The organism is Bianquea renquensis, from assembly GCF_014384895.1.
In the GTDB taxonomy this organism is placed as follows: domain Bacteria; phylum Bacillota; class Clostridia; order Lachnospirales; family Bianqueaceae; genus Bianquea; species Bianquea renquensis.
The window spans coordinates 1-50,265 of sequence record NZ_JACRSQ010000023.1; the positions used below are offsets into that span (position 1 = coordinate 1).

The following is a 50,265-nucleotide window of genomic DNA, read 5'->3' on the forward strand; positions in this document are numbered from 1 at the left end:
AGGGAGGGAAGTTGAGAGGGATTGACATAGGGGGTCATGGACATCACGCTCCTGAATGAAGTTTGGGATCTTATTATATCAGCTTTCAGCCCGCTTCGCAAGCGCTTTTCGCGGGACGGTACTGTGTGGGAATCATCTCCAGTGAAATGGGATTTGGCACGATATTCGGTCTCTCTTTCGTTCCCTTTACCGGCGGGCATTTTCCTTGGACTGGCCCTCTGCTCTGACCCCTTTTCTCCCCTTTCTCCACGCCGGACACTCTCGTGACTTTCTCTACCGGCGGGCATTTTCTTTGGACTGGCCCTCTCCTCTGGCCCCCTTTCTCCCCTTTCTCCACGCCGGACACTCTCGTGACTTTCTCTACCGGCGGGCATTTTCTTTGGCCCGCCCCTCTCCTCTGACCCCTTTTCTCCTCTTTCTCCACGCCGGCTCCTCTTGTGACTACCCTCACCGGCGGGCATTTTCTTTGGACTGGCCCTCTCCTCTGGCCCCCTTTCTCCCTTTCTCCACGCCGGCTCCTCTTGTGACTCCCTCACCGGCGGGCATTTTTCTTGGGCCAGCCCTCTCCTCTGACCCCTTTTCTCCCCTTTCTCCACGCCGGACCCTCTCGTGACTTTCTCTACCGGCGGGCATTTTTCTTGGGCCAGCCACCTCCTCTGACCCCTTTTCTCCCCTTTCTCCACGCCGGCTCCTCTTGTGACTCCCTCACCGGCGGGCATTTTCCTTGGACCGCCCCTCTCCTCTGGCCCCTTTTCTCCCCTTTCTCCACGCCGCCCCCTCTCGTGGCTCCCTCTACCGGCGGGCATTTTTCTTGGGCCAGCCACCTCCTCTGACCCCTTTTCTCCCCTTTCTCCACGCCGTCCGTTCACTTTTTACTTTCATATGGTATAAAAAAATCCCTGCCACGTCTTACGCAGCAAGGACCTTTACTTTAAGGTTGTTTTTTACAGCCTATGAAAATTTTTTAAATCTAGGTTTCCTCCCAAAACTAATTAAAAGCCCCAAGATCCACACAATCCCCGCGTCTTCATGGTGTAGAAGGTACTCCTGTATACGCTGTTGCATTTCCACGTAGAGACTCGCCTGATCTGCCTGCAGACCCTTATTCATTAGGGACTGAACCATTTGATCCTTCTCCATCGTCGCGAAAGTCCGATCCCATCCCTTGGCTGCCATGCACTGTTCCCGAAGCATCCCATCTCCCTCAATTACAACGACTCGATCACTGACGCGCATGTCGATATCCACCAAACCCATGTTCCGCATAAAAATGGCAATTTCATAGCAATCGCATAATCGCGCCCCTCACCAGCCAGTTCTCTTTCCCATAGTCCTTGAAACAAAGGTGTCGTATCCAAGGAAGAATAGGCAAGGCCCTCAACACAGAAGCCCGCATTTTCAAATTTTCGATTTACCTCAATACAGGCCAGAAGGCCGCCACCATTCTTCGAAAAAAAACAACCGGATCTGGCATATGGCGCAAAAATGCCTGACAAAGTACTAAGTCAACGCGCAAGCGCTAAACTACCGCTGTGAATGTCAACGCCTGTATAGCGGCTTCCCGCTGGAAGAATCTCCATTAGACGTAACCCCAGATCCCCATACCCACACCCAACATCCAAGACTTGTACCGGCTCTGAAATCTTCCACACCTGCCTCACGAGAAACGTCAGATAATCTTCATTCCAAAATCCGCTCCGCGCCGCTGATATCCCTCCGCCTCCAGAGGCTGTAAGCCTAACAGCTGATCCACTGTCACCTGGAACACTTCCGCGATCTCCGGTAAGGCCATAATATCGGGATAGCTATCAGCCGTTTCCCATTTGCTGATAGTTTGAAAGGTAACACCCAGCTGATCGGCAAGCTGCCTCTTCTACGCATGAGGACTGGCAATCTCCATATTGTGCAGAACATAGCGGCAAAGGTACAGAACGAAAAAGCCTAGCCCCCCACTAATCAGGCCAAAGGCCAAAATACCCATCATATAAAGTTGCGTGGCGATTCCGACAAGAATTCCAACAGCGATCCCTGGAGCCAGAAGCAGAGCCAAAAACAAAAAATAGAAGAATAGCTGCATCACGGTTCCTCCCTTGCCAGCCAAAATCTTGTCGACAAGGAGGTTAACCCCAAGGAATAACAAGTTTACTGCAACAAAGCTGAGAATACAGGCTATTGCATCAAATGGAGAGCCAGCGATGAGCAATGCTCCAATTCCAAAAGCGAGAACACCATCAATTAAGCTTTTTTGAATGTCCGTTCCAATTCCATATAGAACCTTACGAAATGGCGGCTCGGGTATCAAAAAGATATAGGGCTTCATGAGCTCCATATTGAAGGGTCCCATGGCACTGGTAAAAAATAATATAAAAGTAGATGAAAGAAACGCCGAAAATAATCCCATGTCAGAATCCTTTGAAAGGTACGCCACGAAACCGACGAGGGCGGTCAATCCCAGTGTCTTCATATCCACTAGCCCTTTCCCTTTTCTCCGCTGCTCAAGCCGATGGCGTTGATAGATCACGTTGGCGCCCCAGCCTTTTCCTATGCCTGTCTCTTTTAATTTCATGGGCTTTTTTTTCTGACTGACGACCCGTCCTTCCTTGGCTGCCTCTGTTTTTGTGAAGGCTTGCTCCGTCACACCCAAAACATCTTCATAGTAGTCGGCGTTGCACCGAATGATATAATAGATACAAACCCCATTCGCCGCCAACAGCAGACAAACGCCAATCACCCCCTTGACAAACTCACCGGTAATCAGCATCATCCCAAAGGCCGTACCCCATCCCGCCAAAGGAATCACATACTCTACCCATGGTTGGAACAGTGTCAGATTGAGCGTTTGCATAATGTCCCGGGTCCGAAGAAAGGTTCCTCCAACCCACACTGCTAAAACGGCAGCCGCTAGCAGCGCCACTCCTTTGATAACCGTCGCGGTCCTCGGATGATTCACACAAGCAGAGTACACCGACATGCTGGCAATCTGGAGAGTGAACAGCATAACACAATAGGATACACATAAGACCACAATTGCTCTTATGCCAACGCCAAAGGCATTTCGAAGATTTGGGATCTGGTAAAGAAGGAAGAAAGCCGCAAATAAGGAAGCTCCCATCTGCTTCAACAATCCATAGAATAAGATTTTATTTGAAGAAATGGGGGAGGTGAAGACAAAGTTAACATCCGACAGCTTAAAAAGTGTCTGCCCACTCTGCATTCCACTGCGTATGGTAAACACTGCCACTAACAAATAGATTGCCAGCACAATCAGATTTAAAAACCGGGGATCCGCCAGTTCCTGGTTCGTATCCTGTGATGAGAAAGAGCCCATAATAACGGAAAAAGAAATAAAGCCCAGCAATACTATATAAAAGATTGCAGCACCTGGGTGCTTTTTCAACTCTTTGATCCAGTTGACAATCATCCGGCGGACGAGAAAGAGAAGGGCCTTCATTCTGTCTCCTCCTTATCCTTAGCGGAAGCCCCTTCGGTGATGGAGAAAAACAGGCCCTCCAAATCTTCCTTCTTTGCCTCTGTCTCCTGCCGGCTTCGAACCGCTGCAATTTTCCCATCCATCATAATATTGGCAACATCCCACAATTCCTCAACGGAATCCAGCATATGTGTACTGATAAGTACAGACGCCCCGTTGTCCCGCAACTCCCGCAGACTGTCTTTTAACTCTTTGATGGCGTGGGGATCTAAGCCGACAAAAGGTTCATCGAACAGGACAACTTTCGGATCTGTGATCAAGGCGCTACAAATGCTAACTTTCTGCTGCATCCCCTTTGACAATTCCCGCCCTAACTTTTTTTGTTTATCATCCAGCTGAAATCGCTCTAGCAGCCGGTCAGCCTTTTCCTCCCACCTGTCAATGCGGTATGCCCTTGCCATAAATTCAAGATGCTCCCGCACTGTCAGGAGATCATACATAGCTGGCATCTCCGGGATATACCCCAACAGCCGCTTTGCCTCCATGGATTTGTTGGGATACCCACAGATGGAGATAAGGCCTTGGAACCGCAGCAGGCCTGCAATGCATTTGACGACAGTGGATTTTCCCGCGCCATTGGGCCCTAACAAAATTCCAATTTTTCCAGCTTCAACCCGAAAACTCACATCTTGATTTGCCACTGTTTTTGCATACTGTTTGGTAACCTTCTGTACTGATAGCATACGAATGACTCCCCTCCTCATGATTTTGATTGCAGGGCACTGGCCGACGCCTGCCCGTAAAACTTGTACTTCCACCTCCGTCCGCTTCCGAATCAGCTCCCCCTCAGCAATCCCGATCTTGCGGGCCTCTGAAATATTCATTCCTTATGCAACCGACTATAACACCTTGTCAAGAATATGTCAAGAGTCCTGGGGCACAATGAAAAGAGACGTCTGTCTGGATAAAACAAACGCCTCTCGACCTCCATCTCTGAAAGCCCTGTTCCACAAACCCGCTTTACTTCTCGCGATACCGCTGGTCCACTCGGGCGGAATACGCCTCCCAGATAGCCCGTATCTCCTCCCAGTCCTTCTGTGTCAGGGCCGCTTCCTGTGTCGAGGATAGGCGGTACAGATCTGGAACACCCAGCGTTGGGGCTAAGCGCATATAGCTCATCGCGGCCCGGCGGCTCCCGTAGCCTGCGCTATCGGTATCCAGAATAACGCCAGGCATAACGGTTTCATAGATTCTCTTTCGAAATGTCATAGTCCTCTGAATGCACCGCTGTGTCATGTTATAATCGTGGAGCCTAGCTTGGTCAACGACCTCAGCGAAATACGGATGCGCGCAACTACAGTTGATCAGCGCATCTGGCTTTACCTTCTTTGTCTCATCAAATATGATCTGGAATAGACGCCGGATCATCTCTACGCCGTATACACCAGGCTCATGGGCTTGAACTGGAACTCCAACGGGCAGACAGTTGGCAAAATCAATCTTAAATCCATCACAATTATAGCAGCCATCCTCGGAAGACAGCAGTTTATAAATTGTTCTCTTCAACCTTTCCTGATATTTGGGGCTTGTCGGATCGGCCGCCACCGGCTGACTCCACACGGATAGGCATTCATCTGCGTCCAATCCCTCCGCGCTCCAACATTTAAACCATAGGACAACCTTTCGCCCCTTTTGATGCTCCTGCTCAGCGAATTCACGCAGATTGGGCCATTTATCCAAGTCCGGCAGCGCGGTTCCATACTGTTTCTGCCATTTGTCATCAATGATGATGGCGGTAGGCTTCAAGCCCAACTCGTCCAGCTGTCGCGACATGCGGGTATAGTCCTCCTGATTTGCCCGGTCATAGACATTTCCGCCCATGGCCATCTGTTCGCCCCAGCCGCAGAAAAAAGGGCCGTACCACCAGCGGGGCTCGTGGTTACGCACGCGGGGCTTACATCCGCCATCCGAATAGTGCCAGTCACTGTAGGATTTGAGCACTTCCCACTCGGTATTGCCAGGACAGCCAAGGATACCGGGCAACTCCCACTCTCCGTCCACCCAGTGATTTCCATAGAAATCCGTTGCCAAACAGAATCGATTCTGCCCGGGAATATATTGAAAATGATCAAAGGTATAGTCTCCCTTATTCCCGATCAGCCCTAAGCCAAACCAGTCTTGCCCTTCATCGAGACAGAAGGGGTAGACGAACAAGGGGGGAACAAAATATATGGATGTGATATCGTTTGGTTCTGCCATGGTATACTCATGATGCTCATGGCTAATGATCGAAACGGGCCAAAAATATCCGCTGGTCTCGTAGCGCACACCATCTTTGGGATTCGATCTGCGCCCAGAAAAATACCGCACGCCGTCCGGCTTGCCCTTTCCATAAACTTTAACATGATACGTAAAAGTCGTTTCCCCGCACCGCAGCCGGTATTCCTTCTTGTCCCACAAACTACTTTTTGTTGAAAACACTAGATCCATGCCCTGCTGCTCTAAGGCCAGCCATTCCTCATCCACATCTTGTTTTCCGTCAGCCGGTACCGCGGAGCGAATGGGAAGATCAAAATACCGCTCACCATTTCGAAATACGGTAATCTCTTCCTCCTGTACCGCTAGGCTATAGTTTCGTTTATCAATGGTCATCATGTGCCACACCCTCTTTCTGTCGATTGCTGTTGCCTCTGCACTCATTCGCGCTAGAGGTTATTATACTATACTCTTCCAGTAAAGACAAGGAAAAGAGGGCCGTTTTCTTCAGCTCATCCAAATAACTCCTGCCACCACTCAATCAGCTTGAATTTGATTTTTACGCTCCAGCTTTCTTCTTCATAGTGGATCAACTTGTTCTGGTCCTCCGTCAAGATTTCATCCAGCTGTTCCTCCTCCTCCTGAGGTAGCTGATCCTCGCTCTCCTCCACAAAACACAGAGGTGGAAACATAACACACCACCAATTGTGTCCTCTGGCCTCTCCGATTTGAATTCGGAGCGCTTCATAGGAGCCTGCAGGTAGGCTAATATTCCCATACCGCTTCGTAGGAAACTGGGAGGGCTCCAGAGAAACGGTGACATCATAGCCGCATCCCTCCTGCCGCAGCACGGACAGCGCAACTTGTCTGATGCGCGAAAGATTCTGCTCTAAACTCTCTCTTGTCTCTTGCAAGCTCGTAGACGATTCCAGGTACTCGCGCATATCCTCCAGAACGGCATCCCGAACTTTTAACTTCAAAGCCTGATCCTCGTCCGTATCGCTGTTGGCTAAAACATGGAAGCGAATAAATTGTGAGGCAAGTTCGCTCTGCGCCGATTTGGCATAACACGCAATCGCTGTCCCCAACACAAAAACCGTGCTGCCACAGATGAGAGCGGCGATCCATACGTTGCGCTTTCTTTCTCGTAAAAACATATACAATCGGTCCAAGGTCCGGAGTAACCTGCGCTTCCAGTCTTTCATTTTCAATCGCTCCTTGTCTCATTGTTGGTTTATGCTTAAAGGATACCCAGAATATGGTAGGCCTATACCCTAGCTTACAAATATTTTATTGGATCCGAAATAGAAAGCTTGATTTCATCTGCCAAGTCAAAGGCGGTGATGCCCATGGGAATCACCGCCTTCTATTTTGTAATCCCGATACGCCGGACCGTCACCTCTGCATCGACTGCAAAATTGGCGTTTGCAAAAACATCCTGCCATATGTCCTGCGTCTCTAAATACAGCTTTTTATTCTGAAATTTCATATCCTCGTTCAATCCGCAAATATCGGCTTGATAGACCGTTTGCATGGCCGCCAACATAGTCGTCACATCGGACTTGATTTGCTCCGAAGCCAGCCTCTCGATCTCATTTCGAATGGATTCCTCCGCTAAATCGTCGCCACGATCAAAAGCGTATTCACCAATCTTCGCATAGGCTTCGATGGAGAGGGAGATGGTCAACCGCCCCTCTGCGTCCATGGCATAGCCATATTTGCATTTGGACTCTTCGATCTCCATGCTGACGACGCCATGGCTTAGAGATAGCGGGTATTCCAAGCCAGTGGTAAAATTCCGGAGCCAGCTATAGCGCTCCATGTCTTTCAGCTCCATGATGCCAGAATTTCGCCCATCCTTCAAGACCATAGCGTTTTCAATCGATATTTCCTCTTCCTCTAAAAGGACCATCGGAAGCAGAAAATTGATCTCCTCGCCGCTCATTTTGCTGATAAATTCTTGAAGTGACACTTCGAAATGGCGGATGATACTGCTGGCATTATTTTCGTAGATGCCGCTGATATACTGCCCCACCGCGTTGGCATCCGTGGTAGGCGCTTCCAGGACATCGGCCGCTTTTCCCTTTGCCGCCAGGACCGGAATCTTTTTGGAGTATTGGGCGTTGCGGTCAACATGGTTGGCCAGCTGCTTCAGCTTATCCGGATCCTGAAATAGGCTATCCCCCAGCACAAGAGCTTCCATATGCTCAAAATTCAGCTCCTTGTTGAGCCGGGTGGTCAGCTCCTTGTAAGCACCGGTGATGGTTGATGCGCTGGCGGTTTTTGTATACTTCGCCTCATCCTGGGCGCCTCCCTCCTTTCCCGTGTAGACTGGCAAATTCGGAATCACACAGGTGACAGTGTACCGCCCATCCTCTTCCATGTCGATGCCAAGGGCGATGACAAAGGCCAACTCGTTGATTTCGATCTTATCCCAACATCCCGTCAGCAGAAGAAGCGCCATGGACAAAGCCAACAGTCTCTTAATACGATTGATCATATCCATCCTCCTTTAGGCCTCGCCCCTTGCTGATCAACAGCAGGAGAAGCGGAATGGGAAGCAGAAATAAAATCCCTGTCCAAAAGTATACCGCATCCATCCAGGCAAAGGTTTCCATAACCCCCGGCGGTATAAAGGAAAGGATAAAAATGACCGGGACAAGCGGGAGCAAAAACTTTCGATGACTGCGCTTTCGAAAGATTTTTTGTAGGATGATGCCAGCAAAAAACACATATTCATTGATCAGCGTGAACTCCGTTAAAATCCAGAATACCATCATCAGCGCATCCTGCCGTTCAATTTCCAGGATGGGGATATCGATGATCTGCATCAGGTTCATGACCGGCCACAGGCTCTCCACTGTTCCCGTCTCCCCAAAACTGCCCATGGTCAGAAAAAATAGCAAAATATCCACAATCCCCACGAGGATCACGGCCAAAATCACGGACCGCCCCACATGCTTGCGCTGGTCCTTTGCAAGAAAACTGCCTCCCACGAGCAGTAGAATCAGAACCGAAAATTTCATGGAAATCTGAACGCTACCTGTTACAACTTCCTTGGGCGATGTGGTAAAAATCGGACCTAGATTGTGGAGATCCACCTGCGGGATGGCAAATAGAATCAAGATTATAATGGGAATGAAAATAAGAAAAATAAAGATCTCCGCCATCCGAGCGCGGCATTCATACCCTTTTCGGGCGGAATAGACCACCGTCAGCAACATTGTTGCTGTGATAACCCCTAAGGGGGTCCGGTTTAACAGCGTCTGTTTTACAATCTCGCCAAACATCCGAAGCTCCAGGGCAGAGAAGACGATGAGCAATCCGCAGAGGACGAGGCTGATTGCGATAGCAACGGGCTTTGTCACAATCTTTTCCGTAAATTCCACGAAGGTGCTGTCCGGAAACCGCTTCGTCAGACGCGTAATCACAAAGACAAACAGGCAGGCAAGCGCAACGGCGCCGAGTATGGCAATCCACCCGTCTGTCCCTGCCGCTTCCGCCCCGTATCGGGGCAGCGTTAAGCTCGTGGTGCCAAACAAATTGATAATCAGAAGGGTGCAGAGCTGATGCCTTGAGATTTTGTCGTTATTTTCAATCATCCTGCCTCGACTCCTCCCGCGCTTCCATCTCGTGGGTTTCAGCTGCATCCCAGTCCTCGCGCTCACTCCAGGTATCCACCCGGGAATACAGCCGCTTCCGATGTCCGGGCTGGGAATAGATGGGCCGGCGCTTCATGGTAAAGATCGGCATCCGCACAATGGAATCTTTTAAATCCTCCCCCTGATTCACGCCGCGAAAGGCAAAGGGCGATAGATAGGGAATCCCAAAGCTCCTTAACCCCGTCAGATGGATCAGAATGGTGAGCATAGCCAGCATGAACCCATACAGCCCTAGTATGGCAGACAGAAAGATGATCCAGTATTTGCACAGCCGGATGGCGGATACCATGCTGTCATTGGGAATGGAGAAGGATGCAATGGCGGTAATCGATACTACAATGACAACAATCGGGCTGGCGATATTGGCTTCCACGGCCGCTTGCCCTATAATCAGTCCGCCCACAATCCCCACCGTGTGGCCGACGGCGGTAGGTAGCCGCAGTCCGGCCTCCCGCAGCAGCTCAAAGGCGAGCTCCATAAGGATAACCTCCACCGTGGCATAGAAGGGAACCCCCTGCCGCGAGGCGGCGATGGAAAAAATCAGGGATGACGGCACCATCGCAGGGTGAAATGTCGTCAAGGCGATATACAAACCTGGCGTACACAAGGCCAAAAACATGGCGATATATCGAAGTACCCGGATGAAACTGGAGATACCCCAGCGATTATAATAATCTTCTGATGCCTGGAGAAAACTATTGAGCGTCGCCGGCAGGATCAAGACAAAGGGCGTCGTGTCCACCACCACCACAATCCGTCCCTCCAAAATAGCGGAAGCCGCTTTATCCGGCCTCTCTGTAAATTGCAGCTGGGGAAAGGGAGAGTACCATTTATCTTCAATCAACTGCTCGATGGTCCCTGTTTCCATGACGCTATCGATGTCATACAAGCTAAGGCGCCGCTGAACCTCCTGCAAAATATCGGGGCGCACCAGGTCCTCCATATACATCAGGGCAATGTCTGTCTTTGAGCGAACTCCCATCTGCTTTTGTTTGACCTTTAAGCGGGTATCCCGAATCCTGCGCCGTATAAGGATTGTGTTAAATCGAATGGTCTCCGAAAACGCTTCTTTAGGCCCGCGGACCACCTTTTCCGTCTCTGTCGTTCCAACGCCGCGGTTGGGCCACGCTCTTGTAGCCACGATCAGCGCTTTGCTGGAATTCTCTATAAAGAGGATGGTGTCCCCGGATAAGACGGCACTTATCACAGCATTGAAATCATCGGATTCCTTCACATCGGCTGTGGCAACCCCGGAATCTTTTAGAAATGTAATAAAGGACTTATTGGTTGGCGTCTGCATATGCTGCTGGTGGGTATAGGCCAAAAACTGCTCTAGAAGGGATTCTTCAATCACTCTTCGATCCACCATTACATCGATGTAGGAGATATAGATTCGAAATCCACCGTCTCCTTCCAGCGGCATCAACCGTTTCACTACGTCATCGCAATCCTGCAAGAGCATCTCATAATTTTGTATATTTTGATCTAAGACATTGGACATGGACACTGTAATTATATTTTTTCTTGTATGGGTTCGTATCATGCTGGGCGCTCCCTTCTTTTTTCGGAGTATGCCCATAATTTCATTTTCTAAACGGAAACTTGTCAAGAATCAACAATGGCGCGGAGCCCATTTTTGTGCTATACTTAAGGTAAGAACACAAGGAGGAATCGAAATGATTGAAAAAAAAATCCGGCCCATCTGGCCGATCTATGCCGCTGGAGGCGTTTGGATCCTCTGCGGCCTCGTTCTTCCACTGTATACACTCTGGGCCATCCTCGTAGCGGCAATCCTGTCTTTGGCAGTGTACGGCCTCTCCATGAAGCTGGCTCCATCAAAGACGATTCTCGTACCTGATCCATCCCCGTCCTACCACACCGGTGAAGAGGAAGTGGATGCCCTATTGGGGACGGCCCGCAAGGATTTAGACTCGCTACATCTCCTCAATGATATCATCGAAGATCCCTCTCTCTCGTCTCAAATCGAGCGAATGGAGAAGGCGGGCAACGCGATTCTGGAGGAGATTCAGAAGAATCCCGCCAAGGGTCTTCGGATCCGTAAGTTTTTTGTATACTATCTTCCAACAGCTGTGAAGGTCTTAACCTCCTATGCCAAATTCAGCCGTCAGTCCAGCGCCGGCGCCAATGCCAAGGAGCTTATGGCACAGGTTGAGTCCAACGCTGCCACCATTGCCACCGCCTTTGAACATCAGCTGGACAGTCTGTACACCGCGGAGGTTCTCGACATATCAGCCGATATCGACGTGCTAAAAGCAATGGCACAAAGCGAAAGTTTGCCAGGAATGGAGGTTGGTCATGAAACATCTGCAAAATAGAAAGATTGCATGGGCTCTCGCCGCGCTGATGATGGTTGCCTCCATTTTCGGTCTCGGCGGAATGAAGCTGGGCTCCGCCCGGCAAAAAGTGGTGACAGCATTTTTCACTGGACGGGATGGTTTTTCGCCCTATGATGATCTGATCAATCGCAGAGAATACGCGTACAATTTGCTCCACATTGCGGAGGACGCTTCCCTCCAGGACACGCCCTCCTATACAGCCGCACACGCAGCCTGGCAGCAGCTCGATTCCGCCAAAACTCCGGAAGACTATTATGAGGCAAATATAGCGCTGCAAACAGCGATTGACGCCCTCTACTCGGAGCTCTCGTCCCTGGAATCTTTAGATGAGAAGGCGGAGGTCATGGCGGCCAAGCAATATTCTGACTTTTGCGGCCGTATGAGCAATCTGCAGTATGACGATTATTACAATGAACTGGCGATGAAGTATAATCAGAGTTGTAAGGGCTTCCCCGCTGGGCTTATCGCCTCGATCACTGGAAATGGCCCCTTGCCGACTTTTCGAGAGGAGGAATCAAAATGAAACGCCGCATCGGAATTTTTTTAGCTGCCATGCTTTTTGTGTTTGCCCTTGTGCCGTCGGCATCCGCCAGCGGGGTCGTTCCTAAACCCAACAATGGGTATGTGGTCGATGACGCGGGTGTGCTGAGCGCAGGTACAATCTCAGAACTGAATTCACTGGGGCAGACAACGGAAGCCAACACGGGGACAACGGTTGCCATCATCACCGTGGACTATACTGGCACTTATGAGATCGATGCCTATGTGGATGAGGTTTTTTCCAGCTGGGGCATTGAAGATGGCCTGATCCTCGTTCTCAGCATCGGGGATGAAGACTATTACGCCATGCCCAGCGCCGGTCTGGGCCGTTACCTGACTTCCTCCGATATCCAGGCGCTGCTGGATGACGAGCTTGAACCGGATTTTGCAGTTGCAAACTATGACGAGGGTGTGAGGCGGATTTATTCTGCTTTCTGTACGAAAATCGAAAATCTGTACGCACAGTACGGGGAGGCTCCCACCACGGAACCTACATCTCCGGCTCGTGACAAAGAGCGCGGCTTTCCATCTGTATTTTTTGGATTCTTTTTCCTGGTAATCCTCATAGTCGCCGTTGCCGTGATTTCTACATTCTCACGCCGGAGACGGAGGTCTGTGATTTCGCCCGGTCCCGTTCCACCACCTCCCCCGAGGCGCCCCATCTTTTACCATCGCCCACCTCGCCCAAGGCGGCATTCTCCGCCACCACCTCCCCCAGGCCCCGGTAGGCCCGGGCCCGGTGCTCCTGGTCCTGGACCAGCTCCGAGAGGCGGTTTCGGTGGCGGTGGCAGCCGTGGCGGTGGTGCAGGCCGCTCCTCCGGCGCTTCGAGAAGTTCTTCCCCCAGAAGCGGTAGTTTTGGCGGTTTCTCCTCCGGTAGTCGCGGCAGCAGTTCTGGCCGCAGCTCGGGTTCCCGCGGAGGCGGTTTCGGCGGCGGTGGCAGCCGCGGCGGTGGTGCGGGCCGCTCCTCCGGCGGTGGCGGACGCGGAGGTGGACGCCGCTAGATTTACCCCGCCTCGCGGCGGACTTTCCCATTGGAAAAAGCGCGAAGTCAGACGAAGAATCGCTTGACTCGCGCTTTTTAATTCTTTCTAGTGATTTGGTTGATTGTCTTTCGCATAGCACACTAACCTCTGTATTCTTTCAGCAGCATACATATACGCGATTCTGCTATTCCTCCACGGCGCTCAGCTTTTCCTGCTGATTGCGGATATGCTCCACCGCACACCGCCTCGCTCCCTCTAAATCCCTGCCCTCAATGGCACGGATAATCGCCTCGTGCTCCTTGGCAATGGCGTCATGGTACGTGGGCTTGCGCAGGTATGTCACTCGAAAGCGGGACACCTGCTCCACCAGAGAGCCGATGATCTGTTGAAGCCTCTCATTGTCAGCCTTTGTGAAGATAAAGTCATGGAAACGAGTATCCAACTCTACCAGTTTGGCCACGTCGCCCGTTGGAATGGCGGAGGCAAACTCTCCGTTGATCCTTTTCAGCTCCTCTATATCCTCAGCTTGCATCTTTTTGGCCGCCAGCTCCACGCCCAGCCCTTCTAAGACCGCACGGATTTCCAGGACATCGCCAATGTCTTTGCGGGTGATTTGGGCCACCTGGGCTCCCTTCCTTGGCAACATCACCACAAATCCCTCCAGCTCCAGCTTGCGGATCGCTTCCCGGACTGGCGTACGGCTTACGCCCATCCGTTCTGCCAGCGAGGTCTCCATCAAGCGATCCCCCGGTTTCAGCTCCCCCGTTATAATTGCTTCCCGCAGCGCATGAAACACCACATCCCGCAGAGGCTGATACTCCGAGATATGTAAAGTATCCAATCCGCTCATAGTGTATCTCCTCTCTGACTTGATTGTCCTTTGCCATTTCTCCGGCGACCGACAGGTGAATACACACGGCAACACATCACCTGATATCGCCAGGGATACTTTCCTTTACAGAGACGAACAGCCGCTCTGGCTTGATCATATCGAGAAAACAGCCCGAATACTGTCGGCCCACTGCCGCTCATGGCAGCGCCAGCCGCCCCCATATGCAATAGATCCTCCTTGATCTGGGCGATAACTGGATACTCCTGAATCGCCGCAGGCTCCAACATGTTGACTAATTCCCGACCAACCGCCGCCAGATCCCGTCTTTCGATGGCCTCCAACATTTTTCCTTCATTTGGCCTTGTCTCGGCCGCCTTTTGGTCAAAATGTTCATAAGCCCATGGAGTGGAGATTCCAAAATTAGGTTTGATCAAAACGATATGGGCGTCGGGCATGGGTTTTACCCGCTGCACCTTTTCCCCCCTGCCAGTCGCCAGGCATGTCCCTCCAATAACGCAGAAGGGGACATCGGAGCCAATCTCCGCTCCAATCTGCATCATCTGCGCAGCAGATAAATTCAAATGAAATAGCCGATTCATCCCACGAATGACAGCCGCAGCGTCTGCACTGCCGCCAGCCAATCCCGCCGCGATGGGAATTTGTTTTCCTAGCTCGATCAAAACTCCCTGCTGTATGGAAAACCGTTCCTGCATCAGCTTGGCCGCCCGGTATGCGATGTTCTTCTCATCCGCTTTTAAAAACGGGATATTGCAGGACATATGAATCTCTGGCGTCTGCGCTGCAACAATCTTTACATCATCCCACAGCCGCACGCTCTGCATCAACATGGAGACCTCATGATATCCATCGGGACGTCTATTGAAAATTTCGATGGTCAGATTAATCTTTGCATAGGCGCGCTGGTATACCGCTTTCGGCTTACTCTGTCCTGACACTTCCACCATCGTACCTCCTGCCCTCATCTTTGTATTTTGTATACTATTATACCCGCATCCTTTCTTTTTTTCAATAGGTATTTTACTCCTCCTTGTATTGGCATGCACAAGCCCAATCGTATTTGAAAAAGAAAATGGGGCTGTCTATTTCCCGACATCCCATTTTTGTACGCCGGCGAGGAGAGAAAAGGCAAGGGCTAGCAAATTTCCTGCCGCCACCGTCGAAACGATCAGGCCGGCGGAGATACAGAATAAAAAATGCACGCCGGTGAGGCGAACAACGGCTGCGGCCAGCGGGCACTTGGAGGCAAATTCTCCGCCGCCACCGTCGAAACGATCAGGCCGGCGGAGATACAAGATGAAATATGCACGCCGGTGAGGCGAACAATGGCGACGGCCAGCGGGCACACGGAGGCAAATTCTCCGCCGCCACCGTCGAAACGATCACGACGGCGGAGATACAGAATAAAATATGCACGTCGGTGAGGCGAACAATGGCGACGGCCAGCGGGCACACGGAGGCAAATTCTCCGCCGCCACCGTCGAAACGATCAGGCCGGCGGAGATACAGAATGAAATATGCACGCCGGTGAGGCGAACAATGGCGACGGCCAGCGGGCACACGGAGGCAATTTCCTCGCCGCCACCGTCAAAACGATCAGGCCGGCGGAGATACAAAATGAAATATGCACGCCGGCGAGGCGAACAATAGCATCGGCCAGCGGGCACTCGGAGGCAATTTCCACGCCGCCACCGTCAAAACGATCAGGACGGCGGAGATACAAAATGAAATATGCACGCCGGCGAGGCGAACAATGGCGACGGCCAGCGGGCACTCGGAGGCAATTTCTCCGCCGCCACCGTCGAAACGATCACGACGGCGGAGATACAGAATAAAATATGCACGCCGGCGAGGCGAACAATAGCATCGGCCAGCGGGCACACGAAGACAAATTCCTCGCCGCCACCGTCGAAACGACCATACCGGCGGAGATACAAAATGAAATATGCACGCCGGTGAGGCGAACAATAGCATCGGCCAGCGGGCACACGGAGGCAATTTCCACGCCGCCACCGTCAAAACGATCACGACGGCGGAGATACAAAATGAAAAATGCACGCCGGCGAGGCGAACAATAGCATCGGCCAGCGGGCACTCGGAGGCAATTTCCACGCCGCCACCGTCAAAACGACCACGACGGCGGAGATACAAAATGAAAAATGCACGCCGGCGAGGCGAACAACGGCTGCGGCTAGCGGGCACACGAAGACAAATTCCACGCCGCCACCGGCGAGACGATCAGGCCGGCGGAGATACAGAATAAAATATGCACGCCGGCGAGGCGAACAATAGCATCGGCCAGCGGGCACACGAAGACAAATTCCACGCCGCCACCGGCGAAACGACCATACCGGCGGAGATACAAAATAAAAAATGCACGCCGGCGAGGCGAACAACGACATCGGCCAGCGGGCACAGACAAATTCCCTGCCGCCGCCGTCAAAACGATCAGGACGGCGGAGATACAGAATGAAATATGCACGCCGGCAGGGCGAACGTTTCAAAAAAGATGAAAGAGAACCGTCAGGAGACATGGGAACGGATTACCAGTGAGTATGGGACACAGCTTCGAATGAACAGAAGTATCCAGGTGGAAGGAAGTTTTGCAAACATCAAAAAGGATAGGGGATTCAGACGATATCTGTATCGCGGAAAGGCAAATGTAACCGCCCAGAGTATCCTGCTGGCGATCGGATATAACATAAATAAACTTCATTATAAAATCCAGGCGGGAAGGATAGGTCAGCATTTATTCCCGCTCAAAGAAAGCGTCTGATTTTGACAGGTCAAAACAGAATATTCAAAGCCCCCCTTTTTTCTGGCGTGATAAAAAGAGAACATGTATTGGATTTAAAAACGGGCAAAAAGACGCTGCCGCATCTATAATTTATTAATCATTGATGCGACAGCCCCGAGTCTACGCTTCCTTAACCATGATCAGCGGTGTCCCCTCCTTCAAGGTCCCCTGCGGATCAATACTGTTGAGTTTCGCCACCGTGTCCATGGTGGTATTGTAGTGCTTTGCAATGGACCACAGATCATCGCCTCGCTGGACTAGATAGACCGCCATAGAAGGAAGGGAATCCAGCTCCTCCGGTTCCCGCTGCTTCGCAGACACGTCTGTCAGCAGGGCGATATCCTTCTCCTCCACCACACACGCATCCAGCATGAGATTGGCTCGGATTTCCACCTCCCGGCCCCCCTGCATGGCGCCGCTGACGGACTCCAGGAAGGGATCGATCTCCACCAGATGGTCAGGGCGGATCCCCCGCGCTTCGATTTTCTGGCTGAAGGGAACGATCTCAGAGAAAGAGGAAATCGGACAGTGATCATCGGCGGCTAAATAGAAGACCTTGACATAGAGAACCCCCTCCACCTGAATCTGATCCTCCAGGATTGTGTAGTCATCCAGCTTGGGTCTGGCGGATGCGTAGAAAATCTGCAAGATATCCGGCGCTGACTCCGGCACGCTCAGCACTTCCGTGATTCCGGCCTTCATCTGATTGCAGAATATGAACCGTTGGACCGGACAAATTTTTTTCGAGATATCCAAATCCCAGGCAGGGGCATACAGATCCGAAATCACATCTTGTTGTGTCTCCTCGTAAACCTTCAGTCCGCACTGGCAAACGATTTCTGCGTCTAATACCCGATCTTCTCCATCCTGATCCTGGCCGATCTGCAAAAAGCATTTTACGATGGAAAGCTTCAACTGGGCCATCATCTCTGGTTTGACGCCGGTACACTCGATAATGCCGTTGAAGGGAAGCATAGACTCTAGAAATTCAACTTGCCCCCCTCCTTCCATCCCGGTGTACAGCACGCAGACTCCGATATCCCCTTTTAGTGTGACTTTGTCATCAGCGATGCGCTGCTCCTTATTCTTGATGGTCGCGTCCCACCACAGAATCTCTCCGATGTTGGGACTGGAGCTGGCAATTTTGATCTCATCTTTGACAATAAATTTCTCATCTTTGTCTGCCATCAATCTGCGCATGGGCATTCCATGCGTCTGAATCTGAATCCCGTCAATCCCCTGTACATCCATGACCATGGGCGTATCCTGGCACCAGGTCAGGACCGCTTCCATCTCTAACAGCGCAGATAAATTCAGTTTCCGGCTATTGAGAAGAGTCGTGCGCACATTCTCAATGGTATTTTTCAATTCATATCGGATCCTTCCATCCGCCTCCGGCGGCAGACCATCCACATTGAGAAAATCATCCACCGTGACGGATGTTTTCATACTATGTACCTCGCAGGAATCTCCATCCCCCAGATACAGTACCGTAAACTCCAATTTTCCTCCAAACCGGATGCGCTGCCCTTCCAGCGTACTTTCCTCAGGTGCAAACCGCACACCCGTCTGTAGGATCCTGCCTACGTCCGGTTTGCTGTCAGGAACGATGACATCTTCCTTGATGGGAATCTGCATGATCTGTGCAGGCCGCCTGGACAGGGCGCTATATGTTTCCTTCCGTAAATCCACAGCCATAAAAAAACCTCCAGCCTTTTTTATACCATTGTATGACAGGCGGAGGAAAAGTATTCTGCTTATTTCGGGTTGTTTAGCCGAAAGGAAACATCTTTATCGTTGTCCTGGGTTTTCAGGATCATGACAGGATAACTGGGCGACGGAGAAATCACCTCTTCTTTCCCAGGAGGCAGCAAGTTTGCTTCCAGAATGATCTTGTCCGTCCCATCCTTCAATGCCGCAACCTGTATACTATAACCGCCTGTGGGCTGTTCCCCGAATCCAAACACGATGTACATTACATCCTCATCCCGGTAGGTAAATCCAAACCGCTCTTTCTGTTTATTGAAGATCTTTTCATTGACCTTCTGTGGTAGGTCCTTCGACTGTGCAATCTCATATTCCAAATCGGGCATATTCGGATCATACTCCCCACTCGTCCCTTCCGACGATGAACATCCCGTGAATAGGACCATCAACATGACAGCAATAAAAAGTGGTAGCCATCTTGTTCGCTTCATGGCGCTCCTCTCTTCCATTCCTAGGATCACTGTAACTATATGCGCCATCTCAATGTCCTATTCCAGGTCTTTTCCTCGCAAGAGCCATTTCCATTTGTCGCGGCCGCGACATTGCATCGCCGCCTTTGGGATATCCCCTGCGCCCTTTTCCCCGCGTCTCATAGCCCCCGACCCCTTTTTCTCCGGAAAAAGTAAGCCGCAGCAGGTCCTTGACGCGAACAATCTGATCAATGGGCGTCGTGGCGATCTTCTGTGATATAATCACCGGGTCCATGGCATGAATCAAGGTGCGGCCAGGGCTGGATGCAAAATTGGCACCCGCCTCCAAAATCTTTTCATAGAAGCTCTGACAGGCTCCGGCAAAAATAACAAGCTGGTCCATGTCCGGCTCATACTCCCGCGCCCGGCGGACTGCCTCGATAAAGTATCGAGAGCTCCGATAATTTTCAAGTTTCATAATGTCCTTGCCTCTCAAAATCGAATCATGTCCGGTTAGGATTAGCATTTCTGGGCGATATTTCAAAAGCAGACGCAATACCTCCATCGGCTGACGGCTCTCCTCAATGACAGCCCCTGTCGCGTTCATCCCTAAGCTCTGATAATACTGTAGGCATAATCGGAGATACTCTTCATCCCCGTCTAAATGCAGCACGCGGATCGGATGAATCATCTCGCCCTCCTCCATGCTGCTGGCATTTGTCATCCCTTGGATTGCCGCATCCTCGCTGAGATTTTTCATCTTTTTTTCAATTTCTTTTAAATTCTCCCGGCGGCTTCGGTAGATGGTGACCTCGTCCACAAGGATCAAATCCTCCTGCGGTGCATCCGCTAACACCCGGTAGTTGACTCCCCGGAGGCTAATCTTTCCAAAACGGTCCGCCTCAACAACCCGAAATAATAAATCGCCGCCATATGAACGGCGGCAAACCAGATCTCCTGCTTTCACCATAAAAAGCCCCTCCTATGCTCACTGGATCCCATATCCGCCTCGGCGGACAAAGTGGGATATGAATATCCTCACAGTATCCTATGCATAGAAGGGGGCAAGCGTTCCGCTTACTTGATAGTCTTTGTCACATCGTCCTGGAGCCGCTTTACGGCAGCCTCCGCACCGGCCTGACTTTCACCTTTGACGCCGAAATAAAATTTGATCTTCGGCTCTGTCCCGGAGGGACGGGCGCAGAACCAGCTGTTGTTTTCCAGCGTGAAGCGAAGGACGTTGGACGGCGGAAGGCCATCGAGCCCATCCGCATAATCCTTGCACTCCAGAACCTTGAGACCGCCGTAGGATGCCTGTGGGTGCTTGCGCAGTTCATCCATGAGTGAATTCATTTTGGCAATGCCCTCGATCCCCTCAAAGGTAAAGGATACCAGCGTCTCCCTATAATATCCATATGTCTCATACAGCTCATGTAGAGCGTCCAGCAGAGTCTGATTCTTGGCTTTGTAGACCGCTGCCATCTCACAGATGAGGAGGGATGCGCTCACCGCGTCCTTATCCCTGGCATAGGTTCCGCTGAGATATCCAAAGCTCTCCTCAAACCCAAAGAGGTAGGTTCCCCTGCCAGCCTTCTCTGCCTCCAGAATCTGCTGTCCAATATATTTGAACCCAGTTAGCACCTCTTTTAATTCCACGCCGTATGCGTCCGTCAGCGCGCGGATCATCTCCGTGGTCACGATGGTTTTCACAAGAAATCCATCCGCAGGCAGATGTCCCGTCTTCTTCCTCGCCTCCAGAATATAGGAGGATAAAAGCACTCCCGTCATGTTGCCAGTAAAATGCTGATACCCCGTATCCGTCTTGACCATGATGCCCACCCGGTCCGCGTCGGGGTCCGTCGCAATCAGGATGTCAGCGCCGACCTGCTCCCCGAGAGCGATGGCCGGCCCGAAAGCCCGAACATCCTCCGGATTGGGATAGGGTACCGTGGGAAAATCGCCATCGGGCTCTTCCTGCTCCGGCACCACATGCACATTGGTAAAACCGCACTCCGCCAGGGCCCGGCGAACCAGCCGATTGCCGGTTCCGTGAAGAGGGGTGTACACAACGGTCAGGTCGGCGGCATGGGCGCGCACCATCTCCGGGTCCAGCAGCTGACTCTTGACAACGTCAATATATTGTCCATCCAGCTCCTCACCGATGGAGACAAACAGCCCTGCCTCCTCCGCTTCCCTTCGCGGCATTACACGGACGCCGTCAAACAGATCGACTTTCTCCACCTCCTGGATGATCTCCTCATCCATGGGAGGCGGCACCTGGCATCCATCCTCCCAGTAGGCCTTGTACCCATTGTATTTCGAAGGATTGTGGCTGGCGGTAATGACAATTCCACCTTTGCAGCCCAGGGTTCGGACTGCAAAGGAAAGCTCTGGCGTCGGCCGGAGAGACTCAAACACGTACGCCTTAATGCCGTTCCCATTGAATACGGCGGCCGTCTCCAGCGCAAAAACATCCGACTGATGGCGGGAATCATATGCGATGGCAACGCCCTTCTCCTTGGCCTGCGGATCCTTCATCAACAAATAGTTGGCTAACCCCTGGGTTGCTCTCCGGACGGTATAGACATTCATGCGGTTCGTTCCGGCGTCCAAAATACCGCGGAGTCCCCCTGTCCCGAACTCCAAATCCTTATAAAATCGATCCTCGATCTCCTTCTCATCCTCTGCGATGGCCCGAAGCTCCGCCTTTGTCGCCTCATCCACCGCATCGCTCGCCAGCCATCTCTCATACCTGGATCTATAGTCTGTCATCATTGCCTCCATTCTGCCGCTTCCGCGACAAGTTCATTCACCTGTGATCTTTTATGAAACTCTATCAATGGCCATCCCTGGAATCTTGGGAAGTCGAAGTATCGGAGCTTGTGTCCTGGCCCCGACTGGAATTATTCTCATTGGAGCTAGTTTGACTGTCCTCACTGGACTCTGTGGAGGACTCAGGGGGTTCCGGTTCCGGATCGTTCTTTTCAAAATTGGAAAAATACAGCACCTGCTCCGCCTTGCCCGCCGTAATCTGGATGGTCATCGTCACATCCTTATAGCCTGTGTTGGAAACTGTAATTTCATGCGTTCCCGGCCCTAGCATGACTTCGCACGGCGCACTATCGTACAGATCCCCGTTGATATACACAATGGAGTTTGCCATGGAGGACTCGATGGAAACCTTCGTCTTCGAGGCGTTCAGGCTCAGGGCCGCCGTCACATACGGCTGTCCGACGGTAATCGTCTGCTCAAGGGATTCATAGGCATCCGCCTTGACAGTCATGGTATACTCCCCGTAAGGCAGCGTCGCCTCGTCTCCATTGTGATAGGTCTGTCCATTGATGTCCACCGTGGCATTCGCTGGATTCAGGGAAAACTTCACGGTGCCCGTCTTCTCAGCCCCATTGGGAAGTGTCAACTCCTGTTCCTTTCCGCTGGTAATGAAGATCTGTCCAGAGTAAACGGTGACGGAGTCCTTTGTCACCACGATGGAATTAAGTCCCTCCAGAAGTGCGATGGGCTGCATGTCCTTGGTGATGGCAGCGGTAACCGGCGCACCGGCGGCGGGCGTAGCCTTCAACTCCGCACCTGCATACTGGTCCAAATCTTGGTTTACAAGCTTCAGTGTACCGGTGGAGTAGGTAACATAGATGGTGTAGATATGATCCTCCATCGCTTGCGCAGTAAAGACCTGCTGACTCGTCAGCGAGGCGATGTCAAACTCTTTTCCCTGATACGTACAGACTAGCTTGTCATCAAAGGTATAGGTCGTATCCCCCACGGTGATCGTATGATCGGAGACAGTGGCCCCCGTGACATCCTCCAGCGCGCTGGTCTTTGCCGAAATTCTGAACAGCTCCACGGCGTTCTCATTTGCGGCGTTATACCGTACTTCCACGATCTGCCCTCTCTGGATGCTTCCAATATTCATCTCTTTTCCGTACTGGTCCGTAATGCTCTTGGCGTTTTGCAGGGAAAAGGTGGTCTCCACCTGATTTACCCCATCATATACGGTAACTTGATACAATTCTTCATTGACATTCAGGACAACACCGGCCATCTCTGAACCTTCATAGGTAATGCTGCTTTCTTCGGATTCCACTGCGCTGCTCTGGGAATTCTCATTGGCGCTCTTTCCCGGGGCCGTCATTACCTTAAAAATGATAATGCCCGCTATTATTAAAACTGCAATTGTGCTGACACCGATGATGACCAACAGCCGCACAAGCTTTTTGATATCGTCGTCACCGCCGTCGCCTCCATCTCCCTCCGGCTCAGGCTCGTCCACCCTGTCATCCCTATGATGCTTCGGTTCAATGCGGCGGTGGACAGTTTGCTGCTCTTCGTGGCGCATCTCGTCCATAGGCGAGGGCTCCCAGCCAGAGTCTTGGCTCCCCTGCTCCTGCTCTCCGTGGGATTCCCAGGTATCGCCGGCCTGCGCCTCCCATTCCTGTTCCTCCTGAGATGGTCTATAGTGCTGGGTATGCTCATCCCTCGGTGCAGCCGCCACCGAGTCGTCCCATAGATCCTGGGCATCCTCCTCCGCATTCCCCGAGTTGACGGGCTGCGGCGGGGTTTTGCCCGTCTGCGCCCAAAACTCATCGTCAGGCGTCCATTTATCTTTATCCATAGAGTTCTTCCTTTCATTCTCCATTCGTATGAAGGTCTTTATTGCTCCGCTTTCCATTGCTTCTGGTCTATTATAGCATAAACCGACACTTTTTGAAAAGGATTTTAGAAAAATTAAAAAAATGGAAAGATATTCTCGCCAAATCTTACAAACCTAATCCCATGCGAAAGCGCCTCAAAAAATGCTGGCGCTGATTTTTTTGCTCTGTAATCTCCTCCAGTTTGCGCCAGTATACCTGTGGTATCCAGTTGCGCTTGCTGCTGTATGCGGCCTCGGCTAATATCCAGAAGCGCTCCGGAAACAGCAAGCTCGCAAACAAGATTTTCTCCTCCCAAGGGTTTAACTTCTGACATTTTTCATATTCCTCCAAAATCCTCATCCCGATATCGTAATCCCAGTCATATTTTCGCAGGATCTTTTCGTACAGCTTGACAAAATCCAGGATTGGCAGCATAAAACAGCTCTTTTCGAAGCCGGCAATCAGGAGTTGTCCCCGCGCTTTATAGACGCAGTGATTGCTGTAATTATTGTGTCCAAACGCCCACTGTGTCTCCGCCAAATGGGCTTCCGACTGGTACTCCGGCCCGCTCATGAGCTCGGATGCTTCTTTTGCCTCGTCATAGTGCTCCTGGAAGTGATCTAAGAACAGCAGATCAAAGTCTGTATAGCGGCTACTCCGCCGTACCATTTTACAAAATCCCTGCATTTGGCGCAGGCGCTTTTCCATGCGCTCTGGAACTTCATACCAGCGCATGGATATCCGGCTTCCCTCCATTGGATCAAGACCGGTGCAAAACGTATGCATCTGTCCTAGCTGCCGCGCTACCAGCATCGCATCCTCAAGGGATTCCAGCTCCGCCTCGTCCCCGCCGATCCAGTTGCGCACCGTCAACAATTCTTTATTGAACTCCACATAGGGAAGTCCCTCCTCCGTCACGCAGTACCTGTCGATGCACCGAAAGCCACTCTGGTATAGATGTTCTTTGACACTATGGGCAAACAAGAGCTCCCCCTCTGATTCATGAGATTCCTTTATGATTTTTAATCCGAGAGGGGTCTCGCATATGTAAGCGCCGTAGGCTCGCGTAACCCTGTAGTGGCGCATAATTCCAAACATCCCCAATACTTGTGGATTGAAGTCTCGCATTTGTAGCACATCCTCCGCATATTTAATAAATTGCTACTGTCCTTTATTATCTATATGAGAGAATGACAAAAAAAATGATTATCCAAGGTATATTTGAATTTCCGGTTTTTTCTTTAACTTTTCCGCAGTCTCCAACAAAATTCCGCGCTGATTCAGTTCCGGGCATTCGATTACAACCTCCAGAAGCTGCCTGAGCACCAGACCCACTGCTTTTCCCGGCGGATATCCCATGGCGATTAGATCCCAGCCATTTACCGCCAAATCCTCCAGACAAACACAGGGGTTCTGGTTTCGAACTCTCTGATAGAGCTCCATGGTGGCCTCTGCCTTTTCCAATCTCTCTTCTAATAAGGTAGGATTTTGCGCCCTCATATCTGCAACCTGGACCTTCCAAAGGTCTGGAAATAAAGGGATTCCAATTTTATTTAACAGCTTGCGCATGGACAGCTCTGTATCGGGAAGCTCGCAATCGTGATAGGCAATCAGTGTCAGGATCTTCTCCCGCGACGCGTTGTCAAAGCGGAGCCTTCTCAAGATAGTATCCGCCATTGCAACACTCTGTTTGACATGCCCATAAAAATGATCGCAACCATTCTCATCTTCCGAATGCGTAGGCGGCTTGCCGATGTCATGGAGAAACATAGTCCACCGCAGAATCCGGTCTGCCTCCACCGCTTGCATCGATGCATAGGTGTGCTCCGCCACGGTAAAAATATGATATGGATGTCTCTGCGGCATGGAGGCACAGGGTACAAATTCCGGTATACAATAGGCCATCAGGCCAGTTTCCACCACATCCCGCATTCGCCACGGATTGTCCGATAGCAATAATTTTGTCAGCTCATCGCAGATGCGTTCCTGGCTGATGTTGGCCAGCAATGGGGCTTTCTCCTCCATCGCTTCGTAGGTTTTCGCTTCAATTGAAAAATCCAACTTCGCGGCAAATCGAAGGGCTCGCAGCATTCGGAGCGCGTCCTCCTGAAACCGTTCCCTGGCATCCCCTACACAGCGGACCCGGCCCTCGCTCAAATCCTGTTTCCCTTGGAAATAATCGATGAGGCCAATCTTGGGGTCGTACGCCATGGCGTTAATCGTAAAGTCTCTTCTCTTCAAGTCTTCCCGCAGACTCGTTGTAAAAGAAACCTCATCTGGGCGCCGAAAATCTGAATATTTTCCATCGACGCGATAGGTTGTAACCTCATAGACATCCTCGCCAAGCCTCACCGAAACTGTTCCGTGGGCAATTCCCGTATCGTAGGTTTTTCGAAAAATAGCTTTCACTTGATCCGGCTTAGCTGACGTGGTGATATCCCAATCCTTCGGTTTGTACCCCATCAGGCAATCCCTAACGCAGCCGCCTACAATATACGCTTCGTATCCAGCCGCGTGCAAGGAGTTCAGCAGGATGTGCACATTCTTCGGTATGTTGATCCAATCGCTCATTGACTCCTCCATCGACCGCTTGTCACGGCCTTTCACTCGTCCATATCCCGCAGTGGCATTGCACTTTTCCACTGCTCCCATAACGTGGATAGTATACCACACTTTCTGTTTTTTTACAATGCTGTTCCAGCCTACACCCGGACACCGCAAGCTAAATTTTGCCCGCATATTTTCCTTTCTGTGGACCATACTATGATGGAGGTGATACGGCCTTCTTTTTAAAATACAGAAGTATTTTGTAAAGAAACGCGTATCCGCCTCCAGAAGTCTCTATCAAACTAGTAGGAGGGAATCAAGAATGATGACAAATGCGACGCCGAACAAAAACATTGGCTGTGTCGTGACCGAATGTAAATTCCACGCAGGAAATGAGGATTACTGCACGCTGAACCAGATCCATGTCAGCAAACATGAAGCGACCGCAAAAAGCATAGAGTGCACGGATTGCGCCAGCTTTGAAGCTGAGCAAAAATCGTCCTGCTGCTCTCGCTAATCAAAACCTTCTATCCAAAAATCCGCGGATGTTCCATCTTTTCCGCGGATTTTTGTGTGCGACTCTTGTATTTTTGTGTATTTTTCGTTATAATAAGCATAGATTCCTACATAGCAACGATAAGAAAGAGCAGGTGATCCATCATGGACCGCATTGATTCCGAGATCGTCCGGCTTTTATTGAAAAATGCCCGTATTTCTATGTCTGAAATTAGCTCCTGTGTCAATCTCTCTGTGTCCGCTGTCAGTGAACGGCTGAAGAAGCTTGAGAGTTCCGGAATGATCCAGCAGTATACGACGATTCTGAATCCGCAGGCTTTCAATAAGGATCTGACGGTGTTCATGTTGATTACCTTAGAGAGCTCCCAATTTCGCGACGAGTTCGTCCACTATGTCCTCCACGAGGAGGCGGTCACGGAGGTGCATTACCTAGCCGGCAGCTTTGATTGCATGGTGAAGATCATCACGGAAAATACCACCTCCTTGGAGAAGATCTTTAATCAGATTAAGAGTCTTCCGGGGGTATCGAAGACACAGACGAATGTGGTTCTGTCCACCATTAAAAACCAATATTCCTTTCTTCCTTCCCTGGATTCATCCCTGTAAAAATTTTTTCTTCAGAATTCGATTCAGCCAGTGGCAGATATCCGAAAACACCGTTTCCTTGTTGATCTCCTGCAGCATCTCGTGACGTCCCTGGGGGTACAACTTCATCTGCACGTCCTGCATACCTGTGCGCTCGAGAGTGCGCGCCGCTTTTTTCACACATCGCCCTTCTCTTCCAATGGGATCCATATCGCCAGAAAATAAGTAGATGGGTAAATCTTTTCGGAGAGCCGTATACCACCCCGGCGTGTTAACCCTCTGGGTCAGCCGCAGGATGTCCAAAACTCCCTGATTGGTATACAGAAAATTGCACAGCGGATCCGACAAAAAAGAGTCGACAGCCTGCGCGTCCCGCGACAGCCAATCTCGCTCGGTGCGGACATTATTGTAGCCGGAATTAAAATCGCCCATCATGAACCGATTCAAAACATTTTCCTGCGTCCGGTCCCCATTCTTTTCGACTTGACGGCGCGCGAACCGAATCGCCAGCCAGAGCAACCAAGAAGCTCCGCCGAGGCCCGACAGCAGAAGGCCGGCCAGGACTTTGGGGTAGAGAGTGGCATACAGTTTGCTCAAGGAGGCTCCCACGCCGTGTCCCAGCAAAACCACCGGCAGATGGGGGTACATTTCCTTTGCGTGCTCCGTCAACGTATACATGTCCTGTACCACAAAGTCAATGCCCTCCGCCTTGCCAAAATACCCATACAAAGGTGGATCGCCTACGGACTCGCCATGGCCGGCGTGATCGTTTGCACATACCGCGTAGCCCCGCTCCGTCATATAGTTGGCGAATTCTTCATACCGTTTCCGGTGTTCCGCCATGCCGTGTGCGATCTGAATAACAGCTCTGGGCTCTGATATCCGAGGCTCCCACAGAGTCGCTAGAATATCATGTTCTCCGTTGGCCGCGTGATAGCGGAACGTGTCCTTTTCCATAAAAATTCCTCCTTGAAGGCATATACAGTTTATCACTCTTTTCCTGTTTTGTAAAGAAAAATCCGCCATGCCAATATACATGACGGATTGACTGCGTTTCACGAGGAATTTCTTTGTATTTTTTGTCTATGTGCTTAACACTTGTACATGGGGCCGAAAGCTGCGCAAGCTCTGTAGTCAGCCGCTTCTTTGTCCTCGGTTCCAAAGGCCGACCAAGCCGACGGGCGATAGATCTTATCCTCATCGACGTTATGCATATTGACCGGGATCCGGAGAATGGAAGCCAGCGTTATCAGGTCCGCCCCGATATGGCCATAGCAGAAAGCTCCGTGATTGGCTCCCCAGTTGGCCATGACGCTGTACACGTCTTTGAAAGCGCCCTTTCCTGTGAGTCTCGGGGCAAAAAACGTCGTGGGCCACGTGGGGTCTGTTCTTTTATCGATCTTCTCGAATACATCCGGCTCCAATTCGCAGCTGTAGCCTTCCGCGATCTGCAAGACCGGACCTAAGCCCTTGACGATGTTCATGCGAGCCATGGTCATGGGGATGCCGCCCTTAGTCCCATGTTTGAAATGACTGGAGAATCCACCGCCGCGGAAATAGAAGATGTCAGCCGGGCACCATTCCGTTTCCTCCAACAGCGCCTTCACATCGTCACCTGTCATATCCCACCATTTCTTGATCGTCGGATTTCCATCGGCGTCAGTCGCGTATCCGCTGGCATCCAAGCATACAGCGCCAGAATTGATCAGGTGAATGAAGCCGTCCGCCGCCAAGCCGGTGGGACGTTTTCCTGTCACACGCTCCACGGCTTCAGGGCTCCAGTATGTTCTCACATCGGCAAATCCGGAGGGCCGGTCGCTGACCAGGTGCTCAAACAACATGGCGACGCCATTGAGCGTGTCATTCTCTGTCGCGACGATCTTTGCTTCCCGGATCCCGTTCCAGTCGAACTGGCTGTTCAGCATTGCCTCAAGGAAATCCCCGTTGGGCAGATGGTCCGTCCACTGGCGCTGTCCCTGGAAACCTGCGGCAATGGCATTGCGCCCACAGGACTCCTCCACAAATCCCATCTCAGCCAGTTTCGGATTGCCGATCATGATATCCCGGAAGATAATATAGCATTTCACGACAAACTCCCACTGCTGATCCTTTTCTTCCCTCGTAAACTTTTTATCCTCCGGATTCTTATCGAATCCTTCCTGACAATTCTCCTTAACCCATTTGAGGGCCATCTCAAACTCCTCATGGTCGTAGATGCCACGGTCGATGCGGCGGAGGATCTCCACTTCATCGATCGTCTCGCAGCGCATACCCAGATATTCCTGGAAGAAATCCTGGTCGATGGTGGATCCAGCGATGCCCATGCAGACCGATCCGACGGATAGATAGCTCTTATTGCGCATACTGTCCGCTGCAACCGCAGCTTTGGCAAAGCGCAGGATCTTCTCCGCTACATCGTCCGGAATGGTGGTGTCGGTGGCGTCCTGCACGTCCTTGCCGTATATTCCGAAAGCTGGAATCCCCTTCTGCGAATATCCTGCCAGGGCCGAAGCAAGGTATACAGCGCCCGGGCGCTCTGTTCCGTTGAATCCCCATACAGCTTTGATGTTGCGTGGATCCATGTCAAAGGTCTCCGTGCCATAGCACCAGCAAGGTGTCACGCTCAAGGTGATGTGCACACCCTCGCGGTCGAATTTTTCCTGGCAGGCGACGGCTTCCGCAACACCGCCAATGGTGGTATCGGCAATGACGATCTCAACGGGCAAACCATTGGGATGACGAATATTATCCGTGATCAACTTTGCAGCGGATTTTGCCATCTGCATGGTCTGGTCTTCCAGACTCTCCCGAACGCCGTTGCGGCGGCCATCGATGCAGGGACGGATTCCAATCTTGGGAAGTCCTCCTCGAAGACAATTGACAGGTTGATTCATAACATGATTCGCTGTTGCCATACTTGCAATTCCTCCTTTTGATGACGCGTAATATACACCAATTGGTATACTTATGTATCCCACGTTTGATAGTTCAACTTTATCATTTTCCAGAGCGCATGTCAAGTAATTTTCTTAAGTTTAACCATATAATTTGTGAACTTTTTATGATATCCTCCCCTTTTGAGATCCTCGCCTGGCGCCCTCCAAATTGGTGTATTTACCATACACCAATTTGGAGGGCGCCAGGGAAGCCTGTTGCGGAACGCCCACTTATACCTAGTGCGAACTTTCCTATAGAACAGCGAAACCGCCGCTCTGAGGTTGACATACTCCTCCGGAGTGTCCCCCTGAGCGGCGGCCCATGATCTCGCGCTGGCATTACCGTGGGCGGTGCTTCTCCACGATGGCCTGCATGGTCTCATACTTTTCTTCCATGTCTTGAACTAGCTTAAATTGTGTTCTACAGCGATCCAAATTGTGCTCCGGCCTGCTGATTTTAAAATATGTATCTCCCTGCAGATAGTCCGCTAGAAATCGAATCCCGGTCTCAAAGGTAATGACGATGGCGCCCATGGATAGATTTGAAATCTCCTCCGGCGTCAACTGATCGCCCACAGCCCGCAGATACCCCTCTGTGTACGCCTCAAAGAGGTCCAGATCCATATAGACTTTGGACAAGTCCTTCTCATCCTCCAATGCACTGGAAGCCCCAAACCGGATGCTATCGCCAAAATCATACACACAAGACCCCGGCATCACCGTATCCAGATCGATGATGCAGACGCCCTCCCCGGAGTCGGGGTCCATGAGGATATTGTTGATCTTTGTATCATTGTGGGTCACTCTTGTGGGAAGCTCGCCCGCCTGCATTTTCTCCGTCATATACCCCGCGATATGCTTTCTCTTCTGGGCGAATTGGATTTCCTCCGGAACACTTCCCCCGCGTCCCGCCAAGTCCTCCTCAATGGCCTCCTGCAAATCGCGAAATCGTTTGGCCGTGTTGTGAAAATCCGGAATCACTTCAAACAGGGTCTCCGCCGGAAAATCGGACAGATCCGCCATAAATTGACCAAAGGCTCTGCCGGAGTGATAAAATACCGTGGGATTTTCCACTTTTTCATAGGACATCGTTCCATCGATCATATAGTAGCAGCGCCAACACTCGCCGTCCACGTCCTGATAATACCAAGCTCCATCACGGCAAGGAATCATCTCCAGCGTTTCCCTCGCCGGATTGCCGCCGCGCTGCACAATCTTATGCCGAAGATGGTCTGTCACGCGAATGACATTATCCATCAACTGTTTCGGATTCTTAAAAATCTTAGTATTCATTTTCTGCAACACGATATCCTGCCTTTTGCCCGAAGGGTTGGTCAGCACAGCGTGGCAAGTATCGTTGATATGCCCGTCTCCAAAGGGGCGGATGTCCTCCACATTGCCATCGATAGCAAAATATTGCGGTATATTGGGATACGTCATCACCTAATAGCCTCCAAATTGCAAGAATCAAGTCAAATTTCTTTTTATTCTACCACTATTGCTAGGAAAAGTCAAAGCTTTTAGGCAAGTTTAATCTCCTGGCGCCCGGCCCGCAATGGCCGGCACACGTCCCCATAAACAAACTCCCCCTGGATCCCCTCTGGCAGCACGATGGCAAAGCCGCCGGCGTCCCCAGTGACCTCCAGCACACCCTGCTCCGTCAACACGCGGCCCTGCATTTCATGGACTCCCTCTGGAAAATAGGGTGCGATGCGGACTCTGCGAAATCCTGCCTCTGCGCAGGAGACTCCCAGGACGTACTGCTGTAAAAACCGTGCCGGATAGCAGTTCCAGGCGTGAGAGTGGGAGTCAATATCCTCAAATCCCTCCCAGATGGTCTTGCTCCCCTGGGCGATCATAGCGCCCCACCGGGTGCGGGGATCCGTCAGAAACGCATAGGCTTCCGCTTTATAGCCGTTTTCAAAGAGAACCTTCAACAGATCATAGGAGCGAATCACCCGGGTATCGAAGGGCTCACTGGCCAAATAGGGCAGAGCGCTTTCCTCCCGTCCGGCAAAAAGGCCAGCGCGAAAGGCCAGCGCGTTCACCGCTTTGCTGCAGCTGGGGGATGTGGGGGTATCCCGGTACAGCCCCCTTTCCTCATTCCAGAATGCCGCCCTCATGGATGCGGCTAGGCCGCTCGATGCCTGCTTCCATAGAAACTTGTCCTCTGGCTGCACAAATTCACAGAACGCCTCCATTCTCTCAGCGGCCATAAGGGCCTTGCAATTGATGACGAAGAGATACTCCCCCTCTTCATCCACCCGCGGGTATGGCCAGTCGGAGATATGAAAGATCCCCTCCTCCTTTGGGATCAACCCATCCGCAGTGCGGATTCCAAGATAATATCCCATCATCCTGGACGCCACAGGATAGAACTGGCGGATCGCATCCTGATCGTCAAAATACCAGTAGAGCTGCCAGAGAATCTCCACATAGTCAAAGTCATATTCTGACATCCGCAGCTGAAATGTGGGATTCCAATAACTTCCAGGCGCAACAAAGGGGAAAAATCCAGGTATGAGCTGGCTGTCCGCAAAGTCCTGTAACACCTTCCGCAGCAGGAACCTGCTGTCTGTGAAATTGTATGTCAATAGATGGGACTGCATAAGACTGTCGCCCAGATACTGGGCCTGTTCCCGGTGTGGACAGTCCACCAGCATGCCTTGAATTCCATTCCACTGGGTTTGAATGCAGGCCTCTGTCAATTTGTTGAGACTCTCCTCATTGCAGGTGAACGTCCCCTGCACATCCACCCCTGTGACCGCTTTGCACACTTCTATGGAATCCACCGACGCCCGGGAGAGACCGCTGACCTCGATATAGCGGAAGGCGCGAAAGGTAAAGTCCTCCTGCCATACTTCAGAGCCCTCTCCCTGGACTACGTACTCGTCACAATAGAACTCGGAAACGTCATTGCACGCTCCCCTTTCGACCCTCTGAACCGCCGGCTGATCCCATGTCTTCTGCCGGGCACGGCGCACCTTCTCGAGCATAGCCTTTTTTTCCTCGGCCCTGAGATACAGCGCCCCTTCAATCTCTTCCTCTGAACAAAAATCAAGATAGGAGCGGCGCTGACCCTCCAGCCCTTCTGCGTACCGCAACTTGACCACCGCGCCCTTCTCTCCATGCACGGCAATTCGGACAAACCCCGTAAGAACCTCCCCTGCATCATACACGGTGCAGTCTTCATCCACAACATTCAAAATGCGCGGCGTCCAGGAGCGTATACTCTTTCCCTCGGGTATTTCCTGTTTTCGAAGGACAATGCCCATGAGCTGGGCCGGCGACACAACCGCCGCTTCCCAAGCCTCATCGTCAAAGCCGGACTCCTTCCACCCCCGCGGCTCCTGAGCCGGATCAAAATGCGTGGACCCGGTTAACCGGCGCTGCTCTCGGAGCGGCATGTGCGGCCGGTATCCCGTATCAGCGCTGACGCGGCAATGCTCATCGGAAGGGATACGCCGTTCTGTTCCGTCCTGCATCCGGCAGTGCGCAGTAAACCACAGCGCCGGACAGCCTGTCACATGGTTTTGTCCATCGCCGCCAATGAAAAGCACCGTGGCCGCGATCACATTCTCCCCCTGCACCAAGTAAGGTGCTATGTCGTAGGTCAAATACCATTTTGTATTGGGAAATCCTGAGGCAGCCGGAGAACAAATGCCGCTCACTCGATGTCCATTTATGTAAACCTTAACGTGATTGTGGGCGGAAATCTGAAGAGATGCCTCCTCCACATCCTGGTCGAGAAAAAAAGTCCTGCGAAAATTGCAGGTGATATTGGTTCCTGCGAGACAGTCCTTCCATATCCATTTTGCCGCTGTTTGATTTTGATCCATATTAATCCCCTTCCGCTATTTGATTAGAGGATGGAACTCCGACGCCGTCAAGTTCCATCCTTCTTTCATTCATCAGTCCACAGACTTCAAAGATTCAACCATGCTGATCTTCTGCATTTTCTTATACATAACCAGATTCACAAAGACGGAGAACAGCATGGTCAAGACCGCAGACCATACAAAGCTGGCTGGATGCAGGCGACGCCCGAACATGACCATGTCCACCTCAGCGGTTTGTATGACGAAACTATGCATAAAGACTCCCAGCACCAGCCCGACAGCACACCCCAGAATGGTAAGCAGAACCGTTTCTCTGTAAATATATGCGTTGACTTCCTTATCATAGAAGCCCAACACCTTAATCGTGGCGATCTCTCGCTGCCGTTCCGTCACATTGATGTTGGTCAGATTGTAAAGCACGATGAAGGCCAGCATACCAGCGCACACAATGAGCACAACAACGACGGCATCCAGACTTTGAATCATATTCTGGAAACTCTCGCTCACATCGTTCATTAGCCGAGCGGTGGCTATGTTGTCATGCCCCAGAACCGCATCGGGAAACGCTTGCTTTTCTTCCTCCGTCCCTGACAACACCACCATCGCCTGGTTGTACAACAGCTCCTCGCTGAATACACTGCGGTACATCTCGTGCGACATGTAAATATAATGACCGATATAATTCTCTGTGACCCCACCCACTGTAAGGTTGACCAACTGCCCCGACGAATCGATTTGGATTGAATCGCCCTCTTGCACTCCCAGCTCCTTGGCCAGCTTTTCTGTGACGAGCACACTGTCGGAATTCAAGACAAGCTTCCTTTGGCCGATCCGCTCCCTGAAATTGACAAAGGTGTTCAATTGCGCCGTGTCCTCTGGGACAAGAAGCGTCGCCGTCATGGACTGTTTATCTCCCGATACTTCCACGCTTTTCGTTTCACTGAGTAGATAGTCTGACACGGTCGGCACGTCCTCCAGCATCGCCTTGCTCTCAGCGGCCTTCGCCGCGTCCTCAAAGCTGACAAGGGCGTCATATTCATATATATCCTCATACTGATTGTCCAATATATCCCCGATGGAATCCTTGATTCCAAAACCTGTAAGCAGAAGCCCGGTACATCCTGCAATGCCAATCACCGTCATGAATAGACGTTTTTTATAGCGGAATAGGTTTCGAAAGGTGACTTTCTTAAGGAATGGTACATGGGACCATAGAAACGGAATTCTCTCCAGCAAGATCCGCTTTCCAGCCTTGGGCGCCGGCGGCAGCATCAAGGAGGCAGGCATTTCGCGAAGCTTCGCAAAGCACGCGGCGATGGTGGCTCCCAATGTGCAGATTATAGACATGATGCCCGCAATCAGCGCATACTTCCACTGAAATGCGATGACGGTATCCGGCAGGATATACATTGTCCCATACGCCCGTATGATAACGGCTGGAAGCACTTGAAATCCAATCAGAATCCCCACAATACATCCGGCAATACAGGCAATTCCCGCATACAGGAGATATTTTGCCGCGATCCTCCCCTTCCCATAGCCCAGCGCTTTATAAGTGCCAATTAAGACGCGCTCCTCTTCTACCATTCGCGTCATGGTGGTCAAGGAAACCAGCGCCGCTACCACAAAAAAGATCCAAGGGAAGGCGGTGGCGATGGATGCCAACCGTTTCGCGTCGCTTTCCATACTGGCAAACCCTTCATTTTTGTGCCGGTTGAGAATATACCATTCCGGCATTTCCAGGGCGTCAATTTCCTCCTGAGATTCTTCGATTTGGGATTTCGCATCTGCCAGCTGTTTCCTCGCTTCCGCTTCCTGCTCCGCATAGTCTGCCTGCCCCTGTTCTAGTTCCTTCTCCCCTTGCTCCAGCTGGGTCTTTCCCTCATCCAGCGCTGTCTTCGCACTGTCAAGTTCTCTCTGGGCCTTGGCAAATTGCGCCTGGGCGCTTTCCGTTTTCTGTGTAAGCTCCGCCTGGCTATCCTCCAGCTGGCTTTTCGCCGCGTCCAGAGTTGCCTGCTGCTTCGTATATTCGTCCAGGCTTGCTTCGTACTGCTGCTTCACAGGCTCTAGCTGTTCCATGGCCGCGGCAGCCTGCTCTGTCATCCCGGCGGCCTGCAACTGTTCAATCTGCGCCTGAGCCGCGTCAATCTGTTCCTTGGCTGCCTCCAGCTGCGGCTTTGACTCTGTTAGCTGGCGATTTCCCTCCTCCCACTGGGCGAATCCTCTGTCGATCTCACTCTGAGCCGATGCGATGGTTTCCTCAAATTGTTTCTTTTGCGACGCCAGCTCGCTGACGCCATTCTCATACTCCTGCTGCCCCTCCTCCAACTCCTGCCTGGACTGCGCAAGGGTCGCTTCTACCTCTTCGAGGGCCGACTTTGCCTCGGCCAGTTTCTCATTGGCTTCGGCCTCGCTCTCTGCGTATTCGTCCCAGGCTTCATTGATTTTAGCCTGGGCTTCCTCCTTGATCTCATCATAGCGAACCTGTTCCCGCTCCTCTGCGAAGATCTCCAGATTCGTCTCGACTCCGTCGATGCGATCGTCATATGCCCCCGAAAAGCTCGAGATTCCCTCTGTGCCCTCAACAGTGGCGTACACATCGGTAAAAACATCCTGGACAAAATCCGTATCTGGCACATACATGGCATAGTTCACGGTGCCATTTCCTAGTTCCGTGGTGCCAAAGGAAAATGTCAGATAGTATGAGCTTTGCACCAGCCCTACCACGGTATACGTCTGGGTATCCAACGTCTCATTTAGATCGCCATCCGGGTCTTTGAGCACGATGACATCTCCCACCTGGATGGACTCAGACCCGATCTTCCCAGGATTGATTAGACACTCACCCTCTGCCTGCGGCATACGGCCCTCCACCAAAACGAGCCTGTTGATCGCATTCTCTGATTCCTCCGGCATGCCATGAATGCGGAGGATATAGTCTTTATCCCCGATGGTGGCCTCTACATCTGTGCTGTGGACCGCCATGACCTCTCGGATTCCCTCCTGCTCCCGCAGCGCCTGTATGTCATCCTCGGTAAACCCCATGGTGGATAGCAAACGAAAATCCATAAAATTGCTCTCCCGAAAATATTCGTCTACCGTCAAGCGCATATCCGGTGCCGACGCGTTTAAGCCTGCTAGAAATCCAGCGCCCAGCGCTACAATGGCAAAAATGGCCATAAACCGGCTTACCGAGCGGGTGATGGAACGGCGCAATTCTTTTATAAACGTACTCCGCATAGACATCACCACTCAATCTCATCTGCAGACATAGGATGGTCGTTCACGGCAATGCTGGTTACCTTCCCACTTTTTATTGTAATGACCCGGTTAGCCAAGGATGTAAACGCCTGATTGTGGGTTATGACAACCACGGTCCGGCCCGTATTCCGGCAGGTATCCTGTAGTAGCTTTAATATCGTCCGCCCTGTATTGTAATCCAGCGCACCTGTGGGTTCATCACACAGGAGTAGCTTTGGATTTTTACAGATCGCCCTGGCGATGGAAACCCTCTGCTGCTCTCCTCCGCTGAGTTGGGCCGGAAAATTGTCCATCCGATCTTCCAGCCCCACCATCTTCAACGTCTGGGCAGGATCCAGTGGCTCGCGGCAAATCTGGCACGCGAGCTCCACATTTTCCAGGGCAGTTAGATTCGGAACCAGGTTGTAAAACTGAAAGACAAACCCTATGTCATACCGCCGGTATTCTGTCAGCTGCCGGCTGCCGTAAGAACTGACTAACTTGTCCTCAAGTCGAATCTCTCCGCCGGAACACACATCCATTCCGCCTAGCATATTCAGCACCGTCGTCTTCCCCGCGCCACTGGGGCCCACGATAATGACGAATTCTCCTTTCTCAAAGGAGAAGGTGATCCCATCTGCCGCCGTAATCTTCTGCTCACCCATCTGATAGTACTTCGTTACCTCTCGAAACTCTACAAAAGCCATTCTCAGCTCTCCTTTATCCTCCTCAAAATCCCTATACAAAAAGCCGGCCTGATTGGCCCAGGACGGCTCATATCTCCTTCCTTACTTCTATGATATCCTCTCAACTTTCGAAAGTCAATCCTATAATTTTGAACAGTTTGTAACAACTTCCTGACTGACCCTAGAGCGCCGCCTTCTTCGACACTCTATGATTTCCTCCAGCAACATGACAGCCAGCAAATCCTTGACCGTACCTGCATGACAGGCCGCTGGCGCCTCCCCCAAAGCGCCATCCCGCATGATCTGATCCATCAGCCCCCGCACTTGAGCTTGAAAACGTTCCTCATCCAAAATCTCATCATATATGAAGCTTCCCTCATAATCTAGCCTTTGTATTGCCGACTGGACATACGGCTGCAATACGTGGCAGATTGGGGGGCGCAGCTTGTGTAGCAACAGCCGGTCCGCCGCGTCTTTATCGGTGTAACTCGAGGCCTTCGGCTGTTTTCCTCTCTTTAGTTTCTTTCGGCTGGTAAATAAAATCCCATAGCAATCACAGTTAGTATAAGGATATTGGATCATGACCACACCTCCGTAGCTCGCTTTCACTAGTATATGCTGAGACTCCGGCAAAGGTTACTGCCCTGATGCCTTTTTTACATCCTCCATGTATTTTCGAATCGCCCGCTCGTTTTTATTTTCGCCAGGCTCATAATACACTGTGCCTAACAGCGCATCAGGCATATACTGCTGCTCCACATAGTGATACGGATAGTCGTGAGGATAGCGGTAGCCTTCCCCGTGTCCTAACTTCGCAGCGCCCTTGTAGTGCGCGTCCCGCAGATGCGCCGGCAGTGATCCTAACTCTTTCGTCCGCACATCCTCCACGGCTTTCATAATCGCGGAGCTGGACGAATTGGATTTCGGCGCCGTCGCCAAAACGACGACGGCCTGCGACAATATGATGCTGGCCTCCGGCAACCCGACCTGAACCGCCGAGTCTACACAGCTTTTCACTATGGTGATCCCCTGCGGGTAGGCTAGCCCAATGTCTTCACAGGCAATTACCAATAGGCGCCGGCAGATGGATTTTAGATCTCCCCCCTCCAACAATCTTGCCAGATAGTGCAGTGAAGCGTCTGGGTCGCTACCGCGGATTGCTTTCTGAAAACAGCTGAGTAGATCGTAGTGTGCATCCCCATCTTTGTCATACTGGTACGCCTTCTTCTGAATGCACTGCTGCGCCACGTCTAAATCGATGACGATGCGGCCTTCCGCATCTGGTTCCGTTGTAAGGAGGCCTAGCTCTAGGGCGTTGAGCGCAGTCCTCGCGTCTCCGTCCGCAGTTCTTGCCAGAAACTCTGCCGCCTCCTCCGTCAAGGCGCCATTGAGGTATCCCATCCCCTTTTCTCTATCCGTCACCGCGCGTTCTAGAATCTGCATGATATGGTCCGGCGTCAATGGCTTTAACTGGAAAATCCGGGATCGGGATAGAAGCGCGTTATTTACTTCAAAATAAGGATTCTCCGTCGTCGCTCCAATTAGAATCACAACCCCCTCCTCCACAGCTGGGAGCAGGGCATCCTGCTGTGCTTTATTGAAGCGATGAATCTCATCGATAAACAAAATCGTTCTGGTTCCTGTCATGCCCATATCTGTCTTGGCCTGCTCAATGACCGCCTCAATATCTTTTTTCCCTGCCGTGACCGCGTTCATCTGTTGAAACCGGGCATGGGTGGTCCCTGCGATGATCCGCGCTAGGGTTGTCTTCCCCGTGCCCGGAGGGCCATAGAAGATAACGGAACCTAGCTTATCGGCTTTGATTGCGCGATACAGCAGGGTTCCCTTCCCCACGATTTCCTCCTGCCCAACAAAATCTTCCAGCGTCTCTGGGCGCATGCGGTATGCGAGGGGGCTCTCATTTTTGTGTATTGCGTTTCGGTTGTATTCAAAAAGATCCATTTTGTCTCTCCCGCGCTCTATATCCGCGCCGCGTTCATCAATACGGGAATGATTTGTTTCTTGCGGGAATAGACATCTGGCAAAAATACGCCATCCGCCTCCTTCTCCATATGGAAGGCCCGCCTTGCCACCTGTTTCTCCGGCCCCGCCGCCAAAATATAAGATCCCTGCCGGATAATATCCGTGATCATGAGGACCATCAGGTCCAACCCCTGATCCAAACACATTTTCTCCATCGTATCCAACAACTCCCCATTCAGAGAAGACAGCCGGCTGGAATCTGCGGTGTTGATCTGCGATACACACATTTGCAGCCGATTCGTGTGAAATCGTTTCATGTCACGCCGCAAGATCTTTTCCGGCGTTTCATTTTCCAACGAGGTGCCCGCAACAATGAGATCCATTCCATACGTATTCAGATTCACCGCTGCCAGGTCCGCCAGCCACCTGGCCATATCCTCATCTTTTTTTGTGCAGGTAGGGGAATTGAACAGAAGTGTGTCCGACAGAATTCCAGAAAGCAGGAGACCTGCGATCTCCCGTGAAGGCTTCAGTCCGTGCTCCTGGTACATCCCCGCCACCAGCGTGCAGGTGGAGCCCAGCGGCTCCGCCCGGAAATATAAGGGTGCCATGGTCTGCACGTTCGCCACCCGGTGGTGATCAATAATCTCCAAAATCTCTGCCTCTTCGATTCCTTCCGCGGTCTGTGTTTTCTCGTTGTGATCCACCAGGATCACCTGCCGGCGATTGACCTGCATGAGATTGCTTTTGGAGATGGCGCCCATCACAACCCCGCCCCGGTCTACTACAGGAAAGATTCTTGCCGGCGATGCCAGGATGGTGTCCGTCACATCTTCCAGCGCATCCTCCATCTGAAACATCTCAATCTCATCCTCATCTAGCACCATGGTCTCAATTGGAATGCAGAGCGCCATGCTTTTTGCCACCTTGAACATGGACGCATGGGTTGCGTAGATCACCGCCGGGTAATCCTGGGGGACTCGGGGATGAATCTCCTGAAAGCTGCACCAGATTACCGCGCCGCCCTTCCATTTTTTCCACTTATCTTTACATTCTCGCTGGAAGCTTCCGATGAGAATGTCATTGGGCCGCACCGAAATCTCTTCGTCCCAGTCTGATTCCGTATAGATATCCCCCGCAATCTGCTCCATATTTTTTTCTAGGGTTAAGAACTCCCCGTCGATGGCTTTCATAATATTTCCAATGGGAGTGTTGGTTATCTTCAAAAGGGATTTTCCTGTCAGACCGAGGTACACGGGAGTCACATCGCTGATGCTGATCATGCCCTCGATCTTGTTGTCGTCATCCACAACAGGGGCCACATGCCCGCGCTGCCGGCTTAAAACACTCATCGCTGTCTTCAAAATATCTGTCTTTCGCAGAGATTGAGTGGAATATATGTTTAAATCTTCAACTAATGGCTTTAGGCTTCCCAACAGAGGCGGAGCCTCCACTCCAAAATACTCCAGTGCGTAGCGCGTCTCTTTATTGATGTCGCCCAGCCGCGCCGCTTCCACGTCGCTTTGACCCAACAGGGCTTTCAGCCTTGCATAGCTTATAGCAGAACAGATGGAATCCGTATCTGGATTTCGATGTCCAAACACGTAGATCGGTTTTTTCATGTGTCCCTCCACTCTGGCGCGCCAGCGCCCTTCAACTTGATTTTATTCTGTCTTCTTTCTCAATGACTTTTGCTTTCAATCATTATACCATGGCCTCCGGCCATGATATAGCTCCGCGAGGTTGCACACGTCCGCGCAGCGGTTTGTTCGCTTCGCTCACTGCGCGGCCGGCGCGTATAATCGCTTTTGCGATTATTATACCATGATTTTTAACCTCAGTGCAACTATGGATATGGCGCAAAAGGGAAATCTCACCCTCTTTTCCCTGCCTCTTTGCCCTCTCTCTCCTTTTTTGCACGCCGGCCTCTCTTGCTCTCTTCCTGCCGGCGGGCATTTCCCACCCTCCTGTCCCCATTTCTTTGCCTTCTGTTCCCTTTTTTGCACGCCGGCCTCTCTTGCTCCCTTCCTACCGGCGGGCATTTCCCACCCTCCTGTCCCCATTTCTTTGCCTTCTGTTCCCTTTTTTGCACGCCGGGCCTCTCTCTTGTTCTTCCTACCGGCGTGCATTTCTCACCCTCCTGTCCCCACTTCTTTGCCTTCTCTTACCTTTTTGCACGCCGGGCCTCTCTCTTGCTCTTCCTACCGGCGTGCATTTCCCACTCTCCTGTCCCCATTTCTTTGCCTTCTCTTACCTTTTTGCACGCCGGCCTCTCTTGCTCTCTTCCTGCCGGCGGGCATTTCTCACTCTCCTGTCCCCATTTCTTTGCTTTCTCTCTCCTTTTTTGCACGCCGGCCTCTCTTGCTCTCTTCCTGCCGGCGGGCATTTCCCACTCTCCTGTCCCCATTTCTTTGCTTTCTCTCTCCTTTTTGCACGCCGGCCTCTCTTGCTCTCTTCCTACCGGCGTGCATTTCCCACTCTCCTGTCCCCATTTCTTTGCCTTCTCTTACCTTTTTGCACGCCGGCCTCTCTTGCTCCCTTCCTACCGGCGGGCATTTCTCACTCTCCTGTCCCCATTTCTTTGCCCTCTCTATCCTTTTTTGCACGCCGGCCTCTCTCTTGGCGAGATTTTTTGATCTGATTCCCAATCACTTTAGGAGCCACCGGCAACAATCTGCCGAACTTAAATTTTTCTTTATTTTTTTATCCTAAAAATTGACTTTTTATCACAGGCGCCCTATAATAAAAAGAAGATTTTACTATTGCATTTTACCCTAAGGAGGAAGTCAATGTCCCATTTATGGAGCCCCGTTACAGGAAAGAACCGCTTTTTTGACGCTGCCGAGCCGTTTGAACTGATCTCGGAGTTTGGCAGTCCTTTATACGTATATAACGAGTCCATCTTCCGCGCCAGATGCCGGGAGATGCGGAATTTGGTCTCCTATCCCCGTTTTTTCGTCAATTACTCCGTTAAGGCAAACTCCAATCTGACCCTGCTCCGCATTGCGCGGGAGGAAGGTCTTTTGGCTGACGCTATGTCGCCCGGCGAAATCTTTGTCGAAGAGGCCGCCGGCTACACATCCGATGAAATCCTGTATATCAGCAATAATGTTTCAGAAGCTGAGATGCGCTATGCCATTGATCGGGGCATCATGGTCAGTGTGGACTCTCTGTCCCAGCTGGAGATGTTTGGCCGGCTCTGCCCTGGCGGGAAAGTCTGTGTGCGCGTCAATACCGGTGTGGGCGCCGGTCATCACGCCAAGGTTATCACCGGAGGGAAAAAGACAAAATTTGCAGTAGACCCATCCCTCTTTGACGATATGCGCGAAATTCTGCGCTCTCACCGTCTCTCTCTGGCCGGTCTGAATCAACACATTGGCTCGCTCTTTATGGAGCCTGGCAAATATTTGGAGGGGGTATCGGCGCTCCTGGCTCTAGCCCATACGTTTGAAGATCTAGAATTCATTGATTTTGGTGGCGGATTCGGAATTCCCTATGAAAAGGCGGCAGGCCAGCCCCGACTGGATTTGGCTGACCTCGGCTCCAAGCTTGACGCCATCCTCCATGACTTTGCTAGGACATACGGCAAATCCATCGCCTTCAAGGTTGAGCCTGGCCGCTATATTGCTGCGGAAAGCTGCGTGCTCCTGGGCACTGTCCACGCCGTCAAGGAAAATTACGGGCACCGCTATGTGGGCACGGATGTGGGATTTAATGTTCTCGCCCGCCCCATGATCTATGATTCCCACCACGATATAGAACTCTACCGCGCTTCTGATACTCCGTTCAGCGATTTATATCCTGTGACGGTTGTGGGAAATATCTGTGAAAGCGGCGATATTCTGGCAAAGGATCGGGTGCTTCCCCAGGCCCAGGAAGGTGATATAATCGGAATTCTGGACGCGGGCGCCTACGGGTACTCCATGTCGTCCAACTATAATAACCGCTTGCGCCCGGCAGAGGTTCTCCTTAGGGAGGATGGCACGGTGAAATTGATCCGCCGGCGTGATACTTTGGATGATCTCCTACGAAATTTTTAAACATAAATAGCGATAGCATAGAAAGGAAGTAGAGTTATGAAAATTCAAGTTGGCATCATTGGATATGGCAACATCGGGCGGGGAGTCGAACTCGCCCTGCTGCAAAATGGCGACATGGAGCTGGCCGGTATCTTCACCCGCCGCGACCCTGCCACCATCACTCCCTTGACTCCGGGCGTCAAGGTGTACTCCATTGCGGACGCGGAGCAATTTCAAGGGGCGATCGACGTCATGATTTTGTGTGGAGGGTCCGCTACGGATCTGCCGGAGCAAGGTCCCTACTTTGCCAAAATGTTCAATACGATCGACAGCTTTGACACTCATGCGCGGATTCCGGAGTATTACGCCGCGATGCATGAGGCGGCCCTGGATGCAGAGCATGTGTCCATCATTTCCGTTGGCTGGGACCCGGGCCTTTTCTCTCTAACCCGCGCATATGCCGACGCCATCCTGCCGGAGGGGAAAGTCTACACTTTCTGGGGAAAAGGCGTAAGCCAAGGCCACTCTGACGCCATCCGCCGTGTCCCAGGGGTTAAAAATGCAATTCAGTACACGATTCCCGTTGCGGAAGCGGTGGAAGAAGTCCGCAGCGGAATACAGCCCGACCTGACCACACGTCAGAAGCATTTACGGGAATGCTTTGTCGTAGCGGAGGACGGTGCAGACCTGGCCGCCATTGAATCCGCCATCGTATCGATGCCAAATTATTTCTCTGATTACGATACGACTGTCCACTTCATCAGCGAAGAGGAACTGAAAACCAATCACAGCGCCATGGCCCACGGCGGCTTTGTGATTCGCACGGGAAAAACTGGCCTGGAACAGCAGCATAATCACGTCATAGAGTTTTCCTTAAAGCTGGATTCCAACCCCGAGTTTACAGCGAACGTTCTGGTGGCCTACGCTCGGGCTGCCGTCAGACTCTCAGACAATGGTGACTTTGGCGCCAAGTCTGTACTGGACATTCCTCCCGCACTGCTGAGTCCAAAATCAGGGGAAGCCCTGCGAAAAGAACTGCTGTAACGATCCTTGCTTGTCCTGCAAGAGAGGCTGCCGCAAAATTCTTGTTTTGCGGCAGCTCTTTTTATGAAACGGCTCCTGTTTTCTGTAATCATTCTCGTTGACGCTCCTAGACTTCTATGCTATGATAGGAGCTAATCAATCCATAAAAAGGAGATCAACGACAATGGCAGATATTCGTCTATCCAACGGCCGCTCACTTACTGTTCAGGCGGTTTTGCCCGATGTTTTCCGCGTCCGTTTTTCAGATGCTGAAAGCGACCGGGAATCCATGCTCACCCGATATGGGATTTTAAAAACCGGGGACCATCCCGACGCGGTCTGGCAGGAATCGGATTCCCGCCCCACCCTCTCCTATTGCGGAGCCACTGTGGAATTAGATCCTTCGGAATGCCGGCTGACTGTTGCAAATGAGAAAGTCAAGATCTGTCTTCAGTTCACGCAGCGACTGGCAAAAAATGGCCTAGACCAGGGATTTGCCATTACCCTGGACTTGGATGAAACCGAACGCCTCTTCGGCCTTGGGGATGAAACACGGACGATGGTGATGAAGCGCGGACATAAGGCTGACCTCTGGCAGGCAAATGTCAGCTGTTACGGGCCGATCCCCTATGTGATGAGTTCCCGCGGCTGGGGCCTGCTCGTCAATTGTACATATCGCCACACCTACGATCTGGGAGCGGAGGATCCGTCCAGGCTGCTGGTCGACTCCCCGAAGGGACTTCTGGATTTCTACGTATTTCTAGGCGGGACGCTATCCTCCACCCTGAATCTCTATACGGACATTGCCGGAAAACCATTGCTTTTGCCTAAAGCCGCCTATGGCTTGACTTTTGTTTGCAATGAGGAGGAAGGCGCCCGAGAACTGCTGGAAAACTGCCGCGATTTTCGGCGTGAGGGTATTCCCTGCGATATCATGGGGCTAGAACCGGGCTGGATGGAGACCCACTATGATTTCTCCGTCAACAAAAAATGGGATCCCACTCGGTTCTATATCCCCCATTGGAATCCCGATAATCAGAGTGGCCCCTGGACATTCTTCGCTTCCCTTCGCCGCATGGGTTTTCAGCTCAGCCTGTGGCTGTGCAATGACTATGATCTACTGTGGGAAGAGGAAAAAGAAGAGCAGACGCGCAGCACTCGCGATTTCAGCGGCGCCGCCATCAACGATGCGCATCTATCCCAGGCTATCTATATGGATACGATCACGAAACCCGGCGAGCCTTGGTTTGAACACCTCAAAAAATTTGTGGATAACGGAGCCAGCGCTTTTAAACTCGACGGTGCCAATCAGACTTTGGAGCACCCGGACCGCCTTTGGGCTGGCAAGTATTTTGATGATGAAGTCCACAACGTCTATCCCGTTTTGTACGGCAAGCAGATGAAAGAGGGCTATGCCGCTTACACAGGTAAACGCGCGCTCATATACAGCGCCTGCATGTATGCAGGGACGCAGCGGTATTGCGCCACCTGGGCCGGCGATACCGGCGGCGGCTATGAAACACTGGTCTCCATTTTAAATCTTGGCCTGAGCGGACACAGCAACGCCACCTGCGATATGGAAGCAAATACGGTGGAGGGTATCCACTACGGCTCTCTCCTGCCGTGGACCCAGTTATTGGGCTGGCGCAATTGGCTTCATCCCTGGTTTCTAGGGGACGGGCTGGAAGAGGCGTTCCGCTATTATACACGCCTGCGCTCTTCACTCTTTTGGTATCTCTATTCTGCCGCGTATGAGGCGGCCTTTACCGGTATGCCCATGGCCCGTGCGCTGAGCCTTGCCTACCCGGATCGCCCTGCGTATGATTCTATTATGACGGAATATATGTTGGGCAGAAGTCTCCTCGTCGGAGCCTTTGACTCCACAATCACATTGCCGGATGGCACCTGGACTGATTTTTGGACGGGCGAGGAATGCGATGGAAATACCTCCTTTTCCTACACGCCTCCTGAAAACAGAGGCGGCGCTCTCTTTGTAAAAGCTGGCGCCATCCTCCCCTTACAGGATTGGGCTCCCTGCCTAACGGGGTACCGGCCGAAACAGCTTACCCTTCATCTGTACCCAGGAGATGGGGAATTCCCGCTCTACGAAGATGACGGCGAAACCTACGGATATCAACAGGGAGAATACGCGATCACGTCCCTGCGCCAGTCATGGATGGCCGAAGAAAATGAACTTCTCTTCTCCATCGGAAAGCGGGCGGGCAGCTGGCCCGGTATGCCAGAGGCCTTTTCCTTCCGTATCGCCGTGCACACCAAGACGCCACCAAAATGGGTGCTGCTTGACGGCGAGCCCGTGTCCTGTCACTATGAGGATGCGACTCACACCGCACAGTTTTCCGTCCCCGCAGGGGCATACGCTGATTCCGGCGCTGTGGTGCGGATCGGTTTCTAGCATTCCGCTGCTAAAGGGACATTATTGCAATGAGACCACACAATCGAGTGGAGCGAACTTCGTTTTGCTCCACTCGATTTTTGATTTCCCTGGGCCAAATCTGAGTGTTAACAATTGCCATGATATCGGAAATTATAATTGAATTATTCACCATTATGTGGTAACCTGGATATACATATGTGGATTGGAGTGGTAGCGGATGAAGATAAATGAGTCCCTTGGCGTGATCCATGACGCCTTTTTTTACTGCGTTGCGTATTTTAATCGAAAGACTGTGGTTGAATATCCTTCAGATAATGGTATACCTGAACAGATCTATTTTACCAATTATGACAATCTGAAAACGTCGAAAAATGCCCTGGATCCTCCAGAAATTCTGTATCCTTTATTTTACTATGATGGCAAGAGGAGCAGCGTAATCACCGCTTACTTTGATCAATATATTGATCTGTTTTATAATACAATCGATGACTTTTATTCCATCCTCCTGAATATCTCACAGTTTAAAAAGTTTGTGATGGAGTATTATTTTGGCAGCTATTTTAATGAAAAGGAGCTACAGAAGCTCTGCTTATCGGAGGGCGAAACCGTCGTACGGGCTGTGGGGATTTTGAGTAAAACGGTTGATATTACCCGCTATACATATATGTTTTTCCATTTTCGAGAGCTTGTGAGCGTTGTTGTCGATTTCTTTAAACACATTATTCCCTTAATCGAAAGCTATCACGACAAACAAAAAAATCAAACCCGTGATATCCTCCAAAAATTTATCTCAGGGGACAACGAGCGCCTGGTCAGAAAGTGCCTCATGAAATCCGACGAGGGGGATTCGATCCCCCTTAAAAATCAAACATACTCCGTGTGCTACCTGAATCAACATATCACAAAGACTTCCTCGCAGAATAGAAAGTACATTTTCATTCTCGGTTGCAATTGCCATGCCTACCTTGCCCACCTAATCGATTATCGCCATGTTACCATGTACTCCATTACAAAGACCATAGGGCATCCAGTAAAAATTGAAATCATAAATGAACTCCGCAAGAATGACTTAACGATATCACAGCTTGCCCGCCACTTACAGCTTGCCCGCACCTCGATTTCCCGATACATTCAAGATCTTTTGGACGAATTGGTCATAATAAAGGCTCGCAAGTCTGGGCCGGAAATCTATTATCATTTGAATGTAGCATATTTTCGAAATGCGAGAAAAACAATTACCCGATACTTGGATGAAACCATTCTGGATGCCGATACGGTATTGTCATAGGATTATGGAGGACAGACCGCCTGGATCCTGATCCAACCCCAAAGGTGCTGTCGCACTTGCTTTGCGACAGCACCTTTGTATTTCATGATATCTCTTTAAACTGGGCGCGATACAGCCTGGCGTAGACGCCGCCCTTCGCCAACAGCTCCTCGTGGCTTCCCGTCTCCTCAATCCCATTGGCCGTCATGACGACGATGGAGTCGGCGTTTTTAATTGTAGACAGTCGGTGCGCGATGACGAGACAAGTTCGGCCCTCCGATAGCCGGTCAAGAGCTTTCTGGATTTTAACCTCTGTTTCGTTGTCTAAGGCTGAAGTGGCTTCGTCCAGTATTAAAATCCGCGGATTTTTCAGAAAGACTCGGGCGATAGAGATTCGCTGTTTCTGGCCTCCCGACAGCCGCACCCCTCGCTGTCCAATATCCGTATCATATCCATCCGGCAGCGTCATAATGAATTCATGGATATCGGCCGCCTTGGCCGCCTGAACCATCTCCTCCTCCGACGCCTCCAGCCGTCCATACATAATATTTTCTCGCACCGTCCCTGCAAATAGGAACACATCCTGCTGGACGAGGCCAATGTTCCTCCTCAGGGAGCGCATGGTCACATCTCGGATATCATGTCCATCGATGGTGATACTGCCTCCGTCGATCTCATAGAACCTGGGAATCAGATGGCACAATGTCGTTTTGCCGCCGCCGGAGGGCCCCACCAGCGCCATGGTCTTTCCCTTAGGGATGGCCAGATTGATATGATTTAAAATCTTTGCCTCTCCCTCATTGTACGAAAACGTCACATTTTCAAAGGCGATGTCGCCCTTAACCTTTTTCATCTCAAGGGCCCCAGGTCTATCTTGAATATCGGGATCCGTATCCAAAATCTCAGTAAACCGCTCAAATCCCGTCATCCCCGTCTCAAATTGCTGCGCAAAATTGGACAGCCGGCGCACGGGCTGCATGAAAGACGAGATATACAACATAAACGCCAGGATATCCGGCGCATCCATGCGGCCCTGGACAAAAAAGATGCCTCCGACGATGAGCACCGTAACGTTCAGCACATTGCCCAGGCTATCCAACCCTGTCTGGAAAATTGCCATGTACTTATAGCTTGCCTTCTTGGCGACTCGGAATTCACGGTTGCCCTCCTGGAAACGGCCCTTCTCGTACTCTTCATTGGCAAAGGCCTTCGCCACCCGCACGCCGGACAGGCTGTTCTCGAGCTGTGAATTGATATTGGCCACCCTCTTGCGCACTTCCCGCTGTGTCTGGCGCATCTTGAGCCGCACTCGCATAGCAAAAAATACCATAATCGGGACAAAAATATAGGCGATAATGGCCAGCTGCCAGTTGATATTCACCATGATAAAAAAAGAGCCGATGAACATTGATATGATACCCCTTAAGTAGACAAGGTAAATAACCAAAATCTACTTGGGGGTATTTTATGTATCGGAAATATACATCAGAAGAAAAATTAAATATTGTAGAAGGATATCTGAATGGG

The 50,265-nt window shown here is 51.4% G+C and carries 44 protein-coding genes and 2 pseudogenes; 15 read left to right on the plus strand and 31 right to left on the minus strand.

What is annotated here, in order from left to right:
* The 10 genes and pseudogenes from H8730_RS13095 to H8730_RS13135 all read right to left on the minus strand — a co-directional run.
* Positions 1–719 (minus strand): hypothetical protein (locus tag H8730_RS13095; RefSeq protein ID WP_249289912.1); only part of this gene is annotated, 719 nt, incomplete at its 3' end.
* A gap of 232 nt (positions 720–951) precedes the next feature.
* Positions 952–1,236: a hypothetical protein gene (locus tag H8730_RS13100; protein ID WP_249289913.1), complete on the minus strand. Its 285-nt coding sequence runs from the start codon at positions 1,234–1,236 to the stop codon at positions 952–954.
* Positions 1,237–1,798: 562 nt separating this feature from the next.
* Positions 1,799–1,852 (minus strand): annotated as a pseudogene (locus H8730_RS18085) (hypothetical protein); the annotation flags it as partial.
* Between the two features lie 21 nt (positions 1,853–1,873).
* Positions 1,874–3,451, minus strand: coding sequence for a putative ABC exporter domain-containing protein (locus H8730_RS13105; protein WP_249289914.1), 1,578 nt, complete (start codon positions 3,449–3,451; stop codon positions 1,874–1,876).
* Positions 3,448–4,173 (minus strand): ABC transporter ATP-binding protein, encoded by a 726-nt coding sequence (locus tag H8730_RS13110; RefSeq protein ID WP_177717769.1) that lies wholly within the window; start codon positions 4,171–4,173, stop codon positions 3,448–3,450. The genes H8730_RS13105 and H8730_RS13110 overlap by 4 nt, the downstream gene beginning before the upstream one ends.
* 277 nt (positions 4,174–4,450) lie before the next feature.
* Positions 4,451–6,085 carry an alpha-amylase family protein gene (locus tag H8730_RS13115; RefSeq protein ID WP_249289915.1) on the minus strand — a complete coding sequence of 545 codons (1,635 nt, stop codon included), beginning with the start codon at positions 6,083–6,085 and terminating at the stop codon, positions 4,451–4,453.
* 113 nt (positions 6,086–6,198) lie between these two features.
* A complete protein-coding gene (gene spoIIR, locus H8730_RS13120; protein WP_177717755.1) occupies positions 6,199–6,891 on the minus strand; it encodes a stage II sporulation protein R in 693 nt (230 codons plus the stop codon).
* Between the two features lie 161 nt (positions 6,892–7,052).
* Positions 7,053–8,186, minus strand: a complete 1,134-nt coding sequence (locus H8730_RS13125; RefSeq protein WP_177717753.1) for a Ger(x)C family spore germination protein — start codon at positions 8,184–8,186, stop codon at positions 7,053–7,055.
* On the minus strand, positions 8,170–9,288 hold the full coding sequence (locus H8730_RS13130) for a GerAB/ArcD/ProY family transporter (RefSeq protein ID WP_177717751.1): 1,119 nt from the start codon (positions 9,286–9,288) through the stop codon (positions 8,170–8,172). The genes H8730_RS13125 and H8730_RS13130 overlap by 17 nt, the downstream gene beginning before the upstream one ends.
* The gene (locus H8730_RS13135; RefSeq protein ID WP_249289916.1) at positions 9,281–10,891 is read right to left on the minus strand and encodes a spore germination protein; all 1,611 of its coding nucleotides are present in this window, start codon (positions 10,889–10,891) and stop codon (positions 9,281–9,283) included. Before H8730_RS13135 ends, H8730_RS13130 begins: the two co-directional genes overlap by 8 nt.
* A gap of 133 nt (positions 10,892–11,024) precedes the next feature.
* Here H8730_RS13135 and H8730_RS13140 point away from each other — a divergent pair, with 133 nt between their 5' ends.
* From H8730_RS13140 to H8730_RS13150, 3 genes are read left to right on the plus strand one after another with little or no spacing between them, the layout of a single operon-like run.
* The gene (locus H8730_RS13140; RefSeq protein WP_177717749.1) at positions 11,025–11,684 is read left to right on the plus strand and encodes a 5-bromo-4-chloroindolyl phosphate hydrolysis family protein; all 660 of its coding nucleotides are present in this window, start codon (positions 11,025–11,027) and stop codon (positions 11,682–11,684) included.
* Complete coding sequence (locus H8730_RS13145) at positions 11,665–12,228, plus strand: LemA family protein (protein ID WP_177717747.1); 564 nt, start codon at positions 11,665–11,667, stop codon at positions 12,226–12,228. Before H8730_RS13140 ends, H8730_RS13145 begins: the two co-directional genes overlap by 20 nt.
* Entirely contained in the window at positions 12,225–13,247 is a 1,023-nt protein-coding gene (locus tag H8730_RS13150) for a TPM domain-containing protein (protein ID WP_249289917.1), read from the plus strand. The genes H8730_RS13145 and H8730_RS13150 overlap by 4 nt, the downstream gene beginning before the upstream one ends.
* Before the next feature lie 166 nt (positions 13,248–13,413).
* Here the strand turns inward: H8730_RS13150 and H8730_RS13155 are convergent, their stop codons facing one another.
* On the minus strand, positions 13,414–14,079 hold the full coding sequence (locus tag H8730_RS13155) for a GntR family transcriptional regulator (RefSeq protein WP_249289918.1): 666 nt from the start codon (positions 14,077–14,079) through the stop codon (positions 13,414–13,416).
* Positions 14,076–15,026, minus strand: coding sequence for a 4-(cytidine 5'-diphospho)-2-C-methyl-D-erythritol kinase (gene ispE, locus H8730_RS13160; protein WP_249289919.1), 951 nt, complete (start codon positions 15,024–15,026; stop codon positions 14,076–14,078). The genes H8730_RS13155 and ispE overlap by 4 nt, the downstream gene beginning before the upstream one ends.
* A gap of 249 nt (positions 15,027–15,275) precedes the next feature.
* On the opposite strand from ispE, the gene H8730_RS13165 reads away from it, so the two are divergent.
* The 6 genes and pseudogenes from H8730_RS13165 to H8730_RS13190 form a co-directional block, all read left to right on the plus strand.
* Positions 15,276–15,503 (plus strand): hypothetical protein, encoded by a 228-nt coding sequence (locus H8730_RS13165; RefSeq protein ID WP_249289920.1) that lies wholly within the window; start codon positions 15,276–15,278, stop codon positions 15,501–15,503.
* Positions 15,490–15,729: a hypothetical protein gene (locus H8730_RS13170; protein ID WP_249289921.1), complete on the plus strand. Its 240-nt coding sequence runs from the start codon at positions 15,490–15,492 to the stop codon at positions 15,727–15,729. The genes H8730_RS13165 and H8730_RS13170 overlap by 14 nt, the downstream gene beginning before the upstream one ends.
* An 81-nt stretch (positions 15,730–15,810) precedes the next feature.
* Complete coding sequence (locus tag H8730_RS13175) at positions 15,811–16,038, plus strand: hypothetical protein (RefSeq protein ID WP_249289922.1); 228 nt, start codon at positions 15,811–15,813, stop codon at positions 16,036–16,038.
* Positions 16,025–16,342: a hypothetical protein gene (locus H8730_RS13180; protein ID WP_249289923.1), complete on the plus strand. Its 318-nt coding sequence runs from the start codon at positions 16,025–16,027 to the stop codon at positions 16,340–16,342. Before H8730_RS13175 ends, H8730_RS13180 begins: the two co-directional genes overlap by 14 nt.
* A 3-nt stretch (positions 16,343–16,345) precedes the next feature.
* Entirely contained in the window at positions 16,346–16,552 is a 207-nt protein-coding gene (locus tag H8730_RS13185; protein ID WP_177714165.1) for a hypothetical protein, read from the plus strand.
* A gap of 24 nt (positions 16,553–16,576) precedes the next feature.
* Positions 16,577–16,855 (plus strand): annotated as a pseudogene (locus tag H8730_RS13190) (transposase); the annotation flags it as partial.
* 141 nt (positions 16,856–16,996) lie between these two features.
* On the opposite strand, the gene H8730_RS13195 reads toward H8730_RS13190, so the two are convergent.
* The 7 genes from H8730_RS13195 to H8730_RS13225 all read right to left on the minus strand — a co-directional run bounded on the left by H8730_RS13195 (position 16,997) and on the right by H8730_RS13225 (position 26,441).
* Positions 16,997–18,574, minus strand: a complete 1,578-nt coding sequence (locus H8730_RS13195; protein WP_177714166.1) for a DUF3794 and LysM peptidoglycan-binding domain-containing protein — start codon at positions 18,572–18,574, stop codon at positions 16,997–16,999.
* A gap of 59 nt (positions 18,575–18,633) precedes the next feature.
* A complete protein-coding gene (locus H8730_RS13200) occupies positions 18,634–19,074 on the minus strand; it encodes a protease complex subunit PrcB family protein (RefSeq protein ID WP_177714167.1) in 441 nt (146 codons plus the stop codon).
* Positions 19,075–19,123: 49 nt separating this feature from the next.
* Positions 19,124–20,023: a sporulation peptidase YabG gene (yabG, locus tag H8730_RS13205; RefSeq protein WP_177714168.1), complete on the minus strand. Its 900-nt coding sequence runs from the start codon at positions 20,021–20,023 to the stop codon at positions 19,124–19,126.
* 107 nt (positions 20,024–20,130) lie between these two features.
* Positions 20,131–21,825, minus strand: a complete 1,695-nt coding sequence (locus H8730_RS13210) for a phospho-sugar mutase (protein WP_177714169.1) — start codon at positions 21,823–21,825, stop codon at positions 20,131–20,133.
* 64 nt (positions 21,826–21,889) lie between these two features.
* Complete coding sequence (locus H8730_RS13215; protein ID WP_177714170.1) at positions 21,890–23,683, minus strand: PEGA domain-containing protein; 1,794 nt, start codon at positions 23,681–23,683, stop codon at positions 21,890–21,892.
* A gap of 145 nt (positions 23,684–23,828) precedes the next feature.
* On the minus strand, positions 23,829–24,830 hold the full coding sequence (locus H8730_RS13220; RefSeq protein ID WP_177714171.1) for a CotS family spore coat protein: 1,002 nt from the start codon (positions 24,828–24,830) through the stop codon (positions 23,829–23,831).
* A gap of 78 nt (positions 24,831–24,908) precedes the next feature.
* Positions 24,909–26,441 carry a CCA tRNA nucleotidyltransferase gene (locus H8730_RS13225; RefSeq protein ID WP_249289925.1) on the minus strand — a complete coding sequence of 511 codons (1,533 nt, stop codon included), beginning with the start codon at positions 26,439–26,441 and terminating at the stop codon, positions 24,909–24,911.
* Positions 26,442–26,571: 130 nt separating this feature from the next.
* On the opposite strand from H8730_RS13225, the gene H8730_RS13230 reads away from it, so the two are divergent.
* The gene (locus tag H8730_RS13230) at positions 26,572–26,766 is read left to right on the plus strand and encodes a DUF1540 domain-containing protein (RefSeq protein ID WP_249289926.1); all 195 of its coding nucleotides are present in this window, start codon (positions 26,572–26,574) and stop codon (positions 26,764–26,766) included.
* A 143-nt stretch (positions 26,767–26,909) separates the two neighbouring features.
* Entirely contained in the window at positions 26,910–27,371 is a 462-nt protein-coding gene (locus tag H8730_RS13235) for an Lrp/AsnC family transcriptional regulator (RefSeq protein WP_177714172.1), read from the plus strand.
* Here the strand turns inward: H8730_RS13235 and H8730_RS13240 are convergent.
* The 11 genes from H8730_RS13240 to H8730_RS13290 all read right to left on the minus strand — a co-directional run bounded on the left by H8730_RS13240 (position 27,360) and on the right by H8730_RS13290 (position 42,505).
* The gene (locus tag H8730_RS13240; RefSeq protein ID WP_177714173.1) at positions 27,360–28,307 is read right to left on the minus strand and encodes an alpha/beta fold hydrolase; all 948 of its coding nucleotides are present in this window, start codon (positions 28,305–28,307) and stop codon (positions 27,360–27,362) included. The genes H8730_RS13235 and H8730_RS13240 overlap by 12 nt on opposite strands.
* Before the next feature lie 134 nt (positions 28,308–28,441).
* Complete coding sequence (locus H8730_RS13245) at positions 28,442–30,265, minus strand: L-fucose isomerase (RefSeq protein WP_249289927.1); 1,824 nt, start codon at positions 30,263–30,265, stop codon at positions 28,442–28,444.
* Positions 30,266–30,625: 360 nt separating this feature from the next.
* Positions 30,626–31,726 carry a phosphotransferase enzyme family protein gene (locus H8730_RS13250; protein ID WP_177719865.1) on the minus strand — a complete coding sequence of 367 codons (1,101 nt, stop codon included), beginning with the start codon at positions 31,724–31,726 and terminating at the stop codon, positions 30,626–30,628.
* Positions 31,727–31,806: 80 nt separating this feature from the next.
* Entirely contained in the window at positions 31,807–34,125 is a 2,319-nt protein-coding gene (locus H8730_RS13255; protein WP_177719864.1) for a family 78 glycoside hydrolase catalytic domain, read from the minus strand.
* A 72-nt stretch (positions 34,126–34,197) separates the two neighbouring features.
* Complete coding sequence (locus H8730_RS13260) at positions 34,198–37,365, minus strand: FtsX-like permease family protein (RefSeq protein WP_249289928.1); 3,168 nt, start codon at positions 37,363–37,365, stop codon at positions 34,198–34,200.
* A gap of 5 nt (positions 37,366–37,370) precedes the next feature.
* Positions 37,371–38,072, minus strand: a complete 702-nt coding sequence (locus tag H8730_RS13265; RefSeq protein ID WP_177719862.1) for an ABC transporter ATP-binding protein — start codon at positions 38,070–38,072, stop codon at positions 37,371–37,373.
* Positions 38,073–38,192: 120 nt separating this feature from the next.
* Positions 38,193–38,633, minus strand: a complete 441-nt coding sequence (locus tag H8730_RS13270) for a hypothetical protein (protein ID WP_177719861.1) — start codon at positions 38,631–38,633, stop codon at positions 38,193–38,195.
* Positions 38,634–38,687: 54 nt separating this feature from the next.
* On the minus strand, positions 38,688–40,013 hold the full coding sequence (locus tag H8730_RS13275; RefSeq protein WP_177719860.1) for a replication-associated recombination protein A: 1,326 nt from the start codon (positions 40,011–40,013) through the stop codon (positions 38,688–38,690).
* Between the two features lie 17 nt (positions 40,014–40,030).
* Positions 40,031–41,656, minus strand: coding sequence for a putative manganese-dependent inorganic diphosphatase (locus H8730_RS13280; protein ID WP_177719859.1), 1,626 nt, complete (start codon positions 41,654–41,656; stop codon positions 40,031–40,033).
* 195 nt (positions 41,657–41,851) lie between these two features.
* Positions 41,852–42,163 (minus strand): hypothetical protein, encoded by a 312-nt coding sequence (locus tag H8730_RS13285; protein ID WP_249289929.1) that lies wholly within the window; start codon positions 42,161–42,163, stop codon positions 41,852–41,854.
* Positions 42,164–42,337: 174 nt separating this feature from the next.
* A complete protein-coding gene (locus H8730_RS13290) occupies positions 42,338–42,505 on the minus strand; it encodes a hypothetical protein (RefSeq protein WP_249289930.1) in 168 nt (55 codons plus the stop codon).
* Positions 42,506–42,823: 318 nt separating this feature from the next.
* Between H8730_RS13290 and lysA the strand changes: the two genes are divergently transcribed.
* From lysA to H8730_RS13310, 4 genes are all read left to right on the plus strand, one after another.
* Positions 42,824–44,074: a diaminopimelate decarboxylase gene (lysA, locus tag H8730_RS13295; RefSeq protein WP_177719640.1), complete on the plus strand. Its 1,251-nt coding sequence runs from the start codon at positions 42,824–42,826 to the stop codon at positions 44,072–44,074.
* 36 nt (positions 44,075–44,110) lie between these two features.
* Entirely contained in the window at positions 44,111–45,097 is a 987-nt protein-coding gene (locus H8730_RS13300) for a diaminopimelate dehydrogenase (protein ID WP_177719639.1), read from the plus strand.
* A gap of 163 nt (positions 45,098–45,260) precedes the next feature.
* Positions 45,261–47,489, plus strand: a complete 2,229-nt coding sequence (locus H8730_RS13305) for a glycoside hydrolase family 31 protein (protein WP_177715515.1) — start codon at positions 45,261–45,263, stop codon at positions 47,487–47,489.
* A gap of 199 nt (positions 47,490–47,688) precedes the next feature.
* Positions 47,689–48,759: a winged helix-turn-helix domain-containing protein gene (locus tag H8730_RS13310; RefSeq protein WP_177715517.1), complete on the plus strand. Its 1,071-nt coding sequence runs from the start codon at positions 47,689–47,691 to the stop codon at positions 48,757–48,759.
* Between the two features lie 82 nt (positions 48,760–48,841).
* On the opposite strand, the gene H8730_RS13315 is transcribed toward H8730_RS13310, so the two are convergent.
* Positions 48,842–50,146 carry an ABC transporter ATP-binding protein gene (locus H8730_RS13315; RefSeq protein WP_249289931.1) on the minus strand — a complete coding sequence of 435 codons (1,305 nt, stop codon included), beginning with the start codon at positions 50,144–50,146 and terminating at the stop codon, positions 48,842–48,844.
* Positions 50,147–50,265: the final 119 nt, after the last annotated feature.

Bases quoted from the DNA above. Each gene is read 5' to 3' on its own strand.
- H8730_RS13100 (WP_249289913.1), bottom strand. From the start codon at position 1,236: ATGCGCGTCAGTGATCGAGTCGTTGTAATTGAGGGAGATGGGATGCTT.
- H8730_RS13105 (WP_249289914.1), bottom strand. From the start codon at position 3,451: ATGAAGGCCCTTCTCTTTCTCGTCCGCCGGATGATTGTCAACTGGATC.
- H8730_RS13110 (WP_177717769.1), bottom strand. From the start codon at position 4,173: ATGCTATCAGTACAGAAGGTTACCAAACAGTATGCAAAAACAGTGGCA.
- H8730_RS13115 (WP_249289915.1), bottom strand. From the start codon at position 6,085: ATGATGACCATTGATAAACGAAACTATAGCCTAGCGGTACAGGAGGAA.
- spoIIR (WP_177717755.1), bottom strand. From the start codon at position 6,891: ATGAAAGACTGGAAGCGCAGGTTACTCCGGACCTTGGACCGATTGTAT.
- H8730_RS13125 (WP_177717753.1), bottom strand. From the start codon at position 8,186: ATGATCAATCGTATTAAGAGACTGTTGGCTTTGTCCATGGCGCTTCTT.
- H8730_RS13130 (WP_177717751.1), bottom strand. From the start codon at position 9,288: ATGATTGAAAATAACGACAAAATCTCAAGGCATCAGCTCTGCACCCTT.
- H8730_RS13135 (WP_249289916.1), bottom strand. From the start codon at position 10,891: ATGATACGAACCCATACAAGAAAAAATATAATTACAGTGTCCATGTCC.
- H8730_RS13140 (WP_177717749.1), top strand. From the start codon at position 11,025: ATGATTGAAAAAAAAATCCGGCCCATCTGGCCGATCTATGCCGCTGGA.
- H8730_RS13145 (WP_177717747.1), top strand. From the start codon at position 11,665: ATGAAACATCTGCAAAATAGAAAGATTGCATGGGCTCTCGCCGCGCTG.
- H8730_RS13150 (WP_249289917.1), top strand. From the start codon at position 12,225: ATGAAACGCCGCATCGGAATTTTTTTAGCTGCCATGCTTTTTGTGTTT.
- H8730_RS13155 (WP_249289918.1), bottom strand. From the start codon at position 14,079: ATGAGCGGATTGGATACTTTACATATCTCGGAGTATCAGCCTCTGCGG.
- ispE (WP_249289919.1), bottom strand. From the start codon at position 15,026: ATGGTGGAAGTGTCAGGACAGAGTAAGCCGAAAGCGGTATACCAGCGC.
- H8730_RS13165 (WP_249289920.1), top strand. From the start codon at position 15,276: ATGCACGCCGGTGAGGCGAACAACGGCTGCGGCCAGCGGGCACTTGGA.
- H8730_RS13170 (WP_249289921.1), top strand. From the start codon at position 15,490: ATGCACGTCGGTGAGGCGAACAATGGCGACGGCCAGCGGGCACACGGA.
- H8730_RS13175 (WP_249289922.1), top strand. From the start codon at position 15,811: ATGCACGCCGGCGAGGCGAACAATGGCGACGGCCAGCGGGCACTCGGA.
- H8730_RS13180 (WP_249289923.1), top strand. From the start codon at position 16,025: ATGCACGCCGGTGAGGCGAACAATAGCATCGGCCAGCGGGCACACGGA.
- H8730_RS13185 (WP_177714165.1), top strand. From the start codon at position 16,346: ATGCACGCCGGCGAGGCGAACAATAGCATCGGCCAGCGGGCACACGAA.
- H8730_RS13195 (WP_177714166.1), bottom strand. From the start codon at position 18,574: ATGGCTGTGGATTTACGGAAGGAAACATATAGCGCCCTGTCCAGGCGG.
- H8730_RS13200 (WP_177714167.1), bottom strand. From the start codon at position 19,074: ATGAAGCGAACAAGATGGCTACCACTTTTTATTGCTGTCATGTTGATG.
- yabG (WP_177714168.1), bottom strand. From the start codon at position 20,023: ATGGTGAAAGCAGGAGATCTGGTTTGCCGCCGTTCATATGGCGGCGAT.
- H8730_RS13210 (WP_177714169.1), bottom strand. From the start codon at position 21,825: ATGACAGACTATAGATCCAGGTATGAGAGATGGCTGGCGAGCGATGCG.
- H8730_RS13215 (WP_177714170.1), bottom strand. From the start codon at position 23,683: ATGGATAAAGATAAATGGACGCCTGACGATGAGTTTTGGGCGCAGACG.
- H8730_RS13220 (WP_177714171.1), bottom strand. From the start codon at position 24,830: ATGCGAGACTTCAATCCACAAGTATTGGGGATGTTTGGAATTATGCGC.
- H8730_RS13225 (WP_249289925.1), bottom strand. From the start codon at position 26,441: ATGCGGGCAAAATTTAGCTTGCGGTGTCCGGGTGTAGGCTGGAACAGC.
- H8730_RS13230 (WP_249289926.1), top strand. From the start codon at position 26,572: ATGATGACAAATGCGACGCCGAACAAAAACATTGGCTGTGTCGTGACC.
- H8730_RS13235 (WP_177714172.1), top strand. From the start codon at position 26,910: ATGGACCGCATTGATTCCGAGATCGTCCGGCTTTTATTGAAAAATGCC.
- H8730_RS13240 (WP_177714173.1), bottom strand. From the start codon at position 28,307: ATGGAAAAGGACACGTTCCGCTATCACGCGGCCAACGGAGAACATGAT.
- H8730_RS13245 (WP_249289927.1), bottom strand. From the start codon at position 30,265: ATGGCAACAGCGAATCATGTTATGAATCAACCTGTCAATTGTCTTCGA.
- H8730_RS13250 (WP_177719865.1), bottom strand. From the start codon at position 31,726: ATGACGTATCCCAATATACCGCAATATTTTGCTATCGATGGCAATGTG.
- H8730_RS13255 (WP_177719864.1), bottom strand. From the start codon at position 34,125: ATGGATCAAAATCAAACAGCGGCAAAATGGATATGGAAGGACTGTCTC.
- H8730_RS13260 (WP_249289928.1), bottom strand. From the start codon at position 37,365: ATGCGGAGTACGTTTATAAAAGAATTGCGCCGTTCCATCACCCGCTCG.
- H8730_RS13265 (WP_177719862.1), bottom strand. From the start codon at position 38,072: ATGGCTTTTGTAGAGTTTCGAGAGGTAACGAAGTACTATCAGATGGGT.
- H8730_RS13270 (WP_177719861.1), bottom strand. From the start codon at position 38,633: ATGATCCAATATCCTTATACTAACTGTGATTGCTATGGGATTTTATTT.
- H8730_RS13275 (WP_177719860.1), bottom strand. From the start codon at position 40,013: ATGGATCTTTTTGAATACAACCGAAACGCAATACACAAAAATGAGAGC.
- H8730_RS13280 (WP_177719859.1), bottom strand. From the start codon at position 41,656: ATGAAAAAACCGATCTACGTGTTTGGACATCGAAATCCAGATACGGAT.
- H8730_RS13285 (WP_249289929.1), bottom strand. From the start codon at position 42,163: ATGCACGCCGGTAGGAAGAACAAGAGAGAGGCCCGGCGTGCAAAAAAG.
- H8730_RS13290 (WP_249289930.1), bottom strand. From the start codon at position 42,505: ATGCACGCCGGTAGGAAGAGAGCAAGAGAGGCCGGCGTGCAAAAAGGA.
- lysA (WP_177719640.1), top strand. From the start codon at position 42,824: ATGTCCCATTTATGGAGCCCCGTTACAGGAAAGAACCGCTTTTTTGAC.
- H8730_RS13300 (WP_177719639.1), top strand. From the start codon at position 44,111: ATGAAAATTCAAGTTGGCATCATTGGATATGGCAACATCGGGCGGGGA.
- H8730_RS13305 (WP_177715515.1), top strand. From the start codon at position 45,261: ATGGCAGATATTCGTCTATCCAACGGCCGCTCACTTACTGTTCAGGCG.
- H8730_RS13310 (WP_177715517.1), top strand. From the start codon at position 47,689: ATGAAGATAAATGAGTCCCTTGGCGTGATCCATGACGCCTTTTTTTAC.
- H8730_RS13315 (WP_249289931.1), bottom strand. From the start codon at position 50,146: ATGTTCATCGGCTCTTTTTTTATCATGGTGAATATCAACTGGCAGCTG.